We start from the raw sequence: 57,671 nt of genomic DNA on the forward strand, positions 1-57,671 counted from the left end.
CTCTTGCCGGCCGGGGCCGCTGGCAAGTTCCACGATGATGGCGGGCGCGGCGCCATCGGCAACCGTGACATGGTTTATCTCGTCGACCCGGTAGGGCATCTGCACAAACAGCCGGTCTAGCGATTTGACCCGCGACCCGATAAAGCTCCGCGCCGCCTCGTTCATGAACAAGATCGCGCCGCCCCGTCCGATTGTCAGCATCGGCAAGGGCAAGGTATCGGCGCGGCTGGCGGCGGCGGACCGGTCAGAGATATCTTCGACCCGCCACAGAAAGGCGTCGCTGCCCAACGTATGGACAGACAGGCGGATATGGCCGCGCCGGGTCACGATATCCTCGCGCGCATTCCCCTCCAGCCGCGAGCGCACCTGCAACCGGTAGAGGACCGCCGATGGATTGCCAAAGATCGCCCTCAGCGTCGCTGCCAGTGTCTGGTCCTGTGTCCCCGAAAACCGCTCGGATGCGGCCAGGTTGCGCGCCTGGATCAGCCCGTCGTCATCGGTGACGAAACTTGGCGTCGCATCCTTTTCGATAAAGCCCGAGAGAAGATCCCGCACCTGCCCTTTCACCCCGCGCTGTCTGCGCAGCCGCAGCGCCAGCCAGGCGGTGACCAGGATCGTGGATGCCCCCGCCGCGATCAAAGCCTTGCGGGCGAAATCGGGCATTTCCCAGAACCATGCCAGGCCCAACGCCGTCACAGCCAGAATGAGCAGCACCGCAATCCGCGCGCCCGCGCCGCGCTGACCATTTGGTGTCGACAGGATCGAGGCGGTAAGATCGGTCACAATCCGGCTCCGTCGTCTGAATCACTCGTGTTTGTCGCGCACCCAAGGTTAAGCCCGCTTTAACGCGCGCTTATTTTGTGCTGCACACTCTCCTTTAAGTTGATATTACCTGACGCCCACTCGCGTCAATACCGCCAGAAAGAAACCATCGGTTCCATCCAGAACGGTCCAATGTTCCTGGTTGCTCAAACGCCAGTCCGTGTGTTCTGCCAGGAAATCGGCAACAACGTCACCGTTTTCGTCATGCAACATCGAACAGGTGGCATAAGCCAGCACCCCATCCGCCGCGACCAACTCTGCCGCGCGCTGCAATATCGCCCGCTGGATGCGCCCAAGGTCCGCCAGCCGCTCCGGGCTCAGCGCCCATTTGCCATCTGGCGCCCGCCGCCACGAGCCGCTGCCGGAACAGGGAACATCGGTCAGCACCAGATCAAAGGGCGCCTCCCGGTCCAGGCCCTCGGTCGCAAGCAGCCGCACCTTGGCACCTGCCCGCGCCGCGCGCTCGGGCAGATCGCGCATGCGTTGCGGGGCCGCATCATGGGCCAGAACCTCGCCTTGCATGCGCGCGGCAAGTGCCAGCGTCTTCCCGCCACCGCCCGCGCAATAGTCCAGAACCCGTGCCCCTGGCCGCAGTGGCAGCCGCGCCACGATCGCCTGACTGGCGGCATCCTGCAACTCGACCAAGCCATCCAGATAGGCCTGCGACCGGGCCAGCTGGCGCGCGCCCTCCGTCACCTCAAGCGCGGTTTCGCAAGCCGGATGGGTCACTGCCGTGATCCCGTCAGCAGCCAGGGCGGCAATCGCACCGGCCCGGTCCGTGCGCAACAGGTTGGCCCGCAGATGCAGCGGTGCGCGGGTCTGCATGATCCGCCCCGCCTCTTCGGCGCGGGCACCCAGTGCGGCCTGAAACCGGGGCCAGAGCCAGTCAGGAATATCCGCCGCCTCGGCGCCGGATGCAGGATCGTGCGCCGTGGCGCGCTCCGCCTCTGTTATCGGCTCCGGCGCATGCCCCGCGCCCGAGAACAAGCCATCCACATCACCGCCCTGCGCGCGCACCAGCCCGATCATCAGCCCGCGCCCGGTCGCAGCCCCCCCAAGCGCGGCCAGCGACCGCCGCCCGCGCAGCGCGTCGAACACATGGTCGCGGATCGCGGCGCGATCCTTGGACCCGGCAAACCGTGACCGCCGCGCCCAGGTGGTCAGCGCCTGTTCGGCGGGCTTGCCCTCCAGGATCTCGTCCAGGATCTCGATAGCGGCCTGCACCCGCGCCCCCGGCGTCATGCCTTGCGCTCCTGAAGGATATTGCCGCCGTCGACCACAATGACCGCGCCATTGACATAAGACGCGGCCTCCGAGGCCAGAAACGCGGCCACTGCCGCCACCTCCTCGGGGGTTCCGGCCCGCCCCGGCGGCGTTGCCCGGGCGGCGACCAGCTCCTCGGCGGTCGAGGCGCCCGTGGCGATCCAGCCGGGCGCCACGGCATTCACCGTCACCCCATGCGCGGCCTGCTCCAGCGCCAGCGCATGGGTCAGGCCGACCATCGCCGCCTTGGCGGCGGAATAGGCCGCTTCGCCCGGGTTCGACACCATCGGGCCGGTAACCGAGGCCATCATCACCACCCGCCCCCAACCGGCCCGGACCATGTCGGGCAGAAAGGCGCGTGTCGTCAGAACCGCGGTTCGCAGGCTGGCGCCCATCGCATGATCCCACTCTTCAATGGCCATCTCCAGAAACCCAGCTTGCAAAGCCGGTGCGCCGACCGAGCCCATCCCGGCATTGTTCACCAGAATATCGACCGCGCCGACCGCCGCGCGCAGCCGCGCCACCTGATCGACCTCAGTCAGATCGGCGACATGCGCCGACACGTCCAGCCCCTCCGCCCGCAGCGCGGCGGCCCGCTCGTGAATACGGTCCGTGGTCGCACAGATGGCCACCCGGCATCCGGCCCGGCCAAGCGCACGCGCGCAAGCCAGCCCGATGCCATCAGTGGCCCCGGCCCCGGTGACCAGCGCCCGTTTCATAAGGGGGTTTTCCGGTATCCCGAACCGTCGCGCTCCAGCCGCGCGAACTTGGCGCCGATCATGTGGCTGCCGGCCCAGACCAGCCCCTTGTCCGCGATCTCGGCCAGCGCCGCGCGTCGGCTGGCCAGTGCCAGCGGTCCGTCGACGTCATACTTGGTCGCATTCTCCGGATCCGGCAGTTGCAGCGCCTCTGAATGGATGATGTCCCCGGCCAGAACCAGATCCTCGCCGATTTTCAGACCCATATGACCGGGCGTGTGACCCGGCAGGGCCCAGACCGCAATGCCATCTCCCAGATCCGCGTCATCCTCGACACAGCAAAGGGCGTCGCCACAGGCCGTCAGCACCTGCGCGCCCAAGCCCTCGGTGCCGCGCCAATGCGCGGCCTCGCGCGCATGCACCACCACCTCGGCCGCGGCATAGACCGGCGCCCCGTCCACCAGCGCGCCACCGCAATGATCGCCATGCAGATGGGTATAGATCACCCGGCTCACGTCGGACGGCGCGATCCCCATCGCGGCCAGCCGCTCGGGCATCTTGCCCCCCGCCGGGCCAAAACCCGCGCCACAACCGGTATCAACCAGCCAGACCCGGCCATCGTCATGCCGCAGCACATAGGCGTTGAACTCGGTCTCGGCCCCACCCAACCCGGCAGCGGCCAGCAATTCGGCCTGCCGCTCACCGGAAACCTGGGGAAAGACATCCGCGCCAAAGGTCAGCCCGCCATCGATAAGGCAGGTGATCCGCCACGGACCCGCTCTGAATGTTTCGTCCGCCATCAGCCGATCCGGTAGTTGGGGCTTTCACGGGTGATCTGCACGTCATGGACGTGGCTTTCCTTCAACCCTGCGCCGGTGATCTTCACGAACTGGCAGTTCTGCCGCATCTCGGCCACGGTGGCGCAGCCTGTATAGCCCATCGCCGCGCGCAGGCCGCCCACCAGCTGGTGGATCACCGCACTCGCCGAGCCCTTGTAGGGCACCTGCCCCTCGATCCCTTCGGGCACCAGCTTGTCGCTGGCCGCATCTTTCTGGAAGTAGCGGTCGGCCGAGCCGCGCGCCATCGCGCCAAGCGACCCCATGCCACGGTAACTCTTGAAGCTACGGCCCTGATACAGAATGACTTCTCCCGGGCTTTCATCGGTGCCCGCGATCATCGAACCGACCATGGCACAGGACGCGCCCGCCGCAATCGCCTTGGCGAAATCACCCGAGAACTTGATGCCGCCATCGGCGATCACCGGCACGTCGCCCGCCGCACCCGCGCAATCCATAATCGCGCTCAGCTGCGGCACGCCCACGCCCGCCACCATCCGCGTGGTACAGATCGAGCCCGGCCCGATCCCCACCTTGACCGCATCGGCGCCCGCGTCGATCAACGCCTTTGTCGCCTCGGCGGTGGCCACGTTACCCGCGATCACCTGAACCGCGTTCGACTGCGCCTTGATCCGCTTGACCGCCTCGATCACGCCTGCCGAATGGCCATGCGCGGTATCGACCACCACAATATCGACGCCCGCATCGATCAGCGCCTCGGAGCGGGCAAATCCGCTGTCGCCCACCGAACTGGCCGCCGCCACCCGCAACCGGCCCAGCTCGTCCTTGCAGGCCGTCGGGTTCAACACCGCCTGTTCGGTGTCCTTCAGCGTCAACAGGCCGGTCAGCCGCCCCTTGCCATCATGCACCAGCAGCTTTTCGATCCGCCGCGCCCGCATCAGGCTCTTGGCCTGATCCAGATCCGCGGGTTCGGCCAGCATTGCCAGGTCGTTGGTGGTCATCACCGCGCTCACCGGCATGTCATCGCTGGTGGCGAAGCGCATGTCGCGGTTGGTGACGATGCCGACGATATGGCCCTTGTCGTCCACCACCGGAAAGCCGGTAAAGTTGTACCGTTCCACCAGCGCCCGCGCATCCGCGATGGTCTGGTTCGGCTTCAGGGTGACCGGGTTATAGACGATGCCGCTTTCAAACCGCTTCACCCGGCGCACTTCGCGCGCCTGTTCCTCGATCCCGAGGTTCTTGTGAATCACGCCCATGCCGCCCGCCTGCGCCATGGCAATCGCCATGCGCGCCTCGGTCACCGTGTCCATGGCCGAGCTCAAGAGCGGAATGTTCAGCTTGATCTCGCGCGTCACCCGTGTCCTGGTATCGGCCGTCGAGGGCAGCACCGACGAGGCCGCCGGAACCAGAAGAACGTCGTCAAAGGTGAGAGCCTCACGAATCTGCATATGCGGTCCCCATGCATTATCCCGTTTGGCGGTGACCCTATGGCACAGATGTCCGGCAGGGGAAAGGGCCAGAGGCGAGAAAACCCCGGGCCTATCCGAACCTGATCTGTGTCAAGGCACTGTCACCCTGCCGCGCTATCGCTAGGTGTGCGCAAACAGACAAAGGAACAGCCCATGCCCGGCCCCCTCGATGGCACCCTAATCCTCGACCTGACCCATGTGCTGGCCGGACCCTATGCCAGCATGACGCTGGCCGATCTGGGGGCGCGCGTGATCAAGGTCGAACGCCCCGGCACCGGCGACGACACCCGCGCCTTTCCGCCGTTCAAGGACGGCGAAAGCGCCTATTTCGCCGCCATCAACCACGGCAAGGAAAGCATCGCGCTGGACCTGAAATCGCCCGAGGATCGCGCGATCTTCGACCGGCTTCTGGCCCGCGCCGACATCCTTCTGGAAAACTACCGCCCCGGCGTGATGGAGCGTCTTGGCTATGGCTGGGAGGCGCTGAATGCGCGGCACCCCAAATTGATCTATGGCGCGGTCTCGGGCTTTGGCCATACCGGCCCCGAGGCCGAGCGCCCCGCATATGACATGGTTGTCCAGGCGCGCGGCGGGGTGATGTCGATCACCGGCGAGCGCGACCGCGAACCGGTGCGCGTCGGCGCCTCGATCGGCGATATCGTGGCGGGCATGTTCCTGGTGCAGGGCGTGCTGGCGGCCCGGCTTGAGGTCGAGCGCGGCGGCAAGGGGCAGAAGATCGACATCTCCATGCTCGACAGCCAGTTGGCACTGTTGGAACATGCCATCGCCATCACCACCGTAACCGGCGAACCGCCGCGCCCCTCGGGCGCGCGCCACCCCTCGATCACCCCGTTCGAAACCTTCCATGCCGAGGACGGCCTCTTTGTCATCGCGGCCGGAAACGACCCGCTCTTTGCCAAGCTGTGTACCGCGCTTCAACTGCCGCTCGCCGGTGATCCGCGCTTTGCCACCAACCCGGCCCGCTGCCAGAACGCCCGCCTCTTGAAACGCCTGATCGAGGCGGTGACGCTCGACCGGCCCAAGGCGCACTGGATCGACCTGCTGACCCGCGCGGGCGTCCCCACCGGACCGATCCAGAACGTGGCCGAGGTCTTGCAAGACCCCCAGATCCGTGCCCGCAACATGGTGGTCGACATTCTGGACCGCGACGGCGCCCCGGCCTATATCGCTGCCGGCAACCCGATCAAGATGTCGGCCCTGCCCGACCCCAAGACGCGCGCGCCCGCACCCGCGCTGGATGAAAACCGCGCCGCGATCCTTGCGTGGCTCGACCGGGCGCCAGAGGGCTGAAACCACGAGCCATACCACCCGCGATGGAATTTTCTGCCAAAACCGGGTAACCTGACCCTCAGGCTGGCACCACACAAGGAGCGAACCGGATGGCGGAATTTGTCGTTCACCATGCCGAGGGTCTGGTCCGGGTCACCTGGCACTCCGAGCTTCAGGCGGTCTATCTGAAATGGTACAGCGAATATGATGAAGGAACCCGCGTCAGAGACGCGGTTCTGGCGGCGCTGGCCTGGGTGCGCACCAACAAGGTCGAACACTGGGTTGCCGATGTCTCGACCTCGCCACATGCGCTTTCCGAACGTGACTATGAATGGGTCAGCAGCGACGCTTTTCGCGTCGCGATCCTCGATTCGCCATTGCGGAAGTTCGTGCTCATCCCGCCCCTGCCCGACTCCGGCCAGAACGATGCCTGGGTTGCCGATTGGGAGGCCAATACCCTGTCCCGCTTTGGCGACCGTGTCAGTGCCCGGGTCTGCACAACGCTGGACGAGGCCCGCCGCTTCCTGACAATGTCCCCGGCCTGACCCCGGCTAAACCCGCATCCAGACCACATCTTTTTCACCTGAATGCCGCCCCCGGGCAGGAAAATGCCGCCCACCGCCTTTCCGCTGGCGCAAAACACAATATGGTCGCGCACAATCGGTACTCCGGAAGGCAAAAGTCATGAGCAGCGATCCCCTCGTCGTATTCACCCCCTCGGGCAAACGCGGGTACTTCCCCGTTGGCACACCGATCCTGACGGCCGCACGGCAGTTAGGCGTCGATCTCGATTCGGTCTGCGGCGGGCGCGGCATCTGCTCGAAATGCCAGATCACGCCGTCATATGGCGAATTTCCCAAACATGGCGTCACCGTGCGCGACGGCGCGCTCAGCGAATGGAACGCGGTCGAACAGCGCTATCAGGACAAGCGCGGCCTGAAGGAGGGTCGCCGCCTGGGCTGCCAGGCCACCGTGCAGGGCGACGTGGTGATCGACGTCCCCCCCGAAAGCCAGGTCCACCGCCAGGTGGTGCGCAAGGCCGCCACGGCCCGCACCATCACCATGGACCCGGCCACGCATCTCTATTTCGTCGCGGTCGAGGAACCCGACATGCACGAGCCGACCGGCGATCTCGAACGTCTGCAACGCGCGCTCAAGGCGCAATGGGGCATTGGCGAGGTCACCGCCGACCTGTCGCTGCTGGCCAAACTGCAACCGGCCCTGCGCAAGGGCGAATGGAAGGTCACCGTCGCCCTGCACAAGGGACACAATGACACCAGCCACCGGATCCTGGAAATCTGGCCCGGCTATTCCGAGGAACGGATCTATGGCCTTGCCATCGACCTCGGCTCCACCACCATCGCCGCCCACCTGTGCGACCTGCGCAATGGCGAGGTCAAGGCCTCCTCCGGCCTGATGAACCCCCAGATCCGCTTTGGCGAGGACCTGATGAGCCGGGTCAGCTATTCGATGATGAACCCCGGCGGCGACCGCGAGATGACGGCGGCCGTGCGCGAGGCGATCAACGACCTCACCCGCTCCATCGCGGCCGAGGGCGGCATCGAACCGCGCCAGATCGTTGAAACCGTGTTCGTCTGCAACCCGGTGATGCACCATCTGCTCCTGGGCCTCGACCCGGTGGAACTGGGCCAGGCGCCCTTTGCGCTCACCACCTCGGACAGCCTGTCGTTGCCCGCCCGCGAAATGGGTCTCGATGCGATGAACCCGCGGGCGCAGGTCTATATCCTGCCCTGCATCGCGGGCCATGTGGGTGCCGACTGCGCCGCCGTCGCGCTGTCCGAGGAACCCGGCAAGTCCGAGGATCTGGTGCTGATCGTCGATGTCGGCACCAATGCCGAGATCCTGTTGGGCAACACCACCCGAGTGCTGGCCTGTTCCTCGCCCACCGGCCCCGCCTTCGAGGGCGCGCAGATCAGCTCGGGCCAGCGCGCCGCCCCCGGTGCCATCGAGCGGATCGAAATCGACCCCGTCACCAAGGAACCCCGCTTCCGCGTCATCGGCTCCGACAAATGGTCCGACGAAGAGGGCTTTGACACCGATATCGCCACCACCGGCATCACCGGCATCTGCGGTTCCGGCATCATCGAGGCCGTGGCAGAGATGCGCATGGCGGGCCTCTTGGACGAAAGCGGCCTGATCGGCTCGGCCGAGCAGACCGGCACCCCCCGCTGCGTGCCCGAGGGGCGCACCCATTCCTACCTCTTGCACGACGCCTCGGAAACCGGCGGCCCGCGCATCACCGTGACCCAGGGCGACATCCGCGCCATCCAGCTGGCGAAATCGGCGCTTTATGCCGGTGCGCGCCTGTTGATGGACGAGATGGGGGTCGAGCGTGTCGACCGCATCGTGCTGGCCGGGGCCTTTGGTGCCCATATCTCGACCAAGCATGCGATGGTTCTGGGGATGATCCCCGACGCGCCGCTCGACAAGGTCACCAGCGCCGGCAATGCCGCCGGCACCGGCGCCCGCATCGCCCTGTCTAACATCGGCGCCCGGGCCGAGATCGAGCGGGTCGTGCGCGAGATCACCAAGGTCGAAACCGCGATCGAACCCAAGTTCCAGGATCATTTCGTGGCCGCCAACGCAATCCCGCACAAGACCGACCCGTTCCCGGACCTCTACTCGGTCGTCACCCTGCCCAAGGTGTCCTTCAACACCGGCGGCGGCGATGACGACGGGTCTGGCCGCCGCCGCCGCCGCAGGGCATGATGCCCCCCGAAAGGGAGGCGCCATGACAGAGACAAACCAGGACCAGGCCGAGTATTGGGGCAAATCCGACTCGGGCATGAAGTGGCTCACCTTTGAACAGCAGATCGCCGCCTCTTTCGCGCCGGTCGTCGATCTGCTGCTCGACCACGCAGCGCTGGAACCGGGCCAGCGCGTGCTGGATATCGGCTGCGGCCTGGGCGACGTCACCCTTGCGGCCGCCCGCGCAGTGGGGCCAACCGGCCACGCGCTGGGCGTCGATATCTCGGCCCCCTTCCTGGACCGCGCCCGGCAGCGCAGCAGTGGAATGGGCAACGTGGAATACGCCCTTGCCGATGCCCAGACCGAGCCGTTTGCCCCCGCCGACCGAGACGCGATGATCTCGCGCTTTGGCATGATGTTCTTTTCCGACAGCGTGGCGGCCTTTGCCAATATCGCCGACGCCCTGAAACCCGGCGGTCGCATGACCTTTGCCGCCTGGGGGCCGCTGGCTGTGAACCCCTGGTTCTACATCCCGCACCGCGCCGCAACCGACCATCTGGGCCAGCCGCCCAAGGTCGACCGCAACGCGCCCGGACCGCTGGCGTTTCACGACATCGACCGGGTCATCGGCATGATGGCCAAGGCCGGACTGACAGAAATCGAAGCGCAGGCTGTCGAAATGAAACTGACCCCGCCCGGCGGGCTCACGGGAGCCGCCGCACTCTGCACCCGCCTGGGGCCCGCGGCGCGGGTACTTGCCCATTTCGGCGGCACATCGGAGGACGAGACCACCATCCAGGGCGCCGTCACAACAGCCCTGACCCCCTATCTCGACGGCGACCATGTTCGCCTGCCCGCCACCATCAACCTGTTCCAGGCCCGACGCGCCGGAACCGCTTGACGCCGCTTCGACACTTGCGTATTCGATCCCGGTGAGCGCGGGTATGGTGTAGTGGTAGCGCGCCGGCTTCCCAAGCCTGAAGTGCGGGTTCGATTCCCGCTACCCGCTCCAACTGCTTGCATCTCTGCCGAAATCTCCGCGTTCCGACGGTACCGGTCTTCTGACCGACCGAGTCATTGTCGTCCACCCAAGACCTCTCGGACATTTCAACGCGGTGGCTCTTCAGATCAATGACAGGACAGTTAACTGCCGGAACTGGCGGCGTAATGGCCTTGATACCTCTCCCCCCGCCGTCGGACGGCCAAAGTTGTTCTCGAAGCGGAGGAAAACCGTGAAATATCGCCAATAATCTGGTCACTACGGGCAATACCTGATGTTGAGACCGAAGGTGGAGTCCAGTTCTACACCGACGAGGCGATCTTTCAGGCGGTCCCACCTGATGGTCGGCCTGAATGAGGAAGATACCGCCGATTTCAACCTCCTCCTGCAAAACGTCATGGGGTAGAGCAGTTCGGACATGATCCTGGTCTGATCCCTGCCCGTCAGAAACGAACCCGCTCGCCAAGATCTGGAAGTCCGGAACACCATCACCGTCGACATCGTCCCTGATACGGCTGGCGCCACCGGCAACCGCGACGCGAAGTTCCCCAACGCAAAGGCACTGACCGTGACACCACCGGTCGCGATCCCATAGCTGGCCGTGTCTCTATCGTCGCCACTGCTCAGAGAGTCGGCCCGCAGGCCACCGATCACGATGTCATTGCCGGTTCCGCCCTCCAGCGTATCGCCGCCCTTCAGGCCGCTGAACGGATCGTCGCCGATGCCACCATCGTCGATGAACGACCGCCAAAAATCGAGAATGATTGCACCAGTCGTCGTCAGAACCGCCCTGCGAGCCTCCTGAAAACCTGTTTTCCGCGACAAGAAATACAACGCCGCTTATGGACACACCGTGTCGTTCAAACGAACGCCGGATCAAGAAACCATTTCTACCTGATCCCAAAGACAGCCTGGGTACCAATATGCCGGCCCGCAAGCAGTTCCGTCCCCTGAACGGCCATCCGGGCGCCTGCACCTTTACCCAAGGCGACCCGTCTGACCTTTGCGGGCAAACCATCGGACGCTCGAAAACAGAAACATTAATCTCTCAAATAATTGCATGTTAAATTTCTCAATGAACCCCCGGTTGCTTTAACTTGTTCACCAATCTATGCCCCTATCTTGTTGCAAGACAACGCAAGTTACGGAATAGAAAATGAAAAACAAAAAACTCCCGGGTTTTCTGGCCATCGGCGCTCTGCTCGCGGGCTGCGCCCAATCCCCCAACCAGGTGGCCAGCAGCTATGTCAGCCCCAATACCTATGACGGACGCTCCTGCGCAAAACTGATGGAGGAGCGCAACGAGATTGTCAGCCGCGTGAACCAGCTGACCCAGGACCAGAAAGAGGCCGCCACAACAGACGCCGTCCTGACCGGAGTGGCCCTGGTCCTGTTCTGGCCCGCGGCCATCGGGCTTGCCGCGACCAAGGACAACGCCACTGCCCTGTCGTCGGCCAAGGGCAACTACGACGCGATCACCGCCAAGATGCGGGAGAAGGGCTGTGCCCTGCCCGCCGAAACGCCGGTCAACACTGCACCCGCCCCGGCAAAGCCCAAACGCTCCTGGGAATAAGAAACCTGCCGTGTCTGCCCATGCCCGGGACCTGCCCGGGCAGGGGCGTTAACCGGTCAGCGCATCCTTGAACTGGTCACGCAGGGTGCGTTTCAGCACCTTGCCCGTGGCGTTCAGCGGCAGCGCGTCGACAAATACCGCCCTGTCCGGCACCTGCCATTTGGCGATCTTGCCGTCGAAAAACTCCAGCAGCTCCTCTTCGCTGGGGTCTTCGCCCTCGGCCTTGACCGCCACCAAGAGCGGGCGTTCGTCCCATTTGGGATGCGGCACACCGACCACGGCGGCGGTGGCCAGCTTGGGATGGGCCACGGCGATATTCTCCAGCTCGACCGAGCTGATCCATTCGCCACCCGACTTGATGATGTCCTTGGACCGGTCGCGGATGGTCATGTATCCATCGGGGTCCAGCGTCGCCACATCGCCGGTGGCAAACCAGCCGTCCTGCAAGACGGCCGTGTCCTGCATCTGGAAATACCCGTCCAGCACCCAATGCCCGCGCACCATCAGATCGCCCTGCGTCACCCCGTCATTGGGCAGCGTGTTGCCATCGTCATCGACGATCTTCAGCTCGACCCCATAGGGCGGCCGCCCCTGGTTCTCGCGCAGCTTGTGCTGCGCCTCGACCGGCAGCGCCCGGTGTTTGGCCAATGGCTGGTTGGTGGTGCCCAGCGGGCTCATCTCGGACATGCCCCAGGCATGGATCGTATCCACGCCATAAACGTCGCGGAAGGTGGCGATCATCGACGGCGGGCAGGCCGAACCGCCGATCACTGTGCGCGTCAGGCTCTCCAGCCTGCTGCCCTTGGCCTTGGCCACCGTCAACAGCCCCTGCCAGATCGTCGGAACCCCCAGCGCAATGGTGACGTCATAGGTGTCGATCAGCCCCACCAGCGCATCGCCATGTAGGTCCGGCCCCGGCAGCACCATGCTGGCGCCCACCATGGCGCAGGCATAGGGCGTGCCCCAGGCGTTGACATGGAACATCGGCACCACCGGCAGCACCACATCAGCAGCCGAGAAGCCGATACAGTCGGGCGTGTTCGAGCCGAAACTGTGCAGCATGGTCGAGCGATGCGAATAAAGCACGCCCTTGGGATGTCCGGTGGTGCCCGAGGTATAGCACAGGCTCGACGCGGTGCGCTCGTCCAGCTCCGGCCAGTCGAACCCGGCATCGCCCGTCTCGATCAGCTCGTCAAAGAACTCCAGCCCTGGAATCGCCGCCGCGGCCGCATCATCGCGCGGCCCCATCAGCACCAGATGCTCGACCCCGACCAGATGCTCGCGGATGCCCGCGATCAGCGGCACAAAGGTGGCATCGAAAAAGATGACCTTATCCTCGGCATGGTTGATGATATAGATCAGCTGCTCGGGGAACAGGCGCGGGTTGATCGTGTGCAGCACGAACCCTGCCCCCGACACCCCGTAATAAAGTTCCAGATGACGCCGGTTGTTCCAGGCCAGCGTCGCCACCCGCGCCTGCGGCGCCAGCCCCAGCCGCGTCAGGGCCGAGCCCATGCGCCGCGCATTGGCCGCGATCCCGGCCCAGCTCGTCTCCTCGATCCCGCCGCCGGTGTTCACCGACCAGATCGGTGTCTCCCGGTGATAGCGTGCGGCATGGTCGATCAAAGACGAAATCACCAGCGGCTGCGTCATCATCTGTCCGAACATGGACATCTCCTCTCTTTGCTCCGCGCACCGGCTACCGGTGGCAGAGCCTCCCATTGTTCACAAGATCGCGGCGCGCATGCGCCGCCCCGACCCGTCCCTCGCTGGCACCCTGCCAAGACCGGCAGGCCATGACAATATCCCGCTTGTCATGTGCCGCCACGACAGTTAGCCCGATGTCATGCAACTTCGATATCACACACCGCTTTCCGCGCAGGAACAACGGGCCCACGGCCTGACCGCCCCGCAACCGCTGGCGCTGGCCGACCGGGTGCGCTTTGCCGAGCTCGACATCCTCAACCACGTCAACAACAAGGCCTATGTCGAGTGGTTCGAAACCCTGCGCGTGGCCTATGTGAACAACTTCTGCCGGCCGTTCTTCGACGGGCCGGAACCCCGGATCGTGATCCGCAACGCCAACCTGCATTACGTCCGCGAAATGGTGCAGGACGAGGATTACATCGTCACCGCCCGCGTCACCGGCTTTCGCCAGTCCTCTTTCACCATGGAGCAGCAGCTCTGGTCCGGCGACCTGCGCGCCCGGCTTGAGGCGGTGATGGTGGCGATGATGCCCGACGGCTCGGGCAAATACCCCCTGCCTGCCCGCCTGACAGAACAGTTCATCCGCCGCGATGGCGCGCAACCGGGTTAGCGACCGCTCAGAGCGTTACAGGCGCGCACCATAGCCTGAAAAACTCCGACCGAAACTCGTTCATTAAATTCTACCTAAAATAGCATCGATCATTGACCCTGTAACCATTGCGGGAAATAATTGGGTAATTCCGTTTAATATCTAACTCCGGGACACCCCAATGCCATCTTTGGAGTTCTCTTCGGTTTCCGACAATTCTCTTCTGCCCCTGGGCGAACGCATCATTCAGCACCGGGACCCGCTACCGGCTTATTACGGCACCAGCGCCTATTTCGATATCACGCCGATCTTCGAAGACGGGTTCCGCTTTGGCAATTCGACCGAAACCTTCATCGCCGCCCACATGGATGGCGGCATTTCATTCGATGGGTCCAGCGCAATTCTTGACAACGGCGCGCCGACCATCACACCATTTTACGAACAGCTGGACTTCGAGGAAGGCCCCGGCCTCGACAATCTGGGTGTCTTTCTCGACCTGAACACCGAGCGGGATTCGGTTGTGGTGACCTGGCGGGGGGTCAGTCCCGAAAAGCGCGATGCCTCGGCGCCGCAGGTGTTCCAGCTGGAACTGATCGACCGGGGCGCGGGCGATGCCGAGATCATCTTTCGATACGAAAATATCCAGGATCTCCTCACGTTATTAACCGTATCATTCGAAATGGGCCTCATTTCCTCGGATGGCCTTTCCAGTTTCATCTGGCACGGCAACTCGCAAGACGGGCAGGATCAACTCGATGACCGCCCCGGGAACACCGGGGTCGACGGCGTCTGGCAATTCGGTCTGGTGGACGGTGCCCTGGTCCAAGACGACCGGTTGCGCGTGCCCCAGACGGGCACCGAGGAGAATGACCATCTGTACCTGCAAAGCCAGGGCGGACGCCTGCTGGGACTCGCTGGCGATGACGTCTTGGATGGCGCCGTCATTTCCGCTCCGGCGACCCGCGGGGCCATCCTGAATGGCGGCGACGGCAATGACCTGATCAGCCATGGCAACGCTGCCGATACGGTGATTGGCGGCGCTGGCGACGACCAGGTCGTGTCGCACGAAAGAGCGTATTGGCCAGAGATCAACTTCGCCGACTATATTCACGGGATGGATGGCAATGACACGCTCAGCGGCGGCTTTGGCGGTGATACCATCGCTGGCGGCGCCGGCGATGACGTGATCTCGGGCGGCATGGACGATGATTTCCTGTTCGGCGGCGCGGGCAACGATTTCCTCTATGGCGGCCGGGGTCGCGACAATGTCTGGGGCGGTGCTGGCGCCGACCGCTTCTTCGTAGCGTCTCCCGGCCACAGCACAACTGTCCTGCACGATTACAACGCGGACGAAGGCGATGTCCTCCTCCTCGACGGCGAGATGTTCAGCCGCGACGACATCGACATCCTCACCACCTACCGCACCGGCAGCGACGGCACCCGGGTTCTGGTCGAACTGGCTGTCGAATATGCCGGGCCCGGCGCTACCCCGGGCCAAAAATGGATCGAATTCGCCAATGCCGAGCAGATCGACCGGATCGTCATCGAATTCCCGGCCGATGCCTCGGGCCGCGATATCCTGACGATCGAGGTCTGAGACGCTCTAAACGCGGGCGCGGGCGTCAGCCACCCGCGTTTCTGTGCACAAAATCGACCAGCGCCGCGGTCGAGCCGTCCTTGCCCTCGGCGCCTTCGCTCCCATCCACGATGGGGCCCAGCGAAGTGGCCAGTTCCTTGCCCAGTTCCACCCCCCACTGGTCGAACGAGTTGATGCCCATGATCACCCCTTCGACAAAGACCCGGTGTTCGTAAAGCGCGATGATCGCGCCCAGAACTCCGGGCGTCAGTTTCGGATAGACCAGCGTGGTGGACGGGCGGTTGCCCTCGAACACCCGGTGCCGCGCCTGCCGTTCCAGTTCGGCACCCTCAAACCCTTTGTCCGACACGATCCGGCGCGCCGCCTCCAGCGGACGGCCGCGCATCAGCGCCTCGGATTGCGCCAGGCAATTGGCCACCAGCAGCCGGTGATGATGCGCCAGCTCGGGCTCATGCCCCCGCGCCGCCAGCATGAATTCGCAGGGCACCACCTGTTTGCCCTGATGGATCAGCTGGTAAAACGCGTGCTGCCCATTGGTGCCCGGCTCGCCCCAGACAATAGGCCCTGCCGCCTGCGCCAGCAGTGTGCCATCCATCGCCACCGACTTGCCGTTCGATTCCATTTCCAGCTGCTGGAAATAGGCCGGCAGCCTCGCCAGCCGCTGATCATAAGGCAGCACCGCCCGGCTGGGATAACCGCAGACCTGATGATGCCAGATCCCCACCAGCGCCAGCATCACCGGCATGTTCTGGGCCCAGGGCGCGGTCTTGAAATGCAGGTCCATCTCCTGCCCGCCGCGCAGGAAGGCGTCGAAATCCTCGGGCCCCACCGCCAGCATCAGGCTCAGCCCGATCGGCCCCCACATCGAATAGCGCCCGCCGACCCAATCGGCGAAGCCAAAGACATGGCCTGACGGTATGCCAAATTCGGCGGTCCGGTCCTCGGCCGTCGACACGGCCGCGAACTGCCGCGCCGGATCGCCACCGCCCGCCACCATCCAGTCGCGCGCCGTGCGCGCATTGGTCATCGTCTCGATGGTCGTGAATGTCTTCGAAGCGACAATCACCAGCGTTCGCGCCGGATCGAGCCCGCGCAATGTGTCGGCAACATGCGCCCCGTCCACATTCGACACGAAATGGCAGCGCGGCCCGTCGTGATAGGGCGCCAGCGCCAGCACCGCCATTGCCGGTCCCAGGTCCGAGCCGCCGATGCCGATATTGACCACATCGGTAAAACCGCCGCCCGCGCCCGCGATCCGGCCCGACCGCACCGCGCCCGCAAACTCGCGCATCCGGTCCAGCGTCGCCCGCACCTCGGGCATCACATCGGCACCGTCCACCCGCACCGGTCCACCGTCGAGGTTGCGCAGCGCGGTGTGCAGCACCGCGCGCCCCTCGGTCTCGTTGATCGGGGCGCCAGAAAACATCGCGTCGCGACGCGCGGCCAGCCCGGCCCGGTCGCACAGCGCCACCAGCGCAGTGCGCACCTCCGCGTCCACTTGCGTCTTGGAGTAATCCAGCAGCATCTCGCCCGCGCGAACCGAGAACCCCGCCGCGCGGTCAGGATCGCCTGCAAAAAGGTCAACAATCCGGCGCCCGCCCAGACCGGCGTGCAATGCGTTCAAATCGTGAAACATGAAAATTACCTATTCAGCCCAATGTATTGTTATTCCGTCCAGAACTGCCGCAATCGGCGCCTCCTCGGGTGGCATCGAAATGGCGCGTTCCAGCGCCGCGCGCTTGGCCTCGCCATAGATGATCAGATGTTTCGACAAGGCCCCGTCCAGAACCGGCCCGGTCAGCGTGATCCGTGCCTCTGGCTGGGTCTGGGGCCGCGCCACCGCCAATGCGGGCGCATCGCCATCCAGCGCCGCCTCCAGCCCCGGCATGCCCGGAAACAGCGAGGCGGTGTGCATATCGGCCCCCATGCCCAGCACCAGAACCGAGATCGGCAGGTTCGGCACCAAGGTCGCCTCGATCTCGGCCAGGCAATCCTCGGGCTCGGCCCCTTCGACATAGAGCGGCAGGAACCGCGCCGCGCTGGCCCGGTTCACCAGCAACCGCTCACCGATCAGCCGCGCGTTCGACCGCATGTCCGTCTGCGGCACACAGCGTTCGTCGGTCGGCAGCACGATCACCCGGTGCCAGTCCACATCCGCCGCGCACAGGCTGTCGTATACCGGCCCCGGCGTGGTGCCGCCCGGCACCGCCATCGTCACCGTCTCATGGGTCAGCAGCGCCGCTTCCAGCTCACCGGCCAGGTGATTGGCAAGGTCGATGGCCAGCATCTCGCGATCAGGATAGTCGAGTATGTTCATGGATTTATCCCCTGCCAGCGGCGACCGTCACGTTTCATCAGCAGCTCGGCGTCGCCCGGCCCGGTGCTGCCACACTCATAGGGTTTGGGCACATCGCCCCGCGCCTGCCATCCGGCGATGATCGGATCGGTCCAGGCCCAGGCGGCCTCGACCTCGTCACCGCGCATGAACAGGGTCTGATTGCCCCGGATCACATCCATGATCAAGCGTTCATAGGCATCGGGCGGGTTCTGGTTCTCCGGCCCCAGCGCCTTGGCAAAGCTCATGTCCAGCGGCACATCGACCAGCCGCATGCCGCCCGGCCCCGGCTCCTTGATCGTCACCTTCAGCGTGATGCCCTCGTTCGGCTGCAACCGGATCGACAGCACATTGGCATGACGCCCCGCCTCCTCGCCAAAGATCGAATGCGGCGCGTCCTTGAACATCACGTTGATGACCGAGGACCGCGCCACCAGCCGCTTGCCGGTGCGCAGGTAAAACGGCGTGCCCGCCCACCGCCAGTTGCTGATATGCGCCCTCAGCGCCACATAGGTTTCCGTCGTCGTCCGCGGATCGCCCACCTCGGCGCGATAGCCACAGCCCTCGCCATCGGCATATTGTCCGCGCACGATATGGTGCGGCTTGACCGCGTCCAGCGCCCGGATCACCTTCAGCTTTTCGTCTCGCACCGCATCGGGGTCGAACTTGGCGGGCGGCTCCATCGCGATCAGACACAAGAGCTGCATCAGGTGGTTCTGCATCATATCCCGCATCGCGCCGGCATGATCGTAATAGGCGCCCCGCGCCCCCACGCCCACGCTTTCGGCCACGGTGATCTGGATATGGTCAACGTACTGGCTGTTCCACAGCGGCTCGAACAGCATGTTGCCGAACCGCACCGCCATCAGGTTCTGCACCGTTTCCTTGCCCAGGTAATGGTCGATGCGATAGATCTGGTCCTCGCGGAAATGCGCCGCCAGCACCCGGTTCAGCGCCCGCGCACTCTCCAGGTCATGGCCAAAGGGTTTCTCGACCACGATGCGCGCCTCGGGTGTCACCAGCCCATGCGCGTGCAATCGCTCCGCCAGCGCCCCGAACAGGTCGGGGCTGACCGAGAAATAGAACGCCCGCACACCCTGCCCCATACCAATGCCCAGCCCGTCCCAGCCCTCGGACCGGGTGGCGTCCAGCGACTGGTATTCCAGCCGCCGCAAGAACCCTTCCAGATGACAGGGATCGGCCCCCTCGCCGCGCAGGCTCTCGGCGATCAGTGCCCGGTAAGATTCGGCGTCGTGCCCGTGCCGGGCCACCCCGATGATCCGCGCGCCGTCGGGGATCTGCCCCGCCGCACAGCGCCGGAACAGCGCAGGCATGATCTTGCGCCGGGCAAGATCGCCCGTGCCGCCAAAAACCACCAGGTCGAACGGGTCGACAGGAATGACGCGCGATACCATGGCCCGTCCTTACCGCCCCGCCGCCGTCCTGTCTACTGTTAGCGCAAACATAACCTTGCTCTCCCTGCATCACAAACCCGTCAAAGTCATTGTCCCGACTTTATCTTTTCCTGCAGCTTGGGCTAGATGAAAAGCGGCACCGCAAGCAGGCAGGCAAGATGAAAGATCAGGCGTACCAGACCGCCAACATAGGCAAGTTTCAGGACAGATTCGTGACAGCCAAGGGCGAGGACCGCGCCAGCGTGGCCCTGTCGCACCCGGAAACGCTGTGGTTCAATACCGGAACGCTGTGCAATATCGAATGCGCCAACTGCTATATCCTGTCCAGCCCGACGAACGACGCGCTGGCCTATATCACCGCCGACGAGGTACGCGGCTATCTCGACCAGATCACCGACCGTGGCTGGCCGGTGCGCGAGATCGGCTTCACCGGCGGCGAGCCTTTCATGAACTCCCAGATCCTCGACATGGCCCGCGCCGCTTTGGAGCGCGGCTACGAGGTGCTGATCCTCACCAATGCGATGCGCCCGATGATGCGCAAAAAGATGCGCGAAGGCGTGCGCGCGCTTGCTGCCGAATACGGCGACCGGCTCACCCTGCGGGTCTCGGTCGACCATCACACCGCCGCCCTGCACGATGCCGAACGCGGCGCGACCAGTTTCGAACGCACCTTGCAAGGCATGCGTTTCCTGCGCGATGCCGGGGTCCGGATGACGGTCGCCGGGCGCACCGTCTGGAGCGAGAGCGAGGCCGAGGCGCGCGCCGGATATGCTGCGCTCTATCGTGAAAACAGCTTCAATATCGACGCGCAAGATCCTGGTCAGACCGTTCTTTTCCCGGAAATGGATGAAACCGTCGAGGTCCCCGAAATCACCACCGCCTGCTGGGACATTCTGGGCAAGCATCCCGATCAGGTGATGTGCGCCAGTTCGCGCATGGTGGTCAAGCGCAAGGGCGCCGCGCGCCCTGTTGTCCTGGCCTGCACCCTCTTGCCCTATGCGCCCGAGTTCGAGATGGGCGAAACGCTGGAACAGGCCGAGGCGGACGTGCATCTCAATCACCCCCATTGCGCCAAGTTCTGCGTGCTGGGCGGGGCAAGCTGCTCGGCCTGATCAGGCGCGCGATTTTTGCGCGAAAATGTGGTAAACTGCGCACGCATGCCGCGCATTTCCGGCCTGCGACCGCCGTATTTCGCGGTCATCTTTCTGTTTTCAGGGATGATTTTCATGGACCACGCAGTCTTTTACTCCAATATCCGCCGCTCGATCTTCGGCGGCAGCCTGTCGCAAAGCGCGGTGGACAATATCAACGCCATTCTCGCCTTTTGGGATCAGGCCCATGCCGGCAATCCGTTGGGTCAACTGGCCTATATCCTGGCCACGGTCCGCGCCGAGGTGGGGCTGAAAATGGCCCCGGTGCGCGAGACCTTCGCCAACTCCGATGCCCAGGCCCGCGCGCGTCTGGCGCATAAACCCTATGCCCAGTCGGTACCGCCGCATGGCCATGCCTATTACGGGCGCGGCTATGTGCAGCTGACATGGCACCGCAACTATGAACGGCAAGAGGCGAAACTTGGCGTGCCTCTGGTGGCAGAGCCCGACCTCGCGCTCAGGGCCGAGGTCGCGATCCAGGTTCTGGTTGGCGGCATGATGGCGGGAGACTTCAACGGCCACGGTCACGGCCTGCCGCATTACGTCAACGCGACCCACCAGGATTTTGTCGAGGCGCGGCGCACCGTCAACGTGCTGGACCGCGCCCACGAGATCGCCGACTACGCCACCCGCTTTCTCGACGCGCTGGAACGGGCGGTCGAGGCCGAGACGATCCCGACCGAGAGCCTGACGCGCGACGGCGACTTGCCCCCGTTGCGTCCGTCGCCCGAACATCTGGCCGCGCAACATGAACTGATTGAACGCGACCCGCATTGACCGGACCCGCCAGAATTACACCCGGGTACGGCCCATCCGGGTGCGATTGTCGGTGTACAAAACGGTCAATTGCCACTCTAGACCCGGTACAAAACGGTCAATTCAGTGTAACCGGAACTCTCCCACCACGTTGCGCCATTCCCCCGGAGAGATCATCTTGCGATGGGTAAACCGCACCGAATGCAGCGGCCCGTCGATCTCGCGCTGCCAGAATTCGATGAAGCCGAACAGTTTCGGATGATCTGGTGCAAGGTCGTAATCCTGCCAGACAAAGGTATTCAGCACATGGATATGGTCCGGCATGTGATAAAAGAATTCCGCCGTCGTCAGCCCATATCCCTTCAGCATCAGCTCGGTTTCTGTTGCGCCCATTTTGAACCTCCAGTTGCCCTCGGTTCATTCAGGATGCCTGATTCTAATAAAAAATCCATAAAAACAGCATGTTGGCACTTTGACACCGTGGCTGCCAGCCTAATTTCGCTCCATGCATTGCACCTTATGTACGGGGTCTGTTAAGATGCGCCCACAATATATAGAACCTGCACAAGAAACGGGCAGTTTACGTGAGCGATACGCCAGAAACCCCTGAAAACGAAGACGAAAAACCGCGAGCGCGCAGCGCCTATGTGGGGCCGACCGTCTCTATCGAATCCGAGATGCGCACATCGTATCTCGATTATGCGATGTCGGTCATCGTCAGCCGTGCCATTCCCGATCTGCGCGACGGGTTGAAACCGGTGCACCGGCGCATTCTCTACGCGATGCACGAAACCGGCAACACCCACGACAAATCCTATCGCAAATCGGCCCGCCCCGTCGGCGACGTCATGGGTAAGTACCACCCCCACGGCGACAGCGCGATCTACGACGCCCTCGTCCGAATGGCCCAGGATTTCTCGATGTCCCTGCCGCTGCTGGATGGCCAGGGCAACTTCGGCTCGATGGACGGCGACAACCCCGCCGCCATGCGTTACACCGAGGTTCGGATGGACAAGCCGGCGGCCTTCATGCTGGCGGACATCGAAAAGGAAACTGTTGATTTTCAAGACAATTACGACGGCAAAGATCGTGAGCCCACGGTTCTTCCGGCGCGGTTTCCGAATATGCTGGTCAATGGCGCGGGCGGCATCGCCGTTGGCATGGCGACCAATATTCCGCCCCATAACCTGGGCGAAGTGATCGATGCTACGCTGGCGCTGATCGACGATCCGGACCTGACCAGCGAACAACTGATCGACTACGTGCCCGGCCCCGATTTCCCCACCGGCGGTGTCATGCTGGGCCGCTCCGGCGCGCGCAAGGCCTATCTGGAGGGCCGCGGCAGCGTCATCATCCGCGCCAAGACCCGCGTCGAGGAGCTGCGCAAGGACCGCTATGCCATCATTGTGGACGAGATCCCCTATCAGGTGAACAAGGCCGCAATGATCGAAAAGATCGCCGAGGCGGTTCGCGAGAAACGCATCGAAGGCGTCGCCCATGTGCAGGATGAAAGCGACCGCAACGGCGTGCGCGTGGTGGTCGAACTGAAACGCGACGCGACGCCCGAGGTGGTGCTGAACCAGCTTTATCGCTTTTCGCCGATGCAGACTTCGTTTGGCTGCAACATGCTGGCACTGAACGGCGGCCGCCCCGAGCAGCTGACGCTGAGGCGTTTTCTCACCAGTTTCATAGACTTCCGCGAGGAAGTTGTTGCACGTCGCACCGCCTATGACCTGCGCAAGGCGCGCGAGCGCAGCCATGTCTTGTGCGGCCTGGCGGTCGCCGTTTCCAACGTTGACGAAGTGGTCGCGACCATCCGCGCCTCGGCCGATGCGGCGGATGCGCGCGAGAAACTGATGACCCGCCGTTGGCCCGCCGCCGAGATCGCCGGTTACCTGCGGCTGATCGACGATCCGTTGTCGCGGATGAACGAGGACGGCACCTATAACCTGACCGAGGTACAGGCCCGCGCCATCCTTGACCTGCGCTTGCAGCGCCTGACCCAGCTGGGCGTCAAGGAAGTCACCGACGAGCTGGAAGTTCTGGCCGGCAAGATCAAGGAATACCTTGAGATTCTGGGGTCCCGCGAGCGTATCATGGGCATCATCGCCGATGAGCTGCGCGAAGTAAAAGACGCTTTTGCCGTGCCCCGCCGCACCGAGATCGTCGACTGGGCCGGTGATCTGGACGACGAGGACTTGATCGAGCGCGAGGACATGGTGGTGACCGTGACTTCGGGCGGCTACATCAAGCGCACCCCGCTGGCCGATTTCCGCGCCCAGAAACGCGGCGGCAAGGGGCTGAGCGGCATGCAAACCAAGGAAGAGGACGTCGTCACCACCCTCTTTGTGGCCAACACGCATACCCAGCTTCTGTTCTTTACCACCGACGGCATGGTCTACAAGCTCAAGACCTGGCGCCTGCCGCAGTCGGGGCGTACCGGCAAGGGCAAGGCCATCGTCAACATCCTGCCGATCCCGACCGGGGTTTCGATTGCCGCGATCATGCCGGTGGATGTGGACGAGGAACACTGGGACGACCTGCAAATCTTCTTTGCCACAAGTGCTGGAGATGTGCGCCGTAACGCATTGAGTGACTTCACGAATGTGAAGCGGAACGGCAAGATCGCCATGAAGCTGCCCGAGGGCGTGGAACTGGTGAACGCGCGCATCTGTTCCGAAGATGACGATGTCATGCTGGTAACCGATGCCGGCCGCGCCATACGCTTTCCAACCACCGAGGTGCGTGTGTTCAAGGGCCGCGATTCCACCGGGGTTCGCGGTGTGCGCCTGCTGAACGGCGACAAGGTGGTGTCGATGTCTGTTATCCGTCATTTCGACGCCGAACCCTGGGAGCGCGCCGAGTTCATCAAGCGGTTCCGGACCATTCTGGGCGCCGAGATGGAGGAAGACGCTGTAGACGCAGACGAGGATGCCGTCGAAGGCGCCGGCGTCCTGACCGACGAGCGGTATCAGGAGATGCTGGATGCGCAGGACCTGATCCTGACCATCACGGTCACCGGCCTGGGCAAGCTGTCGTCCTCGCATGACTATCCGGTGCGTGGGCGCGGTGGCCAGGGGGTCAAGGCAATCTCGGCAGGCCCGCGAGGCGGCACGCTGGCGGCCTCCTTCCCGGTCCTGATGGATGACCAGATCATGCTGGCCACCTCGGGGGGGCAGTCGATCCGGGTTCCGGTTGACGGAATCTCGTTTCGCTCTCGCAGTGCAGGCGGCGTGCGTGTCTTCAACACGGCACCGGGCGAAGAAGTGGTCAGCGTCGCTCGTATCGCCGAACAGAATGACGAAGAAGAGGACGGCGCGGAGTAATATGCTCCAAAAGCCGGAAAAAGGCGCGGGAGACCGCGCCTTTTCTTTTGCCTTTAACCTGTTGGCAATCGCTGTCGCGTCAATCTGGCCCGAACGGTCACAGGGGACGGTCCGGCCATGAACCTTTATCACTGCGCGATAGATCTGAAACACGAGGCAAAGGCGCTGGCCTTTGCCGCCGCCGTCGATCACTGGATGGGGTATCTGAGGGCGCGCGGCGTGATCCGCTCTTGGCGGCTGTTACGGCGCAAGCTGAACCTGGCCGCCGACAGCTGCCGCGATTTCCTGCTGGAGATCGAGTTTGACGACATGACCCAGCTGGACCGCGCCTTTCGGGTGCTGGGCGAGCATGACGAAGAGGTCGAGCGGCTCTACGGCGCTGTCAGTGCCCTGATCGCACGGTCGGAATTCGGCCTCTACCGCTCCTTCCCCGATCCCGAGCGAGCCGAGCGCATGGCGCTGCTTTAGAAAAGAATCGCCCAAAGGACATAAAGCGCCATGAAGATCACGATCAGGGATCCGATCGTATAGAACGTCGCCCGGACGTCGTGGGTCTGCTTTGTGGCATAAGCCACCGCATGGGCCGCCCGTGCGGCAACGAAACCGTACATCAGGCATTGGGCCAGCCAGAGCGGCGGCGAAACGATGACCATGAGAAAACCCGCCATCCAGAACCCCGGAATGTTTTCCAGATCGTTCCGATGCATCCGCCGGGATCGGTCGACATAATCGTCGGTATCGAGTTGTTGCGGACGCGGATTGGGGTTCAGCGGTGTCTTTCGCAGGTCCTCGGGGCTGACAAATCCGCCATCCACCCGCATCATGCGATAGATGGTCATCCAGCCCTGCCCCATGAGCTTGAGCACCAAAAGTGCCGAGGCGATGGCATAGGTCACAAAGACCGGGTTGCTCAGGTTGATTCCGTCCATGGGCGTGTCCCTCCGATCGGAACAGCATAGCACGAAATGACACGGCCACCGTCGTCCCGGCGGCCGCCCGATGATTTGTTGGGTCAAAGCCCGTAAAGCGCGCCGAACTTCGCTTCGAGATAGTCGAGCAGCGGCTCGGGACCGGGTTCCATTCCACTGGCCCGTGCGATGACTTCGCGCGGCTCATACAAACCGCCATGGCGCTGGACGTTTTCCGCCAGCCAGCCGGTGGCACCCGAGGTATCGCCCAGGGCCAGTTGATCCTCCAGATCCGGCACCGCTTGCCGCAGCGCCTGGTAAAGGCAGCCGGCATAGACATTGCCCAGCGAATAGGTCGGGAAATAACCGAACAGCCCCTCGGACCAGTGCACATCCTGAAGACACCCGTTCGATGGCTTGTCGACCGGATAGCCGAAATCGGCCTTGAACCGGTCATTCCAGGCGGCTTCCAGATCACAAACCGCCAGATCCCCCGACATCAGCGCGCGTTCCAATTCGAACCGCAGCATGACATGCAGGTTGTACTGCACCTCGTCCGCCTCGGTCCGGATGTATCCCCGATGCACGGTGTTTACAGTGGCATAAAAGGCATCCGGCCCCTCGATGCCGAAATCGCCAAAGGCGTCACGCATCTGGCCATACATCCAGCCGGTAAAGGCGCGGCTGCGACCCAACTGGTTCTCATAGATCCGGCTCTGACTTTCGTGAACCCCCATCGAGACGCCCCGCCCCAGCGGGGTCAACAAGAAATCACGGCTGATATTCTGCTCATAGGCGGCGTGACCGACCTCGTGGATGGTGGAATAGAGGCAGTTGAACGGATCCAGCGGGTTGGTGCGCGTGGTGATGCGCACATCCATACCCGACCCCGAGCTGAACGGATGCACCGCCTTGTCCACGCGCCCGTGATGCATGTCGTAGCCAAAGGCGCGCGCCAATTGGCGGCTCAGCTTCATTTGCCGGGTCTCGTCGAAACTGCCCTCCAGCGCCTTTGGGGCCGGACGTTCCAGGACCGCAGCGCGCAAGGCCACCAATCGCGGCCGCATCGCATCGAAGATCGCCGCGATTTGCGCGCCCGTGGTTGCGCGCTCGTAATCCTCGACCAGCGCGTCATAGGGGTCGCCGTCGTCGGCCAGCGCCTGCGCCTCTTGCCGACGCAGCGCAACCACCTCCTCAAGCACGGGCAGAAAGGCCGCCACTTCCTCGTCGGCGCGGGCCTGCGCCCAGATGCCATGCGCGCGCGTGGTGATCCGGGCAAGCGCCCGGGCCAGGTCGGCGGGCACCTTGGTCGCCCGGTCATAGGCACGCCGGATCTCGCGCAGCTGAGCCGCGCCGATGGGATCGGGCGCCTCGACCACCGCCAGCCATTCGGCGACTCGCGGATCGCAACGGCGGGCGTGCAGGATCGCGGCCATGGCCGCCTTTTCCTCGCCCCGTTGCGGTGCCGCACCTTTCGGCATCACGGTTTCCTGATCCCAGCCCAGCCGCCCGGCCACCTGTCCCAGGGCCGAGGTTTCGCGCTGAAAGGTCATCAGATCGTCAAATGCGGTCATGGCTCTGGTCATCCCCTGACAGAGGTGGCAATCGGATAGGCACAGAGGAACCGCGCCCGCAGGATCAGGACAAATACCGCAACCGCCATTAGCTGGTGCACGATGGCGATATGCAGCGGCGCGGCATACAGCACCGTCACGATCCCCAGCACCACTTGCAACAACAGCGCCGCAAATGCCGCGTTAAAGGCAAACCGCGTTTGCGCATGCGCGCTGCGGCGCCCCCGGAGCCAGGCCATGATGCCATACGCCAACAGAAGGTAGCCCGCCATCCGGTGAATGAACTGCACCAAACCCGGGCTTTCGAAGAAGTTGCGCCAAAGTGGCGTCAGCTCGGTGGCGTCCGGCGGAAAGAATTGCCCCGCCATCAGCGGCCAGTCGACAAAATTCCGACCCGCGTCGATGCCCGCCACCAGCGCGCCGATCAGGATTTGCAGAAACGCAAAATGCATCCAGCCGGTCGCCAGGCCAAACAGCCTTGTTTCCTTGGCGCGGCGGGCCTGCATCAGATCCCGCTCGCTGCGCCCCAGGGCCATCATGTACCAGGCCAGAAGCCCCAGGATCACAAAGGCCAGCCCCAGATGTGTTGCTAACCTGTAGGAGGCGACGGACGTCATCTCCTCTCCCTGTGTGACCCCGGAACTGACCATCCACCAGCCAATCGCGCCCTGGATCCCGCCCAGAGCCCCCGGCAGCAAAAGGCGCCCGTGCCATCCGGCCGGTATTTTCCGGGCGATCAGGAAGCCCGCATATCCCAGTGCCCAGACCAGCCCGATCACGCGGCCCAGCTGGCGATGCCCCCATTCCCACCAATAAATCGACTTGAAGTCGCCCAGCTCCATCCACTGGTTTTGCAGGCGCCATTGGTCGATCTGCTTGTACTTGTCGAATTCCGCCTGCCATTCGGCCTCGGACATCGGGGGCAGCGCCCCGGTGACAGGCCGCCATTCGGTGATCGACAGACCGCTGTCGGTCAGCCGGGTCAACCCGCCCACCACGATCATCGCCACCACCAGCGCGAAGAGAACCATCAGCCAGGCGCGGATGGCGCCGCGCGCGCCGCCCCGGCCCCGGTCGATCATGCCGGGCTGCGCCGCCGTCTTGCGGGTGTCGCCGGATACCTCTTCAAAGATGCTGCGCTTGCCGCTCATGCCATCCTCATTTTCTCGTCTTGCCGCCTGCAAGCTAGGGTGCGCGCGCGACAAGGTCCAGCGCCCCGCTCAGCCGCGATCCTTCCAACGGACCATCTGCCGCATGATCCCGTGCAGCATCTGGACATCGGCGCGCGTCATGCGCATCCGGCTCCAGAGGTTGCGCAGGTTCTGTTTCATGCCTTCGGCCTTGGTTTCCGGAAAGAAGAACCCGGCTTCGGTCAGCCGTTCCTCGTAGTGTTCGGCAAGCTTCTCGATCTCCAACCCTGTCGCCCAATCGCCCTTGGGCCCGGGGTCGTCAGACACATGCATGACATCGCCGGTCTGTCGCATCCACTCATAAGCCACAAGCAGCACACATTGCCCAAGGTTGAGAGAGGCATAGTCCGGGTTCACCGGCACCGTGATGATCGCATTGGCCCGCGCGATATCCTCGTTTTCCAAGCCCGCGCGCTCGGGCCCGAACAGCACGGCCACCTTTTCCCCTGCGGCCACCTTCTCGGCGGCAAGCTGCATCGCGCGCTCGGGGCTGAACACCGGCTTGGTCATTTCGCGCGGCCGCGCGGTGGTGGCAAAGACGTAAGTTCTATCTGCCAGCGCCCCCGGCAAATCGCTGTACAGCTGCGCCTCGTCCAACAGCCGTCCGGCCCCCGACGACATCGCCACTGCCCGGCTGTTGGGCCAGCCGTCGCGCGGATCGACGATCCGCATCCGGTCCAGCCCGAAATTCCACATCGCCCGCGCCGCCGCGCCGATATTCTCGCCCATCTGGGGCCGTACCAGCACGATTTCGGGTTGGGCCTTGTCGCTTGGCATGTCTTTCCTCCAAAACTCCGCCCCGCTCTATCGCCCGAGGCCGGCCTGGGCAAGACCGCAGCGCCCGCCTCTTCATTTCGCCAAAAATACTCAGGCCTACCGCAACGGCGCAGCGTTCCCTTTCCCGATATTCCCATTCCTCGTCCGATCGGCTAAACCGGCCAAAACCCAGACCAGAGGCACCGCCATGGATACCCCCGAGCAGCCGCAGCTTTACCTGATCACCCCGCCGAGCCTCGATCTCGAGAGTTTTCCCGCCCAACTCGCGCGCGTCCTCGACAGCGCCGAAATCGCCTGTATCCGCCTTGCGCTCGCCACCCGCGACGAGGAGATGATCGGCCGGGCGGCGGATGCCTGCCGCGAAGTGGCGCATGCGCGCGACGTGGCGCTGGTGATCTCGGATCATGTTCTGATCGCGCAGCGCTTTGGCCTTGATGGCGTGCATCTGTCGGACGCGGCCCGTTCGGTCCGCGCCGCCCGCAAGGAACTTGGCCCCGATGCCATCGTCGGCAGCTTTTGCGGAACCTCGCGTCACGACGGCATTTCCGCTGGCGAGGCGGGCGCGGATTACGTCGCCTTCGGCCCCGTCGGTGCGCATGCGCTGGGTGACGGCACCATTGCCGAACGGGACCTGTTCCAGTGGTGGTCTGAAATGATCGAAGTCCCGGTGGTCGCCGAAGGTGGGCTGACGGCCGATCTGGTAGCATCGCTAGCACCGCGCACAGATTTCTTCGGCATCGGAGAAGAAATCTGGTCGGCCGAAGATCCGGTTTCAGCCCTCGCCGCGCTCACATCGGCGCTGCGCTAGGCCAGAAAAGCGCGTTCCACAAACCAATATCCGCCCACAAGCGCGATCACGATCGAGGCCGGAATAGCGATCCGGCCCCGATACCACGGCTTTTTCCGGAACCAGACGCCCACCGCCAGAAAAGCCAGGGCAATCACGGTCAGCTGACCCAGTTCCACGCCGATGTTGAAGCCCAACAACGCCGGTAGGAATTGCCCCGCTGGCAACCCGAACTCGCCAAGAACGCTCGCAAAGCCAAGTCCGTGCAGCAAGCCGAAACAGAACACGATGATCGGCCGCCAGGGATGCAGTTTGCGCACGAACACGTTTTCCAGGGCGACAAAGGTGATCGAGGCCGCGATCAGCGGCTCGACGATCGCCGGGTCAACCCTCACCAGACCCGAGGCCCCCAGCGCAAGGGTGACCGTATGGGCCAGTGTAAACGCGCTGATCTGCCAGACCAGCGGACGCAGGCGCGACGACAGAAAATAGAGGCCCAGCACAAACAGGATGTGATCCAACCCTTTAGGCAGGATGTGATCGAATCCGACCGGGATGTATGACACGAACGTCTCCATTGGACCCAGCGCCGCGCCGCCCTTGAGCGGAATGGGCGGGCTCGTTTCGCCGCCCCTGAGATAGCCGGTATAGGGCTTTTCGACCCCCTGTTGCCGCAGGACCAGCGCGCCGGCGCCTGCGGGCCAGGTCACTGTCAGGCTGCCCGCGCGCTCTGGCAACTCACCCGCCAGCAGGATCACCGAGGCGCGCGGCAGGTCCGGGTTGCCTACCACCGGAATGCGGGCACCTTCGAAGCTCAGCTTCAACGGCGCGCCAGCCTCAATTTTCACAGTGTCGAGCCAGCCCAGGACAAACTGACGAACCAGCGGCTCCAGCCGCGATGCATCCATATTGCGCAACTGGTCGTAGCGGTCCGATGCAGCCGACTCGTTGGTATCAACCAGATCGTCCAGATCGATTTCGGCGACAAATGCCTCGACATTCATGCGCAGCTCGAGAAAGACTTGCCCGTTCTCCTGACGCAAATCCCCAACCGTCGGCGTCACCTCATGCGCTGTTACCGAACAGACCCAAAAGCTTGACAGCACCAACAGATGGGTCAGCTTAATGAACAGTCTTGCCAAGGTCCGGCCCATGTTTCGCGCACTCGCTTTGATATTCGGCATGTTTGTCACCGCCTGTCCCGGCGCTGCTCATGAGTTTTGGATTGAACCCCATGAATATCAAGTGGAAAGCGGAAATGAACTTGTTGCGGACCTGCTGGTTGGGCAGGTTTTCGAAGGGGCGCCGCAGGTGTTCTTCCCCGATCGTGCCACGCGCTCCGAACTGATGTTGAATGGCCAGATCATTCCTTATAACGGTCGGATGGGGGATGTTCCCGCCATTCAGGTGGCCGAGCCCGGGGACGGATTGTTGGTCCTGGTACATGAAACCCGCGCAACCACGCTGAAATACAAGGCATGGGAGGATTTCGCCGCCTTTGCCGCGCACAAGGATTTCCCCGATATCGAGGCGCGCCATGCCGAACGTGGCCTGCCGCCCAAAGATTTCTTTGAAAGCTATACCCGCCATGCAAAAGCGCTGGTTGGTGTCGGTGACGCAGAGGGGGCAGACCGGGAAACCGGGATGGAGACCGAGTTCGTGGCGCTTGCCAACCCCTATTCCGATGACCTGTCACAGGGAATGCGGGTGCGACTCCTTTACCAGGGGAACGTCAGGGCTGACGCGCAGGTCGAAGTGTTCGACCGAGCGCCGGACAAGACGGTAACGGTTTCGCTTTACCGTACGGATGCGTTCGGCGAAGCCCTCATTCCGGTTCTGCCGGGCCATGCCTATCTGTTCGACGCGGTGGTTCTGCGGCCCGCGCCCGAAGGCGGGCGGCCGGTCTGGCAGAGCCTTTGGGCCGCATTGACCTTTGCCGTGCCGGGTCAGTGACGTGGGCTTAGCCCTTGTGATCGACGTTCACTTTTTGCACCCTGCCCATGGTTTCGGACCACGTATTGAACACAGATCATCGCGAACAGGAGATTTTTCTTGCCCGGCAAATTCGTCATCCACCACATCCCGGTTTGTCCATTCTCTCAGCGTATCGAAATACTTCTGGCGCTGCGCGGTCAGGGTGATGCGGTCGAGTTCCGGGTTGTAGACATCACCCGCCCCCGCGACCCGGACTTGCTGGCCAAGACTCGTGGGACGACCGCCTTGCCGGTTCTCGAAACGCCGGATGGCAGGATCATCAAGGAAAGCCTGGTCATCTTGCGATATCTCGACGAGATTCTGCCCGGCGGACCATTGCGGCGTCGCGACCCAGGGGAGCACGCCACCGAATCCATGCTGATCGCAAAGGAAGACCCCTTTGTCACAGCCGGCTACCTGTTTGTCCTGAACCAAGACCTCTCCAAACGCGATGCGCATCGCGACCGGTTGCTGGCGCTCTATCGCGGCCTCAACGATTTCCTGGTCGAACACAACCCGGACGGGACCTGGCTGTTTGACGCGTTTGGTCTGGCCGAGGCGGTCTATACACCGATCTTCAAACGGTTCTGGTTTCTGGACTATTACGAGGATTTCGAACTCCCCACCGGCCCCGACTATGATCGCGTGCGCCATTGGCGCGCGGCCTGCATGGCGCACCCCACCACCGATCAGGTCAGCGAAGAAGAGATCGTGAAACTCTACTACGATTACGCCCTTGGTGCAGGCAACGGCGCGCTGGTCGATGGCCGCAAAGTGTCCAGTTTCGTGTTCGAGCCGGATTGGCGACAACGCCCCTGGCCGCCACGCGCGAAATACGATGGAACCGCCTCCGACGCGGTACTTGGCCTTGTTTCGAACTAAGCGCTCATTGCACAACCCCGCTTGCACTGGACAGTGCCCTGCGGCATGAGGGCGGAATGACGCAAAACTCGGATATCCTCTGCATCGGTTCGGTCCTTTGGGACGTGATCGGACGTTCGGCCAGCCACATGCGCCAGGGTTCGGACGTACCCGGCCGGATCACGCGCCTGCCGGGCGGTGTGGCGATGAACATCGCCATGACGCTGGCCCGCTTTGGCATGACCCCGACCCTGCTCACCGCCATCGGTCGCGATGCCGAGGGCGACGAACTGATCCGCGCCTGCGCCCAGATGGGGATGCGGACCGAACATGTCTATCGGTCCGAGGACCTGCCAACCGACCGCTATATGGCGGTCGAGGGGGCCAACGGGTTGATCGCCGCAATCGCTGACGCCCACTCGCTCGAGGCCGCGGGCGCCAAGATCCTGCGCGCCCTGTTCAACGGCAAGCTTGGCAGCGAACAGTCACCCTATGACGGCCCCGTTGCGCTCGACGGCAATCTGACGCTGGCGCTGCTGGACGAGATCGCGCAATCGCCCGCCTTTGCCCGGGCCGATCTGCGAGTCGCGCCTGCCTCGCCCGGCAAGGCCGAGCGGCTCTTGCCCTTTGTCCGGCAGGGCCGCGCGACGCTTTACGTCAATCTCGAAGAGGCTGGCCTGCTCTGCCAGACCGAGTTTTCCGATTCCGCCAGCGCGGCGCAGGCCCTGCTGGAGCGTGGCGCGCAGCGGGTTCTTGTCACCGACGGTGGCCGCTCGGCCTCCGAAGGGGATGCCGAACGGGTGATCACCCAGACCCCGCCCGCCGTTCTGGTCACCCGGGTGACTGGCGCGGGCGACACGTTCATGGCGGCCCATATCGCGGCCGAGGCCAAGGGCGCCGACCGGGAAACCGCCCTTGCCCGCGCGCTGCATGCCGCCGCCACCTATGTTTCAGGAGAAACCCCGCTGTGATCGACCTGCGCCTGTCCGCCGAAGTCCATGCCGCCCGCGTTGCCGGGAAACCCGTTGTGGCTTTGGAAAGCACCATCATCACGCACGGGATGCCCTATCCCCAGAACGTCGAAACAGCACGCTTGGTCGAACAGGACATTCGCGACGCAGGCGCCGTGCCTGCCACGATCGCGGTGATCGAGGGGCACTTGCATGTCGGTCTCGACCCCGAACGCCTCACCGCCCTGGGTCAGGCCAAAGGCGTCGCCAAACTGTCGCGCGCCGATATGGCGGCATGCATGGCGACTGGCGGCACCGGTGCAACCACGGTCGCCGCAACGATGATCGCCGCGCGCCATGCCGGGATAGAGGTCTTTGCCACCGGCGGCATCGGCGGCGTCCACAAGGGGGCCGAGACCAGCTTTGACATCTCTGCCGACCTGCACGAACTGGCCCAGACCCCCGTCACCGTTGTCGCGGCGGGCGCCAAGGCCATCCTTGATCTGCCCAAGACGCTGGAGGTTCTCGAAACCCTCGGCGTTCCGGTCATTGCATATGGGCAGGACAGTTTTCCCGCCTTCTGGTCATCGACCTCGGATCTGCCCGCGCCCCTGCGGATGGATGACGCGGCCTCAATTGCCCGGGCCCATGCCGTGCGGCGGGCCTTGGGTCTGCCGGGTGGCCAGCTTGTCGCAAACCCCATTCCCGCAGCCGACCAGATCGCCGCCGAGGAACTGGCCCCGATCATCGCCCGGGCGCAGGCCCAGGCCGACGCGCTGGGTGTTTCCGGAAAGGCCGTTACCCCGTTCCTGCTGCAAGCCATCTTCGAGGCAACCGCAGGCCGGTCATTGACTGCAAACATCGCACTTGTGCGCAATAACGCGCGCCTGGCGGCGGCAATCGCCCAGGAACTTGGCTCCCTCGGACGCTAGCATCCGCTCCCCGGTCGCAGACCATTGCAGGTGGGGTTTGGAATGACTACCTTCCGAGCCAACACCAGCCGGGACCATCATGAACACACCATTCGACGACACACCCCACCCTGCGAAACGTAGCCGGTTTGCCGGTCTGCGCGCCTCGTTTCTGACGGGTATCGTGGTTATCGCCCCTGTCGGGCTGACGATCTGGCTGTTCTGGTCGCTGGTCGGATGGGTCGACAGCTTTGTCCTGCCGCTGGTGCCGCATCAGTTTCGGCCCGAGCAATATATCGGCATCAACCTGCGCGGTGTTGGTGTCATCTTCTTTTTCGTGTTCACTGTTCTGGTCGGCTGGATCGCCAAGGGGATCATCGGTCGTTCGCTGATCCATTACGCGGAACGACTGGTGAACCGGATGCCGGTTGTGCGATCGGTCTACAGTGGCATCAAGCAGATATCGGAAACGGTCTTTGCCCAAACCGAACGCAGTTTCGAACAGGCCTGCCTGATCCAGTACCCGCGCCGGGGTATCTGGGCCATCGGGTTCGTGTCCACAACCGCCAAGGGGGAAATCGCCGACAAGGCCGAAACATCGGGTCGGCTGATGAGTGTCTTTGTCCCCACGACACCCAACCCGACATCGGGTTTTCTGCTCTATTTCCCCGAAGAGGATGTGACGATCCTGGACATGACGGTCGAGGACGCGGCGAAACTGGTAATTTCCGCCGGGCTGGTCTATCCCAACGAAAAAGACCCCAGCCGCCCGCCTGAAAAGGACTGAGGCGGCGCTACCCGAACATCTCGGCCAGATCGACGGTCGAACGCGCGCCCAGGTCCTGCTTGTGCGCCTCCAGGAAACGGCCTGCGGCCTCCCTGCCCGCCTCTTTCAGACGCAGCAGAACCTGAGGAACAGGCACCAGCTTGGTTGCCACCGACAGGCTGTTCATCAGCGCATCATCGGCGATCATGTGCACCAAAACCCGGCTCATCCGCCCGCGCTCCAGTGTGCCGTCCTCAAGCAGCCGCTGCACGAAATTGATCGCCCGCAACTCGCGCAACAGAGATGAGTTGAAGCTGATCTCGTTGATCCGGTTGTGGATCTGCTGCGGTGTCACCGGCAGGTCGTCACGTTCCAGCGGGTTGATGTTGACGATCACCACATCGTCAGGAAAGTCGCGATTGAACAGCGGGAACAGCGCCGGGTTGCCGGTATAACCGCCATCCCAATACGCCTCCTCTCGGCCCGACTTCGGATCATATATGCGAACCGCCTGGAACAGTGTCGGCAAACAGGCCGAGGCCAGGATCGCGTCCGTTGTAATCTCCGGACCCTCAAAGACCCTTATCTTGCCGCTACGAACACAGGTCGCGCAAACGAACAACGCGGGTCCCGAACCTGCGTGAACGCAGTCGAAATCGAACGCCTCGACAACCGGGAGCAACGGATTGGAGTAGAACGGTCCATAGGCATAAGGAGACACCAGCCGCGTCGCCCAATCGGCTGCGGCGAACATCGGGGAATGCTCCAGCACCCGCGCCAGATGAAACGGATCGAGCGCCTGCATCCATGCCGTCAGGCGCGCGTCCGCCTGCGCGCCCATGCGCCGCCACAGACTGTCCAGCATGGTGCGCGCGCCTTCGCGCCCGCCTGCCACCATGCCCGCCTTGAACGCTGCGCCATTCAGCGCCCCGGCCGAGGTGCCGGTGATCGCGGCGACCTCCACATCCGGCTCATCCAGCAGCCTGTCCAGTACACCCCAGGTAAACGCGCCATGCGCGCCTCCCCCCTGCAAGGCCAGATTGATCCGCCGCATTGCCAGCCTCTTCACCTTTTCAAAAATACTCCGGGGAAGGCGCCCATCAAGCGACGGGGGCAGAGCCCCCTACTCCCCCTGGCTTCAGAGCGCCGTCCAGCCCCCATCGACGCTGATCGTGGTCCCGGTGATCTGCGCCGCCGCATCCGAACACAAAAAGACGGCCGTGCCGCCCAGTTGCTCGACGGTCGCGAATTCCTTGGACGGCTGCCGTTCCAGCATCACCTTCTTGATCACCTCTTCGCGGCCCATGCCGTATTTCTCCATCGTGTCGGGGATCTGCGCCTCGACCAGCGGAGTCAGCACATAGCCCGGGCAGATGGCGTTGCAGGTTATCGGTTCCTGCGCGGTTTCCAGCGCCACGGTCTTGGTCATCCCGACGATGCCATGCTTGGCCGCGACATAGGCCGCCTTGAACGGCGAGGCGGTCAGCCCGTGGGCCGAGGCGATATTGACGATTCGGCCCCATCCCGCCGCCCGCATCATCGGCAAGGCAGCCGCGGTGGTGTGAAAGGCCGAGTTCAGGTTGATGGCGATGATCGCATCCCATTTCTCGACCGGGAACTCATCAATCGGCGAGACATGCTGAATACCCGCGTTGTTCACCAGGATGTCGCAGGCACCCGCCTGTTCGATCAGGTTGCGGCATTCCTCACCCTTGGACATGTCGGCCTTGATATAGCGCGCCTTAACACCGAATTCGTCGGCCAGCGCACGCGCCAGCGCATGATCTTCTTCCCGATCTGTAAACGAGTTCAGCACCACATCCGCTCCGGCCCGCGCCAGTTCACGTGCGATGCCCAGACCGATACCCGAATTGGATCCGGTGACGATTGCGGTCTTTCCGTTCAGCGACATGTCTTGCCCTCTCTGAGAATGTCCATCGCGCGATACCCTGCCATGCTGCACCTGCAAAGAAAACGGCAAAACGACTGGCCCGAGGGGAAGTGAACGGTGCCCGTGCGGACAAAAACGATGTAGATCCGCTCAGAAAAAAAACGCCCGCGCAAGGCGGGCGTTAAGTTATTGAGGCAGGTTTCATACAGGCAAGAAACCTATCGAGCAGTGACCCCTTTATAAGCAATTCCACGCTCGCATCCAAGCTAAAAGTTTGAAAAGACGTGAATCCCTCGTTAGGGTGAGGCCCAAGAAAATAAGGCCTGAGCAGGATTGTTTCGCAAGTGCGACCAGATTTTTTCCCCTCTCTCCGTCAGCTGGCGGCGGGAATCGCCCTCGTTCTGAGCGCGAATTTCGCCGCAGCAGAATCACAGCACGCCATAGCTATGTATGGGGACCCGGCTCTACCACCGGATTTTGTGTCTTTGCCCTATGCCAACCCGGAAGCACCCAAAGGTGGACGTGTCGTCTTTGGCAACACCGGCGGCTTTGACAGCCTCAATCCGTTTGCCCAAAAAGGGACAGTTCCCTGGCAGATGCAGTTCTGGTCTTACGAGAGCCTGATGGGCCGCAGCTGGGACGAACCGTTCACGCTCTACGGTGTTTTGGCCGAATCGGTCGAGACGCCACCAGACCGTTCCTGGGTCGAATTCACCCTGCGGCCCGAGGCCCGATTCTCGGACGGCAGCCCGGTCACGGTCGAAGACGTGATCTGGTCCTACCGGACCTTGGGCACCGAGGGGCATCTGCGCTATCGCGGTTTCTGGTCGCGCATCGCGTCGATCGAGGCGACCGGGCCCCGCAGCGTGCGTATGACATTTGCCGACGACGACCGCGAACTGGCCATGCTGGCCGGTCTGCGCCCGATCCTGAAAAAAGCACAATGGGAGGGGCGCAGCTTGTCCGAGGCCGGCATCCACGACATTCCCATCGGCACCGGGCCCTATGTCGTCTCGACCTACGAACCGGGCCGCTACGTGACTTTCGCGCGAAACCCGGACTATTGGGGCCAGAACCTCGGCTTTCGGCGCGGCACGATGAACTTTGACGAGATGCGCATTGATTTCTTCGGCGACCAGTCGGTTCTGTTCGAAGCTTTCAAGGCTGGCGAGGTCAGCGCCATTCGGGAATTCAATGCCCAGAAGTGGGACAGCGTGTACGACTTTCCCGCCGTCCAGCGCGGCGATGTGATTAAGACCGAGATCACCCATGGCAAGCCTTCGGGGATGACCGGTTTTGTCATCAACACCCGGCGCGCGCCGTTCGATGACTGGCGCGTGCGCGAGGCGTTGCTGCAAGCGTTCAATTTCGAATACATCAACGATACCGTCACCGGCGGCGCGATGCCCCGCATCACATCGTATTTTTCCGGCACCGATCTGGCCTTTCGCCCGGGTCCGGCCACCGGCGCGGTGGCCGATCTGCTGGCGCCCTATGCCGCCGACCTGCCACCCGGGACAGTCGAGGGCTATGCCCTGCCGCAAGGCGACGGAACCGCGCGCAACCGAAAAAACCTGCGCAAGGCCGCGAACCTGCTAACCGATGCCGGATTTGCCGTTGAGAACGGGGTGTTGAAGGGGACTGACGGCGAACCCTTTACGTTCCGCTTCCTGATCCGTCAGGGCGACACAGACATGCAGACGGTGATCGACATCTACGCTAGGGCGCTGGAGCGCCTGGGTATCCAGGCCGCGACCGAGAAAGTCGACAATGCCCAGTACACCGCGCGGATTGCCGATCTCGACTTCGATCTTACGCCTTTCCGCCGCGATCTCTCCTTGTCGCCTGGCAACGAACAAAGGCTTTATTGGGGTTCAGCATCCGCCAATCAGCCCGGCACGCGCAACCTCATGGGCGCCGATTTGCCTGCGATTGACTCGATGATCGACGCGATGCTGTCGGCCAGAACACAGGCCGAATTGACCTCGGCCGCGCGCGCGCTGGACCGTATTCTGACCGCAGGTCGCTACGTGATCCCGATCTGGAGCTTCGAGGTCGGCCGGATCGCCCATATCCGCCAATTGCGGTATCCGGATAGCCCGCCGATTTATGGCGACGGCCCGCAATACATGCCCGATGTCTGGTGGTACGAAGAGTAATGAATCACGACCGGGCACGGCGCCCCTGCTTTCGGCGCTGCGGCGTTTTGCCGGGTGCGTGATCTGCCCGCATATCTTTAGTGTGCCCAAAGGGGGGAGCATTTCGCGTCGTTGTTCGCAAAGGAATGCTCGTTATGATGACCTGGACAGACCTGACCCATGACTGGGCCAGTGGATTTGCTCGCGTGAAATCGCGGTTTCCCGAACTGGATGAACGGGACATGCCGTTTCTGAAACTCGACCGCGCCCGGTTCGAAGCCTATCTGGCCGACCGCCACAACCTGACCATGGAGGAAGCGCGCGAGGAATTCGCCGATTTCCTTTATGTCGAGGCGCTGAACCGCGAATGCGGAGGCTGAAGCCGGTCAGGACAGCGAAGTAACCCAAAGGATCGTCGCATCCTCGTCACTGACTGAAATCACGTTGTGCCCCATCGAGGCGTCGTAATAGGCGCTGTCGCCCCTGCGCATCTCGACGGGCTCATAGAACTCGGTGAACAGGCGGATAACCCCGGTCAGCACGTACAGGAACTCTTCGCCGTCGTGCCGAACCCAACCGTCGAACTCGTCCATCGACCGGGCGCGCACGCGGGCACGATAGGGCAGCATCTTCTTCTTGGTAAGCGAGTCGGCCAACAGTTCATGTTCATAGGTCGCGGTCGCATGGGCAGAGCCGTCACCGGACTTGGTCACTGTCATCCGTCCGTTGATCTGGTCTTTTTGCGGCGGCGTGAACAGCTGCGGCACCGAGATCTGCAAACCGACCGCCAGCTTTTTCAACGCATCGTATGTCGGCGACATCTGGCCGTTCTCGATCTTACTCAGCGTCGAGCGGGCCAGCCCGGCCTTGGTCGCGGCCTGTTCCAGTGTCCAGTCGCGCGCCTTGCGCAATTCGCGTACACGCGCCCCCAGATCCAGAGGCTCGGCCTCGGCCTGGGCGCCGTTGGAACGGGCAATGCGGATCAGGGATTTAGGATCGCGGCTGGTCATGGTCCCAGTCTATAGAACCCGCGTGGCCCGCTTGCAACGGGCGCTGCGGCAGGCTAGCCAATGCGCATGCTGTCGATCTATGACCAAGGGCCGCCGCCGCCCTGCCCCACACCGTTCAACCTGGCCGCGCATGTCCTGCGCCATGCGGAACGTCTGGCGGATAAAACCGCCCTGTCTGTTCTGTACGAGAACCGCACCGACGACTGGAGTTATGCCCGCCTGCGTCAGGCCATTCTGGGCACGGCGACAGGGTTGTTGGCGGCCGGTCTGAAACCCGGTGACCTGGTCCTGATGCGGCTGGGCAATACGGTCGAGTTTCCGGTTGCCTATCTTGGCGCCATTGCGGCCGGGATCGTGCCGGTTCCGACCTCGTCGCAACTGACCGAGCCGGAAACCGCCCGGATGATCGCCGAGTTGAGCCCTGCCGCCATTCTGCGCGACGCCGGTGTCGCCTGTGCGCCGCATCCGAACCAGATCGGGACCGAGGCACTCAATGCCATGCACAGCCTGCCGCCCGCCGCATTCGCCCTGGGCGATCCCGACAGGCTGGCCTATGCGGTCTATACCTCGGGCACCTCGGGCAAACCACGCGCGGTGGCGCATGCGCACCGGGCAATCTGGGCGCGGCAGATGATGGTCGATGGCTGGTACGGCCTGACCGAGGAGGACCGGCTATGCCACGCGGGTGCGTTCAACTGGACCTATACGCTGGGCACCGGGCTGATGGACCCCTGGACCATCGGCGCGACCGCGCTGATCCCCGCGCCCGGCACCGATATCGACCGGCTGCCGGATCTCCTGGCCAGACACAGGGCCACAATCTTTGCCGCAGCACCCGGCGTATTCCGCAAGCTGCTGCAAGGGCGTGAACAGCTGGAGCTGCCTGCTTTGCGTCATGGCCTCTGTGCCGGCGAAAAACTGGCCCGCGCCTTGCACGAACACTGGAACCGGGCCTCGGGCACCGAACTCTACGAGGCATTCGGCATGTCCGAATGCTCGACCTTCATCTCGTCCAGCCCGGCCCATCCGGCCCGTGGCGAGGCGCTGGGTCAGCCCCAACCGGGGCGGCGCATCGCCATCCTTGGGCCGGACGGTCCGGTGCCGCAGGGCCAGCCCGGCACCATCGCGGTACATCGAGACGACCCCGGCCTGATGCTGGGCTATCTCAACGCCCCCGAGGAAGCCGCCGCGCGCATGCAGGGCGACTGGTTCCTGACCGGAGATCAGGGTGCCATGGCCATCGACGGGCAGATCACCTATCTGGGCCGTGACGACGACATGATGAACGCCGGCGGCTACCGGGTCTCCCCGGTCGAGGTCGAAGCGGTACTGGCGCGCTACCCCGGAATCGAGCAGGTCGGCGCGGCCTCGGTCGAGGTCAAACCTGACACATTCGTGATTGCAGCCTTCTACTCTGGCCCCCGGGAACTGGACGAAACCGCGCTCAGGACCTATGTCGAGGCGAACCTCGCGCGTTATAAACAGCCGCGCGCCTTCGTTTACCTTCCCGCGCTGCCCACGGGCGGCAACGGCAAACTCCTGCGCCGGGCGCTGCCGGCCTATTTCAAGGGGCCGTCCCGATGAGCCATACCGTCAAGCTCGATATCCTGTCCGACCCGATCTGCCCGTGGTGCTATATCGGCAAGACGCATCTGGAAAAGGCGCTGGCGGCCATACCCGACCACCCCTTTGTGATCGAATGGCATCCGTTCCAGTTGAATCCAGACATGCCGGACGCCGGTATGGACCGTCGCGAATACCTCGAAACCAAGTTCGGCGGCAAGGAGGGCGCGGTCCGCGCCTATGCGCCGGTGGTCGAGCACGCGCACAACGCCGGGCTGAACATCAATTTCGAAGCGATGAGCCGCACGCCCAACACCCTTGACGCTCATCGCCTGATCCATTGGGCCGGGATCGAAGGCAAGCAAACCGAGGCGGTCGATGCCTTGTTCCGCGCCTATTTCGTCGACGGCCGCGACATCGGCAATCACGAGGTTCTGGGTGACATCGCCGACAGTATCGGCATGGACGCGGCGGTGGTACAGAAACTGCTCAAGACCGACGCCGACCGCGAGGACATTGCCAAACGCGACACCCATTCGCGTGAAATGGGGGTGAACTCGGTTCCGACCTTTATCGTGGCAAACAAGCATGCTGTTCCAGGCGCGCAGCCGCCCGAACTTTGGGAACAGGTGATCCGCGAGATCATGTCTCAGCTTGAGACTACCTCTGCATAAACCCACAGGGTTCTGTGCATTGGTGCAACTGGCCCCCATGCCCCGACCGTGTTAGCGCGTGACGGGTAAGGAGAGCCCCATGGCAGACCGGATGTCCAAGGCCGAATTCATCGCGCTGATCGCGATGATGTTCGCCACGATTGCATTCTCGATCGATTCTATGTTGCCCGCCCTGCCGGAAATCGGGCTGGAGTTGAGCCCCAATGAGCCCAACCGGGCGCAACTGATCCTCACCTCCTTTGTGCTGGGCATGGGGATCGGCACGTTTTTCACCGGGCCGCTCTCCGACGCGTTTGGGCGCAAGCCGGTGATTTATGGCGGTGCCGTGGTGTATATCCTGGCCAGCGCAGTCGCCTGGGCCAGCCCGTCGCTGGAACTGGTGCTGGCCGCGCGGGTGGCACAAGGTCTGGGGGCCGCCGGGCCGCGCGTGGTGGCGATGGCCGTTGTCCGCGACCTCTATTCCGGTCGCCAGATGGCGCGCATCGTCTCGATCGCCATGATGATCTTTACCCTGTTCCCGGCCTTTGCACCGCTGATGGGCGCGGGCATCATCGCGCTGACGGGCTGGCGCGGGATCTTCGCGGCCTTTGTCCTGTTTTCCACCATTTCCGTTCTCTGGATGGGCTTCCGCCTGCCGGAATCGCTCGCGGTGGAAAACCGGCGTCCCTTTCGCTTGCCCCTGCTGGTCGATGCGGTGCGGCAGATGTTCGGCCACCCTACGGTGCGCCTGTCGATCATGGTGCAGACCCTGTGCATGGGCACGCTTTTCACCATGCTCACCATGGTGCAGCCGATCTATGACGTGATCCATGATCGCGGCGACAGTTTCCCGTTCTGGTTTGCCATGGTGGCGCTGCTTTCGGGCTCGGCCAGCCTGTTGAACGCCGCGCTGGTGGTGCGGGTCGGCATGCGCCGCATGGTGACCTGGTCGCTGGGCGTGCAGATCTTCATCACGCTCGGCATGATCGGCCTGAGCGCCGTACCCCTGTCGCCCGACGTGTCCTTTGGCCTGTTCGTGGCCTGGCAGACGGCCGTGTTCTTCATGGCGGGCACCACCTTGGGCAACCTGAACGCCATCGCGATGGAACCCATGGGCCATATCGCCGGCATGGCCGCCTCGGTCATTGGCGCGGTGGCAACCGTTCTGGCAGCCGCGATCGCGGCCCCGGTCGGGCTGCTGTTTGACGGGTCCATGGCCCCCCTCAACACCGGCATCCTGATCATGTGCATTCTCGGCTTCCTGCTGATGCTTCGCATGGGCCGCATCGAAGACCGGATGCTTGCCTGAGGTTTCCTCGCACCTCGCTTTCGCGTACTCTTCCGGACATAAAGGGGGAGTATCTGGAATGGACGACTATGGCTATGATCTGGGCAGCCATACCTGCCCGATAACGACCACATCGCCACTGGCGCAACTGTGGTTTGACCGCGGACTGATCTGGACCTATGGCTATAATCACGAGGAGGCCGCCGTCTGCTTCAACCGCGCGCTGGAGCACGACCCGGATTGCGCCATGGCTCATTGGGGCGTCGCCTATGCCACCGGCCCCAATTACAACATGCCCTGGGACCTGTTCGATACCGACGGCCGCGCCAAGGCTTTGCAAACCGCCTATGACGCGACACAGGCCGCAATGGCGCGTGTGGATGGCTGCACGCCCGTCGAACAGGCGCTGATCCGCACCCTGCCCGCGCGTTACCCGCAGCGCGGTCTTGATGATGACATGCATCGCTGGGACTATGATTTCGCCGATGCGATGCGCGCGGCCTTTGCCACTGACCCCGCGCATCTTGACCTGCGCACCGTCTATGCCGAAAGCCTGCTGAACCTGACGCCCTGGCAGATGTGGGACCTCAAGTCGGGCCGTCCCGCCGAGGGTGCTGCCACGCTGGAGGCGCAGGAAGTGCTGGAAACCGCGCTGCGCGACGATCCGGCCGCCATGTCACACCCCGGCCTGCTGCACCTCTACGTGCACCTGATGGAAATGTCGCCTTTCCCGGAAAAGGCGCTCAAGGCCGGTGATGCGCTGCGCACGCTGGTGCCCGATTCCGGTCACCTGGTGCATATGCCCACGCATATCGACGTCTTGTGCGGGCATTACCACAATGTCGTCTACTGGAACCAAAAGGCCGTCGAGGCTGATCTGAAGTACTTCCACCGCCAAGGCGCGTTCAACATCTATTCGGGCTACCGCATCCACGACTATCACTTCGTGATCTACGGCGCGCTGTTCCTGGGACAATTGCAACCGGCGCTCGATGCGAACCAGGGCCTGTGGGACACCACGCCCGAGGAGATGCTGCGCATCGAAAGCCCGCCGATGGCGGATTATTTCGAAAGTTACATGGCGATGGGGCCGCATATCCTGGTCCGGTTCGGGCGCTGGCAAGAGGCCATCGCGCTGGAACCGCCTGCCGACCCCGACCTGTTCCGCACCCTGACCGCGACGGTGCATTACGCCCGCGCCGTGGCCTTTGCCGCAACCGGCCGGGTGGCCGAGGCCGAGGCAGAGGAGCGAGTGTTTCTGAGTGCCGCCGCTCGGGTACCGGACAGCCGTCTGCTGCACAACAACCGCGTCGTTGATCTCCTTGAAATCGCCAAGGAAATGCTGCGCGGAGAGATCGAGTACAGGAAAGCAAACTACGACAGCGCCTATGCCCACCTGCGCCGCTCGGTCGAACTTGACGACAACCTGCCGTATGACGAGCCCTGGGGATGGATGCAGCCGACCCGTCACGCGCTCGGTGCCCTGCTGTACGAGCAAGGCCACCGCGCCGAAGCCGAAGAGGTTTATCGCGCCGACCTGGGCCTTGGCGGTCAGTTGAGCCGGGCGGCGGTTCACCCGGACAATGTCTGGAGCCTCAAGGGCTTGCACGATTGTCTCAAAGCACGCGGTGAAACGATTGAAATCGTTCAGATCCGGCAAAGACTGGACCTCGCCCTTGCCCGGGCCGACCGCGCGGTTGCAGCCTCCTGCTTCTGTGCTCAGGCGGCAATGCGGGCGGCGAAATGAAGCTGGGCCTAATCTGCGCATTGCTGCTCGGCGCCACTCCGGCCCTTGCCGGACGCCAGTCTTTTCCGCCACAGGATGAAGCAGCGCGAGATCCGTCTCTCGTCACTTTTCGCGACGAGTTGCGAGCCGCTGTGGCGCGTCGCGATACCGACGCGCTGACCGCCGCCGCCTGCCCCGACCTGATGCTGAGCGACGGCGGAATCGGCGGGCCGGAAGAGTTGCGCCAGTTTCTGACCTTGGAACAAGGCGAACCCGCCGCAGATGTCGAAGCGCGCTGGCAGGCGCTGGTCCGAACGCTCGCCGCGCCGGGCTATTTCGACGACGACGGCGAGTTCTGGATGCCCTTTCACTGGCGTATTCACCTTCCGGCGCGGATCGAACCGGCATGGTCCTATTTCACCAATGGCGAGAACGTGAACCTGCGCGCGGCTCCGGATCGTGAGGCGCCGGTGGTGACACGCGTGAGTTTCGAGGTGGTGCTGGCCGCAGAACCCGCATCGGAAAACGACTATCGCGCCGTCATCCTGACGGACGGAACCCAAGGTTATCTGCATCGTGACTACCTGGTACAGATGTCCGGATATCGCGCCGCCTTTGCGGTTTCGCCAGACGGTACCTGGCAGCTCTGCACCTTCACCTCGGGGCGATAAGCGCAGCGCGCAAAATCTTATCAAGATTTTGCCTACAGATTTTTTTTTGAAAAATCTGCGCGCTACGCGCGACCGACCTTCCCACCGACAGAGGCCTTTTCCGCCAGATCGCGTGCCACGGCAAAGGCACCCTTGATCTTGTCGGCATCCGAGCGCCAGTCGCGACGCACGACGATCTTGTTGTCCTTTATCTTGGCCAACCCGTTTTCGCCCTGAATGAACTCAACCAGCCCTGCCGGTGACGCGAATTTGTCGTTGTGAAACTGGATCGTGGCGCCTTTTGGCCCGCCGTCCAGTTTCGCGATGCCCGCGCGTTTGCACATGGCCTTGATCCGCACCACCAGAAGCAGCGTGTTCACTTCCTTGGGCAATTTGCCGAACCGGTCGATCAACTCGGCTGCAAAGCCTTCCAGCTCCACCTTGGTACTAAGCGACGATAGCCGCCGGTAGAGACCCAGCCGGACATCCAGATCGGGCACATAGTCCTCGGGGATCAGGACCGGCACGCCCAGGTTGATCTGCGGCGCCCATTGGTCGTCGGCCTCGCTCAGCCCCTCCATCTGGCCGCTGCGGATCTTGGCGATCGCCTCTTCCAGCATCGACTGGTAGAGCTCATAGCCAACATCGGGCATCTGCCCGGACTGTTCCTCGCCCAACAGGTTGCCCGCGCCGCGAATGTCCAGATCCTGGCTGGCCAGCGAGAACCCCGCCCCCAACGTGTCGAGCGAGGCCAGCACCCGCAGCCGCTTTTCGGCGGCAGGCGTCAGGCGCGCCCTCGGCTTGGTGGTCAGATAGGCATAGGCGCGCGCCTTGGACCGGCCAACCCGCCCCCGGATCTGATAGAGCTGCGCCAGCCCGAACATGTCCGCCCGGTGCACCACCATCGTGTTGGCGGTGGGGATGTCCAGTCCGCTTTCGACAATGGTCGTGGCCAGCAGCACATCATATTTGCCGTCGTAAAAGGCGTTCATGCGGTCATCGAGCTCGCCCGCCGCCATCTGGCCATGTGCCACCACATAGGTCAGTTCCGGCAGCTGTTCCTTCAGGAAAGTCTCGATATCCGGCAGGTCGGTGATGCGGGGCACCACATAGAAACTCTGCCCACCCCGGTAATGCTCGCGCAACAGCGCCTCGCGGATGGTGACCGCGTCGAACTCGCTGACATAAGTTCGGATCGCCAGCCGGTCCACCGGCGGCGTGCCGATGATCGAGAGATCCCGCACTCCCGTCAGGCTCAGTTGCAGGGTGCGCGGGATCGGCGTTGCGGTCAGCGTCAGCACATGCACGTCCGATCGCAGCTGTTTCAGCCGCTCCTTGTGCGCCACGCCGAAATGCTGTTCCTCGTCGATGATGAGCAGGCCGAGGTTCTGGAACCGTATCCCTTTGGCCAAAAGCGCATGGGTACCGATCACGATATCCACCGTGCCGCGCGCCAGCCCCTCGCGCGTCTGTTGCGCCTCCTTGGCCGAGATGAAACGGCTCAACTGCCGCACCTCCAGCGGAAAGCCCCGGAACCGCTCGCGGAAACTGCCCGCATGCTGACGGGCCAAAAGCGTGGTCGGAGCAATCACCGCCACCTGCAACCCCGACATGGCCGCGACAAAGGCCGCGCGCATCGCTACTTCGGTCTTGCCAAAACCGACATCGCCGCAGATCAGCCTGTCCATCGGCATGCCGGAATGCAGATCGTCCATCACGTCACCAATGGCGCGTAACTGGTCGTCGGTTTCCTGATAGGGAAAGCGGGCGCTGAAATCCTCCCAGGCATGCGGCGGCGGATCCATGACCGGCGCCTTGCGCAGGGCGCGTTCGGCGGCGATGCGGATCAGCCGGTCGGCCATCTCGCGAATGCGCTCTTTCAGCTTGGCCTTCTTGGCCTGCCAGGCACCGCCGCCAAGTCGGTCGAGCAGCCCCTCTTCATGGCCGTATTTTGACAACAGTTCGATATTCTCGACCGGCAGGTAGAGCTTGGCGTCGTCGGCATATTCCAGCAACAGGCACTCATGCGCGGCGCCAGCGGCGGTGATCACCTCCATGCCTTGATATCGGCCGATCCCATGATCGACATGCACCACCAGATCGCCGGGCGACAGGGATTGCGTCTCGGTCAGAAAGTTCTCGGCCTTGCGCTTCTTCCTGGGCTGCCGGATCAACCGGTCGCCCAGAACATCCTGCTCCGAGATCACCGTAATCTCGGGTGTTTCATATCCATGTTCCAGCGCCCAGACCGCCAGATGCAGACCGCGCTTGCCGATCCTTGTGCCGTTTGCAACCGGGATCGTCTCGGCCAGGCCCTCATCCTCGATCAGGCCACTCAACCTTTCGCGCGCGCCTTCGGAATAAGACGCGATCAGAACCGGGCCTTTCGCCAGTTTTGCTTTGATGTGATTTGCCAAGGCACCAAAAAGACTGACGTTTTCCAAGGCGCGCTCCGGCGAGAAATTGCGCCCGATGCGACCGCCCGCGTCGATCACACCCGGCCCGCTGGCCTGTGGCAGCGGGTTGAACTGCATCACCCGCCGATCCTGCAACAGTGCCTCCCAATCGGCATCGTCCAGAAACAGCAGGCCCGGTGGCAAGGGTTTATAGACACTGTCCATCCGCGCCCTGTCAGCCATGGCAAGACGGCGGATTTCGTATTGATCCTGAATGCCCTCCCACCGCGACAGGCGTGCGGCGGTCAGCTGGTCATCAAGCGTCACCGTGGCCTTGGGCAGATAGTCGAACAGGGTTTCCAGATCTTCGTGGAAGAACGGCAGCCAATGCTCCATCCCCTGATGCTTGCGTCCGGCGCTGACCGCCTCGTAAAGCGGATCGTCATTGCCCGCCGCCCCGAACTCGATGCGATAGTTCTGGCGGAACCGGGTGATTGCGGCCTCGTCCAGTATGACCTCGCTTACCGGGGCCAGTTCGACCAGATCCAGTTTCTCGGTGGTCCGCTGCGTCGCCGGGTCGAACCGGCGGGCGCCATCCAGCACGTCGCCAAAGAAATCGAGCCGCACCGGCCCGTTGTCGCCGGGTGGATAAATGTCGATGATCCCGCCCCGAATAGCATAGTCACCTGGTTCCATCACCGTCGGGCTCTGGCTGAACCCCATGCGGACCAGGAACTGGCGCAACCCGTCCTCGTCTACCCTGCGGCCGACCTGCGCAGAGAACGCCGCCTCGCGCAGCACCGCGCGCGCCGGCACCCGCTGCGTGGCCGCGTTGAGGGTCGTCAGCAGCACAAAACGCGCCGGCATCTGGTGAACCAATGCCGCCAGAGTCGCCATCCGGGCAGCCGAAACATCGGGGTTCGGCGAGACACGGTCGTAAGGCAGGCAATCCCAGGCCGGGAACACAAAGACCGGCAAGTCCGGAGCGTAGAAGGCCAGCCCCGCCCGCATCGCCTCCAGCCGCTTGTCATCGCGTGCCACATGCAGCACCGGACCGTCGGCGCGCGCGACTTCCTTGAGGATCAATTGTGCGTCAAACCCTTCGGGTGCTCCCCCGACAAGGACGTGGTTGGGTGATTTCATTGCCGTCTCCGCCTGCCGCGCTCAGCCCAGAACGCCGATGGACAGATTCTGATACATGCCCCAGAGCGAGGTAAAAAAGATCGCCAACATGCCGATGATCTGGGTGTAGAGCCGACAGCGTCCAAGCGCACGCGCCAGCATTTCTCCCTGGAGTGTCTCGGCCCGGATACGCCGCGCCGTCACCAGATTCAGCAGAGCCACCCATGTCAATGGAAACGCCAGCAGAAACACCGCCTGGGCAAATTCGATACCATAGGCAAATCCGGCCGTCGCCAGACCCGACAGGATGAAACACGAAAAGGCAAACAACCAAATGCCTGAAACTTCAACGATATAGAGCATCCTGTTCACATTGACGCGTGCGATGTCGTTCAGATCCTCTTCTGCCTGTCCTCCGACCCGCCGGGCACGGGTCACCATGTCGTACGGCACTCCCAGAACCCAATGGCTGGCCGTCGACCAGACCACCGCCAGAGCGATCCAGAACCAGAGGTTGGAAAAGCTCCGCATGTCGATGAGTTCGAAGATAGACGCATACCAATCCAACCGTGCTGCCCCTCTGCTCGCCGTGTTTGCGGCCTTCTATCCTCAATACGCGGCCTTTGGTACCCTTGTGACCGGACCAAATCCATGCCACCCAATGCCCGAATGTGCAAGGAGAGCGCAGCATGAAGCCTACTATCGCCCCGTTTCCCGCCACGCGGTTCCGCCGTGCACGCAGTTCTTCCGCCGTTCGCGCGCTGGTGCGGGAACACACGCTGACGGTGGATGACCTGATCTGGCCGGTTTTCGTGCGCGATGGTGAGGGGATCGAGGAACCCGTCAGCTCGATGCCGGGCGTGGTGCGCCGGTCGGTCGACCTGATCGCCAAGGCCGCGGTCGAGGCGCAGGCGCTGGGCATTCCAGCGATCTGCCTGTTCCCCTATACCGACGCCGCGCTGAAAACCGAAGACTGCGCCGAGGCCTGGAGCCCCGACAACCTGTCGAACCGCGCCATTCGCGCCATCAAGGCCGCCGCCCCTGACATCGCGGTGATGACCGATGTGGCGCTCGACCCCTATAATATCAACGGCCATGACGGTTACGTGGTGGATGGCGAGATCATCAATGACGAGACGGTCGAGGCGTTGGTCAAGATGACGCTGGCGCAGGCCGAGGCAGGCGCCGACATCATCGGCCCCAGTGACATGATGGACGGGCGCATCGGCGCTATGCGCCGGGCGCTCGAGGCGGCAGGCCACCGCAATGTGATGATCCTGAGTTATGCCGCGAAATATGCCAGCGCGTTTTACGGGCCGTTCCGCGATGCTGTCGGCGCATCGGGCGCGCTGACCGGTGACAAGAAGACCTATCAGATGGACCCGGGCAACACGAACGAGGCGCTGCGCCTGATCGAACGGGATTTGACCGAAGGTGCGGACATGGTGATGATCAAGCCGGGCATGCCCTATCTCGACATCTGCCGCCGGGTCAAGGACACGTTCGGCGCCCCGACCTATGCCTATCAGGTGTCCGGCGAATACGCGATGATCCAGGCCGCCGCCCAGAACGGATGGGTCGATGGGGAAAAGGTGATGCTGGAAAGCCTGCTGGCGTTCAAGCGCGCCGGATGCGACGGCATCCTGACCTACTTTGCGCCCCAGGTTGCCCGTATTCTGAACGGCTGATCCTGTTTTCAGGGCGAGAACTCGCCGAACCGCGACAGTTCGGTCGTGACAGGACCTTGTGAACGGCGTATTGTCTCCGCCAAGACCGGGAAAACCCGGCTTTTTCAGGCAACTCTACGAAAGACGAGAGAAATGAGCAGCACCCTTATTCCCCGGCCCACCCGTCGTGGCCTTCTTCTTGGCATGGCCGGTCTGACAGTGACCGCAGCTTGCGGAAATGGCGTCGGAAACTCCAACGCGGCGCAGATCGACGCGCGTGTCATCGCGACGCTGAACGAGATGTACAGCGAGTTCCCGAACACGGTGGAAATCTCGCAAAAGGCCGCTGGCATGCTGGTGATGCCGCTCCTGACCGAGGCCGGTTTCGTCTTTGGCGGCGGTTACGGGCGCGGCGCGCTGCGGATCGACGGTGTGACGGTCGATTACTACTCGGCGGTAAAAGGCAGCGCCGGGTTCCAGGTGGGTGCCCAGCAATATGCGCATGTGCTGTTCTTTATGACCCAGGACGCGCTCAGCGAATTCCGCCGGTCCAGCGGCTGGGCCGCAGGTGCCGATCTGGAATATGTGGTCAGCGATCAGGGCGACTCTCTGGCGGCCGACACGAACACCCTGCGCTCTCCGGTGCTGGCGGCGGTCTTTGGCCGCGCCGGTCTGCGGGTGGGGGCAACACTGGAAGGCACCAAGTATACCCGTATCATTCCCTGACCGAGACAGCGCCGGCCACGACCTGTGATCGGCGCTGCCTGGGATCGCGGATCCGAACCGGATGTGCTCTTTTGTTCCGGCACTCAATGTCTTAGTGTCAAATCATCATCCGCAAACCAAAACCTTTCGGGTCACGCATGGGACTGATCTTTCGCTGGCTTCTGCGACTTGCCGCAGGTCTTGTCATTCTGGTGGTCGCGACCAATGCCCTGGTCTATTACCTCGCCAGCCAGTCGCTGCCCGAGTACAACCAGACGCTGGAGGTCGATGGCGTCACCGCACCTGTCGAAATCGTGCGCGACAACAACAACGTTCCGCATATCTTTGCGGCATCCGACCCTGACGTGTTCTTTGGCCTGGGTTACGTGCACGCCCAGGACCGGCTGTGGCAGATGACCATGTTACGCCGGACGGTTCAGGGGCGGTTGTCCGAGGTTTTCGGCCAGAGAACCGTGTCGATCGACCGGCTGATGCGGCGGCTCGACCTCTATCGTCTGGCGCAGCAATCTGTCGGGGCGCAGGATGCGTATACCACCGCCGCGCTCAGGGCCTATGCCGCTGGTGTGAACGCGCGGCTTGCGGAAATCAACGACAAGGCGCTTGGCCGTGGCGCGCCCGAAATGTTCCTGTTCAACGCCCCCGTCGCCCCTTGGCAACCGGCCGACAGTATCGCGATCCTCAAGCTGATGGGCCTGCAACTGTCCGGACATCTCGAAGAGGAGGTACTACGCGCGCGAACCTCTCTCATGCTGGACGATCAAGCCCGTCTGGCCGATATCCTGCCGGATGCACCGGGTGCAGGGGTGGCAGCGCTGCCGGAATATGCCGCGATGTTTCCCGGCCTGCCACGCTATGCCGCGGGACAAAAAGAGGCTGATAACCCACTGTCGCCACTGCCAAAACGCGGTCTGGCCGGGGCGTCCAATGCCTGGGCTGCGGCTCCGTCGCGCTCTGCCAGCGGCGGAACCTTGCTTGCCAATGATCCGCATCTGGGGTTCTCGGCCCCCTCCACCTGGTATCTGGCCCGGCTGGAACTGGCCAAGGGGGGTGTGATCGGCGGTACGATCCCCGGAATGCCATCCGTGCTTTTGGGCCGCAGCGAGCGTCTGGGCTGGGGGCTGACCTCGTCCTACATGGACGATCAGGACCTGTTCATTGAAAAGCTGAACCCCGACAACCCCGAAGAGTACCTGACCCCGGACGGGTACAAGGCGTTCGAAACCCGTCCCTCGATCATCGAGATCAAGGATGCCACCCCGATCACCTTGACCCTGCGCTGGACCGAGAATGGGCCGGTCCTGCCCGGAACGGTATATGACCTGGAAACCATCACGCCGCCCGGACATGTGGTGTCGCTGGGATGGACCATTCTCGATCCTCAGGACAGTTCGATCTCGGCGGCGATGGCGCTGATGAGCGCCGGCTCGGTGACCGAGGCGATCAAGGCCAGCGAAAACTATGTCGGCCCCTCGCAGAACCTGACGCTGGCCGACCGGGAAACCGTCGCGATGAAGATGGTCGGAGCGGTGCCACGCCGGGATGCCGCGCATCAAAGCCAGGGCCGCCTGCCCTCGCAAGGCTGGCGCATCGAGAACCGCTGGCAGGGCCGGATGCCCTATGCCTCCAACCCTGAATTCCTGTCCCCGGTCGGCGGCCTGCTCGGCAATACCAACAACAAGCTGCTGGAACGGCCGTTTCCCAACCACATCTCCTTTGTCTGGGGTGACACCCAGCGCGTGACCCGCTGGCAGAGACTGATGCAATCGCGCGAGGTACACACCCGCGACAGCTTCATCGAAGCGCAGCTCGACCCGGTCAGCCCGACCGCCCGTACCCTGTTGCCGCTGATCGGCGCAGATCTGTGGTTCACCGGAGAGGCCGCCCCCGAGGGCACACCCGAACGCCAGCGCCAGATCGCGCTGGCCCTTCTGGCGGAATGGAACGGCGAGATGAACGAACATCTTCCCGAACCCCTGATCTATGCCGCCTGGGTGCGCGCTTTGCAGAAACGCCTGATCACCGACGAGTTGGGACCGCTCGCCAGCGAATTCAAACATGTCGAACCCTTGTTCATCGAACGGGTTTTCAAAGATGTCGACGGCGCCTCGGCCTGGTGCGATATCCGGCAAAGCGCACCACAGGAAGACTGCACCGAAATTGCCCGGCTTGCGCTGGACGATGCCCTGGTCTGGATTGCCGAGCGCTATGGCACCGCCCTGGAGTCGCTGCGCTGGGGCGACGCGCATCAGGCAACCCACGACCATCCTGTACTAGGCGAGGTGCCGGTGCTGCGCTATTTCGTGAACATCCGCCAATCCACCAGCGGCGGCGACAACACGCTGCAACGGGGCCGCACCTCGGGCGAGGATCCGGACCCGTTCCAGAACGTGCACGGCGCGGCCTATCGCGGGGTCTATGACTTTGCCGACCCGGACAGTTCCGTATTCGTGATCTCGACCGGCCAATCGGGCCATTTCCTGTCGCGCTATTATGACGATCAGGCCCAGCTCTGGCGCCGGGGCGAATACATCCCGATGTCGCTGGATACCGAGCTGGCACGGGCAGCCGCCGTCGGCATCACGCAACTGGTCCCGGAACCCTAAATGCAGGGGTACGCTCCAGCTCTGATCGCGCTTGGGGTGCTGTTTCTCGTCGGGCTGGCGGCCGACGGTCTGGGTCGGCGCACCAATCTGCCCCGGGTGACGCTGCTCTTGGCCTGTGGGCTGCTCGGCGGTAGCGCCGGGTTCAACCTGATCCCGGATGGCCTGCGCGATGTCTATCCGATTGTCTCGGTCATCGCGCTCAGCATGGTGGCGTTTCTGCTGGGCGGCGAATTGTCATTCAGAACGCTCCGATCCCAAGGCCGGACCATCGTGATCATTTCACTGGCGGTCGTGTTCTGCACGTTGATCGCCGTGTCTGCCGGTTTGGCCGCAATCGGCGTTCCCTTGGCCGCGGCCTTGATGATCGGGGCGCTGGCAACCGCCACCGATCCGGCGGCAACGCTGGATGTGATCCACCAATCGGGAACCGAAACCGAGTTCTCCCGGACCCTTAAAGGGATCGTTGCCATCGACGATGCCTGGGGCGTGATGGTGTTCGCGCTGCTGATTGTAGTCGCCCGAGCTGTCGACGGGGCCGATCCGGGGCTGCACCTGCTGACCGACGCCCTGGTCGAGATCTTTGGTTCGATGCTGCTGGGCTGCGTTATCGGCGTGCCTGCCGCCTATCTGACCGGCCGGTTGTCGGACGGCGAACCGCTGAGGATCGAAGCGCTCGGGGTCGTTTTCCTGACCGCCGGTTGCGCTCTCTGGCTCGATCTGTCCTATCTGATCGCGGGCATGACCGCCGGCGCCGTCATCGTCAACCTTGCCCGCCACCACACGATGGCCTTTCGCGAGATCGAAAACCTCGAATGGCCCTTCATGATCATCTTCTTCATCCTTGCGGGCGCAACGTTAGAGCCCGCGGCCTTGTGGGCCATTGGGCCGGTTGGACTTGCCTATTTCGTTCTGCGGATTCTGGGGCGCATCGCGGGCGGGTGGCTGGGCGGTTTGCTGGCCCGCACCCCGCGCCGCCAACGCAGATGGTATGGACCGGCCTTGTTGCCGCAGGCCGGGGTGGCCATTGGCATGGCGCTTATGGCGGCCGAGTATTTCCCCGAACATGGGGACATGATCACGGCGCTTGCCATCGCTGCCACCGTTGCCTTTGAACTGATCGGGCCGATCCTGGCGTCTTTCGCCCTGCGCAAGGCGGGTTAGAGCGCGCCGAACCGCGCCTCTTGCCGCGACGTCCACAGCACCTTGATCTCGAACCCGGCCTCGGTCTGTTCCTCGCTCTGCACCACGTCCTGCTCGAACAGCCAGGCCCGGCGGCGCCCATCGGAGAAGGACAGGTGCAGCGTGGTCTCGTGCCGCACCTCTTCCAACTGCCGGGAAATGGCCGCCAACAGATCCTCCAGCCCCTCTCCCGTGATCGCCGATACAGCATAAAGACCCGGATCCCGCTCTGCCCGTATCCGGGCCGAGGCATGGCGGTCGGGATTAAGCAGGTCGATCTTGTTCCAGACCTCCAACTTCGGGCTTCCTTCGGCCACACCAAGCGAGGCGAGGATGCTTTCGACATCGCGTGCCTGCTCTTCGGTCGCGGCATGGCTGATGTCGCGAACATGCAGGATCAGATCGGCGGCAAGCACCTCTTCCAGCGTTGCGCGGAACGCAGCAACCAGTTCCGTCGGCAAATCCGAAATGAAACCCACCGTGTCGCTCAGGATCACTTCGGGCCCGTCCGGCAGCTGAACCCGCCGCATGGTCGGATCGAGCGTGGCAAACAGCATGTCCTTGGCCAGCACTTCGGCCCCGGTCATCCGATTGAACAGCGTCGATTTCCCGGCGTTTGTATAGCCCACAAGGGCGACAATGGGATAAGGCACCTTGGCGCGCGCCTTGCGGTGCAATTCGCGCGTCTTGACCACCTTGTCGAGCTGCCGACGCAGCCGCACAAGCTGTTCGTCGATCGCCCGCCTGTCCGCCTCGATCTGGGTTTCGCCGGGACCACCGACAAACCCCAGCCCGCCGCGTTGCCGCTCCAGGTGAGTCCACGCCCGCACAAGGCGCGTCCGCTGATAGCTGAGCGCGGCCATCTCGACCTGCAAGACGCCCTCGCGGGTCCGGGCCCTGTCCGAGAAGATTTCCAGGATCAGACCGGTCCGATCAAGGATCTTCACTTTCCATTCTTTTTCCAGATTGCGCTGCTGCACCGGGGACAGCGGCCCGTCGATCAGCACCAGCTCGACCTCATTGGCCTTGAAAAGCGCGCCCAGCTCTTCGACCTTGCCCGAACCGAACAGGTGACCGGGATGGGGTTTGGGCAAGCGTACAATGCCCGAGCCCGCGACCTCCAGCTCTGGCAAGGCCGCAGCCAGCGCTACAGCCTCATCCAGCGCCGGAACAGGATCCCTGCGGTCAGGGTCGGATTTCAACTCGGGATGCAGAACCCACGCGCGGGTGCCCGCACGATCTTGTTCCATCAATTGGAGTCTTCACCTTCGTACAGGCTGATGGGCTGCGCAGGCATGATCGTCGAAATCGCGTGTTTGTACACCAGTTGCGACTGTCCGTCGCGGCGCAGCAACACGCAGAAATTATCGAACCAGGTAATGACCCCCTGCAATTTTACACCATTGATCAGGAATATCGTGACCGGGACCTTGGTTTTTCTCACGTGATTCAGGAAGGCATCCTGAAGATTCTGTCTGTCCGAAGCCATTTCTTTACAATCTCGCCTTTGTTCTTGCTACTTGCCGCGCATCGGCACGCACCTAATGATTAAGTATGAAGTCCTGTTTACGGATTTGCCAGCCGAAAAAGGCAAACATATCGGGCCGTGCTTCGGATAGGTCAATTCCGCCACAAGGCCGGGGTGATCAGCGCGATGATCGCCAGCGTTTCCAGTCGGCCAATTATCATCGCGGCGCTCAGGATCATCTTGGCCGCAACCGTCATCTCGATCAGGCGGATCGGCTCTTCCGATGCGATCTCGATCAGGGGTCCGGTGGTGCTCAACGTGGCGACGCTCAGCACCATGGCCTGCTCAAAGCTTGAGCCGGTCGCCGCCAGCGCGACGCAGACCGCAACCAGT

At 63.3% G+C, this 57,671-nt stretch carries 52 protein-coding genes and 1 tRNA gene (2 of these 53 running past the window's edge); 29 read left to right on the plus strand and 24 right to left on the minus strand.

The genetic code is table 11. The annotated features are described in order from the left end of the window. The 5 genes from G0P99_RS00275 to guaB form a co-directional block, all read right to left on the minus strand. Positions 1-783: the 5' portion of an ATP-binding protein gene (locus tag G0P99_RS00275; protein ID WP_370462665.1), read on the minus strand. 1,524 nt of this gene lie to the left of the window's left edge; only the first 783 of its 2,307 coding nucleotides appear in the window; it begins with the start codon at positions 781-783; its stop codon lies off the left edge, out of view. Positions 784-888: 105 nt separating this feature from the next. After that, the gene (locus tag G0P99_RS00280; RefSeq protein ID WP_164126617.1) at positions 889-2,064 is read right to left on the minus strand and encodes an RsmB/NOP family class I SAM-dependent RNA methyltransferase; all 1,176 of its coding nucleotides are present in this window, start codon (positions 2,062-2,064) and stop codon (positions 889-891) included. Further along, positions 2,061-2,804 (minus strand): SDR family NAD(P)-dependent oxidoreductase, encoded by a 744-nt coding sequence (locus G0P99_RS00285; RefSeq protein WP_164126619.1) that lies wholly within the window; start codon positions 2,802-2,804, stop codon positions 2,061-2,063. The genes G0P99_RS00280 and G0P99_RS00285 overlap by 4 nt, the downstream gene beginning before the upstream one ends. Beyond that, positions 2,801-3,583 (minus strand): MBL fold metallo-hydrolase, encoded by a 783-nt coding sequence (locus G0P99_RS00290; protein ID WP_164126621.1) that lies wholly within the window; start codon positions 3,581-3,583, stop codon positions 2,801-2,803. Before G0P99_RS00290 ends, G0P99_RS00285 begins: the two co-directional genes overlap by 4 nt. After that, complete coding sequence (gene guaB, locus G0P99_RS00295; protein ID WP_164126623.1) at positions 3,583-5,031, minus strand: IMP dehydrogenase; 1,449 nt, start codon at positions 5,029-5,031, stop codon at positions 3,583-3,585. The genes G0P99_RS00290 and guaB overlap by 1 nt, the downstream gene beginning before the upstream one ends. Before the next feature lie 174 nt (positions 5,032-5,205). Between guaB and G0P99_RS00300 the strand changes: the two genes are divergently transcribed. The 5 genes from G0P99_RS00300 (at position 5,206) to G0P99_RS00320 (ending at position 10,063) form a co-directional block, all read left to right on the plus strand. After that, positions 5,206-6,363 carry a CaiB/BaiF CoA-transferase family protein gene (locus G0P99_RS00300; protein ID WP_164126626.1) on the plus strand — a complete coding sequence of 386 codons (1,158 nt, stop codon included), beginning with the start codon at positions 5,206-5,208 and terminating at the stop codon, positions 6,361-6,363. Between the two features lie 89 nt (positions 6,364-6,452). Further along, complete coding sequence (locus G0P99_RS00305; RefSeq protein WP_164126628.1) at positions 6,453-6,887, plus strand: hypothetical protein; 435 nt, start codon at positions 6,453-6,455, stop codon at positions 6,885-6,887. A gap of 139 nt (positions 6,888-7,026) precedes the next feature. Beyond that, the gene (locus tag G0P99_RS00310; RefSeq protein WP_164126630.1) at positions 7,027-9,072 is read left to right on the plus strand and encodes an ASKHA domain-containing protein; all 2,046 of its coding nucleotides are present in this window, start codon (positions 7,027-7,029) and stop codon (positions 9,070-9,072) included. Positions 9,073-9,094: 22 nt separating this feature from the next. After that, the gene (locus G0P99_RS00315) at positions 9,095-9,952 is read left to right on the plus strand and encodes a class I SAM-dependent methyltransferase (RefSeq protein ID WP_164126632.1); all 858 of its coding nucleotides are present in this window, start codon (positions 9,095-9,097) and stop codon (positions 9,950-9,952) included. Between the two features lie 37 nt (positions 9,953-9,989). Beyond that, positions 9,990-10,063: transfer RNA gene (locus tag G0P99_RS00320), tRNA-Gly, on the plus strand. A gap of 246 nt (positions 10,064-10,309) precedes the next feature. Here the strand turns inward: G0P99_RS00320 and G0P99_RS00325 are convergent. Then, a complete protein-coding gene (locus G0P99_RS00325; protein WP_239059617.1) occupies positions 10,310-10,876 on the minus strand; it encodes a hypothetical protein in 567 nt (188 codons plus the stop codon). Between the two features lie 331 nt (positions 10,877-11,207). Here G0P99_RS00325 and G0P99_RS00330 point away from each other — a divergent pair, with 331 nt between their 5' ends. Next, positions 11,208-11,624 carry a hypothetical protein gene (locus tag G0P99_RS00330; RefSeq protein ID WP_164126636.1) on the plus strand — a complete coding sequence of 139 codons (417 nt, stop codon included), beginning with the start codon at positions 11,208-11,210 and terminating at the stop codon, positions 11,622-11,624. A 48-nt stretch (positions 11,625-11,672) separates the two neighbouring features. Here G0P99_RS00330 and G0P99_RS00335 read toward each other — a convergent pair whose 3' ends face one another. Continuing rightward, positions 11,673-13,292 carry a long-chain-fatty-acid--CoA ligase gene (locus tag G0P99_RS00335; RefSeq protein WP_164126638.1) on the minus strand — a complete coding sequence of 540 codons (1,620 nt, stop codon included), beginning with the start codon at positions 13,290-13,292 and terminating at the stop codon, positions 11,673-11,675. Positions 13,293-13,470: 178 nt separating this feature from the next. On the opposite strand from G0P99_RS00335, the gene G0P99_RS00340 reads away from it, so the two are divergent. Beyond that, positions 13,471-13,941, plus strand: a complete 471-nt coding sequence (locus tag G0P99_RS00340; protein WP_164126640.1) for an acyl-CoA thioesterase — start codon at positions 13,471-13,473, stop codon at positions 13,939-13,941. A gap of 160 nt (positions 13,942-14,101) precedes the next feature. Continuing rightward, the gene (locus G0P99_RS00345; protein WP_164126642.1) at positions 14,102-15,517 is read left to right on the plus strand and encodes a calcium-binding protein; all 1,416 of its coding nucleotides are present in this window, start codon (positions 14,102-14,104) and stop codon (positions 15,515-15,517) included. Positions 15,518-15,542: 25 nt separating this feature from the next. Here the strand turns inward: G0P99_RS00345 and pgi are convergent, their stop codons facing one another. From pgi to zwf, 3 genes are read right to left on the minus strand one after another with little or no spacing between them, the layout of a single operon-like run. Beyond that, positions 15,543-17,153 carry a glucose-6-phosphate isomerase gene (gene pgi / locus G0P99_RS00350; protein ID WP_164126644.1) on the minus strand — a complete coding sequence of 537 codons (1,611 nt, stop codon included), beginning with the start codon at positions 17,151-17,153 and terminating at the stop codon, positions 15,543-15,545. 9 nt (positions 17,154-17,162) lie between these two features. Next, positions 17,163-17,834, minus strand: coding sequence for a 6-phosphogluconolactonase (gene pgl, locus G0P99_RS00355; protein ID WP_164126646.1), 672 nt, complete (start codon positions 17,832-17,834; stop codon positions 17,163-17,165). Then, positions 17,831-19,267 (minus strand): glucose-6-phosphate dehydrogenase, encoded by a 1,437-nt coding sequence (gene zwf, locus G0P99_RS00360; protein ID WP_164126648.1) that lies wholly within the window; start codon positions 19,265-19,267, stop codon positions 17,831-17,833. The genes pgl and zwf overlap by 4 nt, the downstream gene beginning before the upstream one ends. 158 nt (positions 19,268-19,425) lie before the next feature. Between zwf and G0P99_RS00365 the strand changes: the two genes are divergently transcribed. Both G0P99_RS00365 and G0P99_RS00370 read left to right on the plus strand, forming a co-directional pair. Then, positions 19,426-20,379, plus strand: coding sequence for a radical SAM protein (locus G0P99_RS00365; protein ID WP_164126650.1), 954 nt, complete (start codon positions 19,426-19,428; stop codon positions 20,377-20,379). Between the two features lie 114 nt (positions 20,380-20,493). Beyond that, complete coding sequence (locus G0P99_RS00370; protein ID WP_164126652.1) at positions 20,494-21,195, plus strand: glycoside hydrolase family 19 protein; 702 nt, start codon at positions 20,494-20,496, stop codon at positions 21,193-21,195. Between the two features lie 102 nt (positions 21,196-21,297). Here the strand turns inward: G0P99_RS00370 and G0P99_RS00375 are convergent, their stop codons facing one another. After that, positions 21,298-21,567: an usg protein gene (locus G0P99_RS00375; RefSeq protein WP_164126653.1), complete on the minus strand. Its 270-nt coding sequence runs from the start codon at positions 21,565-21,567 to the stop codon at positions 21,298-21,300. A 191-nt stretch (positions 21,568-21,758) separates the two neighbouring features. Here G0P99_RS00375 and gyrA point away from each other — a divergent pair, with 191 nt between their 5' ends. Then, the gene (gene gyrA, locus G0P99_RS00380) at positions 21,759-24,500 is read left to right on the plus strand and encodes a DNA gyrase subunit A (RefSeq protein WP_164126655.1); all 2,742 of its coding nucleotides are present in this window, start codon (positions 21,759-21,761) and stop codon (positions 24,498-24,500) included. Between the two features lie 117 nt (positions 24,501-24,617). Next, a complete protein-coding gene (locus G0P99_RS00385; protein ID WP_164126657.1) occupies positions 24,618-24,968 on the plus strand; it encodes a DUF6614 family protein in 351 nt (116 codons plus the stop codon). Here G0P99_RS00385 and G0P99_RS00390 read toward each other — a convergent pair. From G0P99_RS00390 to G0P99_RS00405, 4 genes are all read right to left on the minus strand, one after another. Beyond that, a complete protein-coding gene (locus G0P99_RS00390) occupies positions 24,965-25,429 on the minus strand; it encodes an MAPEG family protein (protein WP_164126659.1) in 465 nt (154 codons plus the stop codon). The two genes, G0P99_RS00385 and G0P99_RS00390, sit on opposite strands and share 4 nt — an antisense overlap. An 83-nt stretch (positions 25,430-25,512) precedes the next feature. Then, the gene (locus tag G0P99_RS00395; protein WP_164126660.1) at positions 25,513-26,982 is read right to left on the minus strand and encodes a carboxypeptidase M32; all 1,470 of its coding nucleotides are present in this window, start codon (positions 26,980-26,982) and stop codon (positions 25,513-25,515) included. An 8-nt stretch (positions 26,983-26,990) separates the two neighbouring features. Further along, entirely contained in the window at positions 26,991-28,133 is a 1,143-nt protein-coding gene (gene ctaA / locus G0P99_RS00400; protein ID WP_164126662.1) for a heme A synthase, read from the minus strand. A gap of 69 nt (positions 28,134-28,202) precedes the next feature. Continuing rightward, a complete protein-coding gene (locus tag G0P99_RS00405) occupies positions 28,203-28,949 on the minus strand; it encodes an RNA methyltransferase (protein ID WP_164126664.1) in 747 nt (248 codons plus the stop codon). A 187-nt stretch (positions 28,950-29,136) separates the two neighbouring features. On the opposite strand from G0P99_RS00405, the gene G0P99_RS00410 reads away from it, so the two are divergent. Beyond that, positions 29,137-29,757: a thiamine phosphate synthase gene (locus G0P99_RS00410; RefSeq protein ID WP_164126665.1), complete on the plus strand. Its 621-nt coding sequence runs from the start codon at positions 29,137-29,139 to the stop codon at positions 29,755-29,757. On the opposite strand, the gene G0P99_RS00415 is transcribed toward G0P99_RS00410, so the two are convergent. Further along, positions 29,754-30,920 carry a HupE/UreJ family protein gene (locus tag G0P99_RS00415; RefSeq protein ID WP_239059618.1) on the minus strand — a complete coding sequence of 389 codons (1,167 nt, stop codon included), beginning with the start codon at positions 30,918-30,920 and terminating at the stop codon, positions 29,754-29,756. The genes G0P99_RS00410 and G0P99_RS00415 overlap by 4 nt on opposite strands. On the opposite strand from G0P99_RS00415, the gene G0P99_RS00420 reads away from it, so the two are divergent. The 5 genes from G0P99_RS00420 (at position 30,919) to G0P99_RS00440 (ending at position 35,219) form a co-directional block, all read left to right on the plus strand. Next, complete coding sequence (locus G0P99_RS00420; protein WP_164126667.1) at positions 30,919-31,689, plus strand: DUF4198 domain-containing protein; 771 nt, start codon at positions 30,919-30,921, stop codon at positions 31,687-31,689. The genes G0P99_RS00415 and G0P99_RS00420 overlap by 2 nt on opposite strands. Before the next feature lie 99 nt (positions 31,690-31,788). Beyond that, positions 31,789-32,592 carry a glutathione S-transferase family protein gene (locus G0P99_RS00425; protein WP_164126669.1) on the plus strand — a complete coding sequence of 268 codons (804 nt, stop codon included), beginning with the start codon at positions 31,789-31,791 and terminating at the stop codon, positions 32,590-32,592. Positions 32,593-32,648: 56 nt separating this feature from the next. After that, positions 32,649-33,542 carry a PfkB family carbohydrate kinase gene (locus tag G0P99_RS00430; RefSeq protein ID WP_164126671.1) on the plus strand — a complete coding sequence of 298 codons (894 nt, stop codon included), beginning with the start codon at positions 32,649-32,651 and terminating at the stop codon, positions 33,540-33,542. After that, the gene (locus tag G0P99_RS00435) at positions 33,539-34,453 is read left to right on the plus strand and encodes a pseudouridine-5'-phosphate glycosidase (protein ID WP_164126673.1); all 915 of its coding nucleotides are present in this window, start codon (positions 33,539-33,541) and stop codon (positions 34,451-34,453) included. Before G0P99_RS00430 ends, G0P99_RS00435 begins: the two co-directional genes overlap by 4 nt. A gap of 79 nt (positions 34,454-34,532) precedes the next feature. Next, on the plus strand, positions 34,533-35,219 hold the full coding sequence (locus G0P99_RS00440) for a DUF502 domain-containing protein (RefSeq protein ID WP_164126675.1): 687 nt from the start codon (positions 34,533-34,535) through the stop codon (positions 35,217-35,219). A 7-nt stretch (positions 35,220-35,226) separates the two neighbouring features. On the opposite strand, the gene G0P99_RS00445 is transcribed toward G0P99_RS00440, so the two are convergent. Both G0P99_RS00445 and G0P99_RS00450 read right to left on the minus strand, forming a co-directional pair. Next, entirely contained in the window at positions 35,227-36,252 is a 1,026-nt protein-coding gene (locus G0P99_RS00445) for a patatin-like phospholipase family protein (protein WP_164126677.1), read from the minus strand. Positions 36,253-36,336: 84 nt separating this feature from the next. Next, positions 36,337-37,110: a 3-hydroxybutyrate dehydrogenase gene (locus G0P99_RS00450; RefSeq protein WP_164126679.1), complete on the minus strand. Its 774-nt coding sequence runs from the start codon at positions 37,108-37,110 to the stop codon at positions 36,337-36,339. A 323-nt stretch (positions 37,111-37,433) separates the two neighbouring features. On the opposite strand from G0P99_RS00450, the gene G0P99_RS00455 reads away from it, so the two are divergent. Together G0P99_RS00455 and G0P99_RS00460 are read left to right on the plus strand one after the other, a co-directional pair. Further along, positions 37,434-39,248: an extracellular solute-binding protein gene (locus tag G0P99_RS00455; RefSeq protein WP_164126681.1), complete on the plus strand. Its 1,815-nt coding sequence runs from the start codon at positions 37,434-37,436 to the stop codon at positions 39,246-39,248. Positions 39,249-39,382: 134 nt separating this feature from the next. Then, positions 39,383-39,607 carry a hypothetical protein gene (locus G0P99_RS00460; RefSeq protein WP_164126682.1) on the plus strand — a complete coding sequence of 75 codons (225 nt, stop codon included), beginning with the start codon at positions 39,383-39,385 and terminating at the stop codon, positions 39,605-39,607. Positions 39,608-39,613: 6 nt separating this feature from the next. Here the strand turns inward: G0P99_RS00460 and G0P99_RS00465 are convergent, their stop codons facing one another. Further along, entirely contained in the window at positions 39,614-40,237 is a 624-nt protein-coding gene (locus tag G0P99_RS00465) for a helix-turn-helix domain-containing protein (protein WP_164126684.1), read from the minus strand. 66 nt (positions 40,238-40,303) lie between these two features. On the opposite strand from G0P99_RS00465, the gene G0P99_RS00470 reads away from it, so the two are divergent. The 5 genes from G0P99_RS00470 (at position 40,304) to G0P99_RS00490 (ending at position 46,138) form a co-directional block, all read left to right on the plus strand. Next, positions 40,304-41,821, plus strand: a complete 1,518-nt coding sequence (locus G0P99_RS00470; protein WP_164126866.1) for a class I adenylate-forming enzyme family protein — start codon at positions 40,304-40,306, stop codon at positions 41,819-41,821. Further along, positions 41,818-42,474 (plus strand): DsbA family oxidoreductase, encoded by a 657-nt coding sequence (locus G0P99_RS00475; protein WP_164126686.1) that lies wholly within the window; start codon positions 41,818-41,820, stop codon positions 42,472-42,474. Before G0P99_RS00470 ends, G0P99_RS00475 begins: the two co-directional genes overlap by 4 nt. Before the next feature lie 79 nt (positions 42,475-42,553). Then, a complete protein-coding gene (locus G0P99_RS00480; RefSeq protein ID WP_164126688.1) occupies positions 42,554-43,762 on the plus strand; it encodes a multidrug effflux MFS transporter in 1,209 nt (402 codons plus the stop codon). Positions 43,763-43,820: 58 nt separating this feature from the next. Beyond that, positions 43,821-45,488 (plus strand): tetratricopeptide repeat protein, encoded by a 1,668-nt coding sequence (locus G0P99_RS00485; RefSeq protein WP_164126690.1) that lies wholly within the window; start codon positions 43,821-43,823, stop codon positions 45,486-45,488. Further along, positions 45,485-46,138, plus strand: coding sequence for an SH3 domain-containing protein (locus G0P99_RS00490; protein WP_164126692.1), 654 nt, complete (start codon positions 45,485-45,487; stop codon positions 46,136-46,138). The genes G0P99_RS00485 and G0P99_RS00490 overlap by 4 nt, the downstream gene beginning before the upstream one ends. A gap of 62 nt (positions 46,139-46,200) precedes the next feature. Here the strand turns inward: G0P99_RS00490 and mfd are convergent, their stop codons facing one another. Together mfd and G0P99_RS00500 are read right to left on the minus strand one after the other, a co-directional pair. Then, positions 46,201-49,656: a transcription-repair coupling factor gene (gene mfd / locus G0P99_RS00495; RefSeq protein ID WP_164126694.1), complete on the minus strand. Its 3,456-nt coding sequence runs from the start codon at positions 49,654-49,656 to the stop codon at positions 46,201-46,203. A 21-nt stretch (positions 49,657-49,677) separates the two neighbouring features. Continuing rightward, entirely contained in the window at positions 49,678-50,202 is a 525-nt protein-coding gene (locus tag G0P99_RS00500) for a component of SufBCD complex (protein ID WP_164126696.1), read from the minus strand. A 122-nt stretch (positions 50,203-50,324) separates the two neighbouring features. Here G0P99_RS00500 and hemB point away from each other — a divergent pair, with 122 nt between their 5' ends. The 4 genes from hemB (at position 50,325) to G0P99_RS00520 (ending at position 55,792) form a co-directional block, all read left to right on the plus strand. Next, the gene (gene hemB / locus G0P99_RS00505) at positions 50,325-51,323 is read left to right on the plus strand and encodes a porphobilinogen synthase (protein WP_164126698.1); all 999 of its coding nucleotides are present in this window, start codon (positions 50,325-50,327) and stop codon (positions 51,321-51,323) included. A gap of 132 nt (positions 51,324-51,455) precedes the next feature. Continuing rightward, on the plus strand, positions 51,456-52,028 hold the full coding sequence (locus G0P99_RS00510) for a YSC84-related protein (RefSeq protein WP_164126700.1): 573 nt from the start codon (positions 51,456-51,458) through the stop codon (positions 52,026-52,028). Positions 52,029-52,165: 137 nt separating this feature from the next. Next, on the plus strand, positions 52,166-54,631 hold the full coding sequence (locus G0P99_RS00515) for a penicillin acylase family protein (protein WP_164126702.1): 2,466 nt from the start codon (positions 52,166-52,168) through the stop codon (positions 54,629-54,631). Then, a complete protein-coding gene (locus tag G0P99_RS00520; RefSeq protein WP_164126704.1) occupies positions 54,632-55,792 on the plus strand; it encodes a cation:proton antiporter in 1,161 nt (386 codons plus the stop codon). Here the strand turns inward: G0P99_RS00520 and hflX are convergent. The 3 genes from hflX to G0P99_RS00535 form a co-directional block, all read right to left on the minus strand. Then, positions 55,789-57,060: a GTPase HflX gene (hflX, locus tag G0P99_RS00525; RefSeq protein WP_164126706.1), complete on the minus strand. Its 1,272-nt coding sequence runs from the start codon at positions 57,058-57,060 to the stop codon at positions 55,789-55,791. The two genes, G0P99_RS00520 and hflX, sit on opposite strands and share 4 nt — an antisense overlap. Next, complete coding sequence (gene hfq / locus G0P99_RS00530; RefSeq protein WP_005611588.1) at positions 57,060-57,299, minus strand: RNA chaperone Hfq; 240 nt, start codon at positions 57,297-57,299, stop codon at positions 57,060-57,062. Before hfq ends, hflX begins: the two co-directional genes overlap by 1 nt. 131 nt (positions 57,300-57,430) lie before the next feature. Then, positions 57,431-57,671, minus strand: partial view of a TrkH family potassium uptake protein gene (locus tag G0P99_RS00535; RefSeq protein WP_164126708.1) — the final stretch only. The gene runs 1,301 nt beyond the window's last position; the window shows 241 of its 1,542 coding nt (coding positions 1,302-1,542); its start codon lies off the right edge, out of view; its stop codon occupies positions 57,431-57,433.

It is taken from the genome of Ruegeria sp. PrR005 (genome assembly GCF_010500245.1).
GTDB classification, from domain to species: Bacteria; Pseudomonadota; Alphaproteobacteria; order Rhodobacterales; family Rhodobacteraceae; genus Ruegeria_B; species Ruegeria_B marisflavi.

Coding starts and splice junctions, on each gene's coding strand:
- G0P99_RS00280 (WP_164126617.1), bottom strand. CDS start 2,064: ATGACGCCGGGGGCGCGGGTGCAGGCCGCTATCGAGATCCTGGACGAG.
- G0P99_RS00285 (WP_164126619.1), bottom strand. CDS start 2,804: ATGAAACGGGCGCTGGTCACCGGGGCCGGGGCCACTGATGGCATCGGG.
- G0P99_RS00290 (WP_164126621.1), bottom strand. CDS start 3,583: ATGGCGGACGAAACATTCAGAGCGGGTCCGTGGCGGATCACCTGCCTT.
- guaB (WP_164126623.1), bottom strand. CDS start 5,031: ATGCAGATTCGTGAGGCTCTCACCTTTGACGACGTTCTTCTGGTTCCG.
- G0P99_RS00300 (WP_164126626.1), top strand. CDS start 5,206: ATGCCCGGCCCCCTCGATGGCACCCTAATCCTCGACCTGACCCATGTG.
- G0P99_RS00305 (WP_164126628.1), top strand. CDS start 6,453: ATGGCGGAATTTGTCGTTCACCATGCCGAGGGTCTGGTCCGGGTCACC.
- G0P99_RS00310 (WP_164126630.1), top strand. CDS start 7,027: ATGAGCAGCGATCCCCTCGTCGTATTCACCCCCTCGGGCAAACGCGGG.
- G0P99_RS00315 (WP_164126632.1), top strand. CDS start 9,095: ATGACAGAGACAAACCAGGACCAGGCCGAGTATTGGGGCAAATCCGAC.
- G0P99_RS00330 (WP_164126636.1), top strand. CDS start 11,208: ATGAAAAACAAAAAACTCCCGGGTTTTCTGGCCATCGGCGCTCTGCTC.
- G0P99_RS00335 (WP_164126638.1), bottom strand. CDS start 13,292: ATGTTCGGACAGATGATGACGCAGCCGCTGGTGATTTCGTCTTTGATC.
- G0P99_RS00340 (WP_164126640.1), top strand. CDS start 13,471: ATGCAACTTCGATATCACACACCGCTTTCCGCGCAGGAACAACGGGCC.
- G0P99_RS00345 (WP_164126642.1), top strand. CDS start 14,102: ATGCCATCTTTGGAGTTCTCTTCGGTTTCCGACAATTCTCTTCTGCCC.
- pgi (WP_164126644.1), bottom strand. CDS start 17,153: ATGTTTCACGATTTGAACGCATTGCACGCCGGTCTGGGCGGGCGCCGG.
- pgl (WP_164126646.1), bottom strand. CDS start 17,834: ATGAACATACTCGACTATCCTGATCGCGAGATGCTGGCCATCGACCTT.
- zwf (WP_164126648.1), bottom strand. CDS start 19,267: ATGGTATCGCGCGTCATTCCTGTCGACCCGTTCGACCTGGTGGTTTTT.
- G0P99_RS00365 (WP_164126650.1), top strand. CDS start 19,426: ATGAAAGATCAGGCGTACCAGACCGCCAACATAGGCAAGTTTCAGGAC.
- G0P99_RS00370 (WP_164126652.1), top strand. CDS start 20,494: ATGGACCACGCAGTCTTTTACTCCAATATCCGCCGCTCGATCTTCGGC.
- G0P99_RS00375 (WP_164126653.1), bottom strand. CDS start 21,567: ATGGGCGCAACAGAAACCGAGCTGATGCTGAAGGGATATGGGCTGACG.
- G0P99_RS00385 (WP_164126657.1), top strand. CDS start 24,618: ATGAACCTTTATCACTGCGCGATAGATCTGAAACACGAGGCAAAGGCG.
- G0P99_RS00390 (WP_164126659.1), bottom strand. CDS start 25,429: ATGGACGGAATCAACCTGAGCAACCCGGTCTTTGTGACCTATGCCATC.
- G0P99_RS00395 (WP_164126660.1), bottom strand. CDS start 26,982: ATGACCGCATTTGACGATCTGATGACCTTTCAGCGCGAAACCTCGGCC.
- ctaA (WP_164126662.1), bottom strand. CDS start 28,133: ATGAGCGGCAAGCGCAGCATCTTTGAAGAGGTATCCGGCGACACCCGC.
- G0P99_RS00405 (WP_164126664.1), bottom strand. CDS start 28,949: ATGCCAAGCGACAAGGCCCAACCCGAAATCGTGCTGGTACGGCCCCAG.
- G0P99_RS00410 (WP_164126665.1), top strand. CDS start 29,137: ATGGATACCCCCGAGCAGCCGCAGCTTTACCTGATCACCCCGCCGAGC.
- G0P99_RS00420 (WP_164126667.1), top strand. CDS start 30,919: ATGTTTGTCACCGCCTGTCCCGGCGCTGCTCATGAGTTTTGGATTGAA.
- G0P99_RS00415 (WP_239059618.1), bottom strand. CDS start 30,920: ATGCCGAATATCAAAGCGAGTGCGCGAAACATGGGCCGGACCTTGGCA.
- G0P99_RS00430 (WP_164126671.1), top strand. CDS start 32,649: ATGACGCAAAACTCGGATATCCTCTGCATCGGTTCGGTCCTTTGGGAC.
- G0P99_RS00440 (WP_164126675.1), top strand. CDS start 34,533: ATGAACACACCATTCGACGACACACCCCACCCTGCGAAACGTAGCCGG.
- G0P99_RS00445 (WP_164126677.1), bottom strand. CDS start 36,252: ATGCGGCGGATCAATCTGGCCTTGCAGGGGGGAGGCGCGCATGGCGCG.
- G0P99_RS00450 (WP_164126679.1), bottom strand. CDS start 37,110: ATGTCGCTGAACGGAAAGACCGCAATCGTCACCGGATCCAATTCGGGT.
- G0P99_RS00460 (WP_164126682.1), top strand. CDS start 39,383: ATGATGACCTGGACAGACCTGACCCATGACTGGGCCAGTGGATTTGCT.
- G0P99_RS00465 (WP_164126684.1), bottom strand. CDS start 40,237: ATGACCAGCCGCGATCCTAAATCCCTGATCCGCATTGCCCGTTCCAAC.
- G0P99_RS00470 (WP_164126866.1), top strand. CDS start 40,304: ATGCTGTCGATCTATGACCAAGGGCCGCCGCCGCCCTGCCCCACACCG.
- G0P99_RS00475 (WP_164126686.1), top strand. CDS start 41,818: ATGAGCCATACCGTCAAGCTCGATATCCTGTCCGACCCGATCTGCCCG.
- G0P99_RS00480 (WP_164126688.1), top strand. CDS start 42,554: ATGGCAGACCGGATGTCCAAGGCCGAATTCATCGCGCTGATCGCGATG.
- G0P99_RS00485 (WP_164126690.1), top strand. CDS start 43,821: ATGGACGACTATGGCTATGATCTGGGCAGCCATACCTGCCCGATAACG.
- G0P99_RS00490 (WP_164126692.1), top strand. CDS start 45,485: ATGAAGCTGGGCCTAATCTGCGCATTGCTGCTCGGCGCCACTCCGGCC.
- mfd (WP_164126694.1), bottom strand. CDS start 49,656: ATGAAATCACCCAACCACGTCCTTGTCGGGGGAGCACCCGAAGGGTTT.
- hemB (WP_164126698.1), top strand. CDS start 50,325: ATGAAGCCTACTATCGCCCCGTTTCCCGCCACGCGGTTCCGCCGTGCA.
- G0P99_RS00510 (WP_164126700.1), top strand. CDS start 51,456: ATGAGCAGCACCCTTATTCCCCGGCCCACCCGTCGTGGCCTTCTTCTT.
- G0P99_RS00515 (WP_164126702.1), top strand. CDS start 52,166: ATGGGACTGATCTTTCGCTGGCTTCTGCGACTTGCCGCAGGTCTTGTC.
- G0P99_RS00520 (WP_164126704.1), top strand. CDS start 54,632: ATGCAGGGGTACGCTCCAGCTCTGATCGCGCTTGGGGTGCTGTTTCTC.
- hflX (WP_164126706.1), bottom strand. CDS start 57,060: ATGGAACAAGATCGTGCGGGCACCCGCGCGTGGGTTCTGCATCCCGAG.
- hfq (WP_005611588.1), bottom strand. CDS start 57,299: ATGGCTTCGGACAGACAGAATCTTCAGGATGCCTTCCTGAATCACGTG.